The organism is Alcaligenes sp. RM2 (assembly GCF_052931795.1).
In genome coordinates, this window is the sequence record NZ_JBRFIO010000003.1 from 399,063 (window position 1) to 455,447 (window position 56,385).

Consider the following 56,385-nt stretch of genomic DNA (forward strand, 5'->3'; position numbering starts at 1 on the left):
TAGCGGTAGTAGTACCGTCACCGGCGTTGTCGGAAGTCTTGGAAGCAACTTCTTTAACCAGTTGAGCACCGATGTTCTCGAACTTGTCTTTCAGTTCGATTTCTTTGGCAACGGACACACCGTCTTTAGTAACGGTAGGAGCGCCGAAAGAGCGGTCCAGAACAACGTTACGGCCTTTGGGGCCCATGGTGGTCTTAACAGCGTTAGCCAGAATATTGACGCCGCGTACGATGCGGGTACGTGCGTCGTCGCCGAAGTAAACTTGTTTTGCGGTCATGGTTTGAATCCTATTGAATTTTCGTTGGCGGTACTTATTCGATCACGGCGAAGATTTCTTCTTCGCGGATCACCAGCAGCTCTTCGCCGTCGATCTTGACGGCCTGGCCGGAGTATTTGCCAAACAGAACTTTGTCGCCGACCTTCAGATCCAGCGCCAGAACCTTGCCGTCCTCGGTTTTCTTACCGGGGCCAACGGCCAGGATTTCGCCTTGATCGGGCTTTTCAGTCGCGCTCTCGGGGATAACGATACCGGAAGCGGTGGTGCGTTCGTTGTCCAGACGCTTGACGATCACACGATCGTTCAAAGGACGCAGTGCCATGGAGAAACTCCTGTTTAAAGATGACTTTAGTTGTTGGTCCGATTGTGGGGGCGAGGCGTTTTAGCACTCAACCCCTTCGAGTGCTAATTATAGGGACGACTTTTCTAATTTCAAGAGCACCAGGGTCAGGCTGTTACATATTTGTCCTGGGGCGTGAAGTAGGGGGGAGGGAAAAGCCGGGTTCTGGTGCGTGTCTGAACTTGGGCTCACATTCATAAGGCAAGCTCAGTTAAGCTGGGCGCTTTCGATCATGAGCGGTCGGGCATGATCGAACGCCAGGCTTTCTTTTGTCTAAAGAGATTTCCACGAAAACCAGCGCAATGTCCAACTTCAACCTATTCAATGTCTTTCTCCAACGCTGGGGGGCTCAGGCCGCTGGCAAGCCTTTCAGCACTGCGACCAGCGATCTGATGCCCGTGCGGCTGACCGGAAAGTTGGAGGGGCAGCCGGCGATGATCAAAATCACACGAGATCTTGATGAGCGTATCGGCGGCCAAGTGCTGCAATGGTGGGCTGGCGATGGCGCGGCGCATGTATATGCGCTGGACCCAGGCTCTGGAGCCTTGCTGATGGAGCGTGCAACGGGCTCCAGGGACTTATTGCGCATGGCTTTAGAAGGAGAAGATGATGCAGCGACGACCTGTATCTGCCGTGCCCTTGAACAATTGCATTCAAACCGACCTTCGGCCCCACCTGACAATTTGCGCCCCCTGAGCGATTTTTTTGAATCGCTGGCACCGATGGCGCAGCAAGAGGGCGGTCTGATGGCTGAATGCGCACTAGTGGCCAATGAGCTGCTGCGAGATCAGCGTGATCAGGTCGTTCTGCACGGGGATGCGCACCATAGCAACATTCTTGATTTCGATCAGCGTGGATGGCTGGCAATAGATCCCAAGCGCGTCACTGGTGAGCGCTATTACGATTACGTAAATGTGCTGTGCAACCCTGATCTTAAAACGAGCACTGATCCAGCGCGCTTTGCACGGCAGTTGTCGGTAGTCATCGAGGTTGCAGGACTGGAGCGTCAACGCTTGCTCAGATGGGTGATGGCGCATGCGGCCTTGTCAGCTGCCTGGTTTCTGGAGGATGGATTGCGCACCGAGGCCAATAAAGAGTTGGCCGTTGCAGATCTGGCTCGACAGGCCTTAGCTTGAGGGGTTCATCATTATTTCATTACCCGTACTCAAGGCGATCAGCTTGCTCATGGTGGTGAAGTTGCGTGTCGTCGCAACGACCTTGAGCTTTCTCTCGATGAAATTATTGTTGGCTTTCAGGTCTCGATACCGGGTTGCGCACACTATATAGACGATGTCATCAATGATGCGGACCTGATCCGGTGCGTGTTCCAGGGCGTGGAAGGCATGGAGTAAGGCGCTGTCTGCTGGGGAGCGCAGCAGGGTGAAATATAGCTGGCTGGGGCTTTCGTCCTTGAAAGGATTGTTCGCCATCATCCGCATGAAATAAGCCGGTGTTCGGGCGATAACCTGAATATCTCCGCCCAGCTTGTTCTTGCCGGTAGGCATGAGGCCGCGCAATAAAAGAATCTGTGTATTCATGGTGTGTGCTGGCCGTGAGGTTGGGGTGTTGCCGTGCGGGCGGGAGTTTCAGTGCGCCATTTTATGCTGTGTTAAAAAACAGTAGTGAGTTTGGTTTTCAAGGCTCGTCAGTCTGCTCTGTGTGAGCATCACGGCTGGTTGGTGCAGATGTTGCGTCGGCGGTTTGGCGGTAATACGGACCCGGGCGCATGACGCCTTCGTGAGGAGCCTCATCAAAAAAACAGGCCGATTTCCCTAGGAATTCGGCCTGTTTCTTGTTGGGCTGATGGCATTTGAATGTGGCGAATTATTCAGCCTGGTGCAGTAGCCTGCAGATTGCTTAATCCGTCTTTACGTCGTTTATGCCCGTTTGCTCAAATCCGGTGCCGGTGTCGTTGGCAGCAAAGGAACAATCGCCCGGCAAAGAGCCAGCAACTGATCATCTGCACCGATACCCGCTTCAATCAGCATCCCCACCGGCAAACCGCCCGACAGACCGATAGGCAGGGAAATGCCCGGTGCGCCCAGGTTCGAACCCAAGTCGGTACGCGAGATGTAGGTGTTGAAGGTAGGCACTGCCTTGCCGTTCATCATGGTGCTTTCATCATCGCCAATCGGGCAGGCGGTCAGCGGGCTGGTCGGGAAGATCAAGCCACTGACATTGGACTGGCGCAGCAGGTCCGCATAGGCCTGTTGCATCAGGGGGCGGTCTACATTCAGCGCTTCTTCGTAGGCTTCCTGGCTGATGGTGTAGTCGCCCGTAATGGCGTCGAAAATCTCTTTCACATCGGGGCTGTGAATGCCCGCAATCAACTCGTCCAAGCTAATGTCGTACTTGTTTTCGGCCAGGTACAAAGGCAGGTTCTGCAAGGTTTCATACAGCACAATCGGCATGCCGACGCGGGCATTGATCTTCAGAACCGGAGACAGGTCTACATCGACCAGCGTGACACCGGCTTTTTGCAAATCATCCAGAAATGCCAGGGTCACGTCGGCCACACCGGCATCCATATCTTTCCAGAAGCTGTCACGGGGTACGCCCAGACGCAGTTCCTTCAAGGAAGGAGTGGCAATCACAGTAGGGGTCTTCTGGCAGAGCAGGCTGTCCAGCAAGCTGATGTCAGCCAGACTGCGAGTCATGGGGCCTGCTGTATCGCGGGTAGGGGACAAGGGCACAATGCCCTGGCCCGAATAACGGCCCACTGTAGGACGGAAACCGTACAGGCCGCAAAGCGCGGCAGGTAAACGCACCGAAGCGCCCGTATCCGTGCCCAAGCCAGCTGGAAACTGACGAGCTGCCACAACCGTTGCAGTGCCACCGGAAGAGCCGCCGGGAATACGACTTGGATCATAAGGGTTGCGACTGGGGCCCGTAGTGGCGTTATTGGTCGTAATCCCAAAAGCCAGTTCGTGCATCACGGACTTGGCGGGCAGCACGGCACCGGCCTTGCGCAATTGTGCGACTACATCTGCATCTTTCAGCGGCACGCGACCTTGCAGGGCGCCGGTGCTGGACGTGGTGGGCATGTCCGTGGTGTTCAGGTTGTCTTTCATCACCAAAGGCACGCCGTCCAGCGCCAAGGCTTCGCCACGGGCGCGGCGTGCGTCAGACTGATCGGCCTGCTGGTAAAACAGCTCTGAATCCAAATGTGCCAGACCGCCCAAATGGGCCATTTCTTGTGATTGCTTGAGCAGCTCGTCGGCAATCTCACGGGCGCTGAACTGGCTTTTTTCCAGACCTGCCAGCAGTTCGCTGGCGCTAAGTTCGGTAAGTGACATGGGGTCTCCTGGGGAGGCGTGAACGCCCCCGGCTTTTGCTGTGATAGTCCTATCAATCAGCCTCTAACGGGGCTGTCTTGAAAAAAGAGACTGTAAGGGTATCAGCAAGCAGGAGGAATAACTCAGGACGCCTTCCAAACGACCTTGTTGCGGCCAGCATGCTTGGCTTCGTACAAAAGCCGGTCAGCTTGCTCAATGGCCTGCTTGATGTCGCCATTGCTGTTTAGCTGAACCACACCGAAACTGGCCGTCAGCGTATGCGCCGTGGCGGGGATATGCAGATTCATCACACTGCTGCGCAAACGCTCGGCAACCAGCACGGCGGTATGCAAGCTGGTACTGCGTATCAGCAAGACAAACTCCTCGCCCCCAAAGCGGGCTGCCAAATCGTCCTGGCGAACCGTGCGAGCCAGTAAGGCCCCGAACTCCTTCAAGGCCCGATCGCCCGCTGCATGGCCCCAGGTGTCATTGACCATCTTGAAGTGGTCCAGATCGCAGGTCATGACCGCCCAACCACTATGACCATACAGCTCCAGGCGTTTTTTAACCTGCTCGAAAAATGCACGACGATTCAACAAACGGGTTAAAGGGTCCCGGCTGCGCTCATGATCCAGCGTCTGCACAATCGACATGGCGGTGCTGGTCAAAATAGCCAGCGCTACCCAGATGCTGATGAACATATTGGTTGCCAGCATCAAGAGCCATAAACCGGAGCGGGTCAGCTCTGGCTGCATCTCGTGAGGGATCAACGTGGCCAGCGCAAATACACGAACAAAGGCATAGAGCAAGGCCGTCAGGTAAGAGGCCCGCAACAGCGTTGCCAAAGGAATCGTGCGTGACCTGCCGGACAAGATCGACTTGATGGGCAAAGCAACCAACAAGGCCAGGCCCCGGTTCAGAATTTGTAAACGCAGCCAGAGATCATCATCAATCTGGGAAAAATAAAAAAGCAGCCCCAGCGTGACGAGGACGATTGCCCCAGCCAATCTGGGATGAGCACGTCCGCCAAAACGCAAGGCGACCCCATGAGACAAGGCCCAGACACCATATAAATACATAGCCGACAAGGGCAGAGTCCAGCGGGCGAGTTGCTCATTGGGCATCAGGCTATGGATCCCCATAGGAATAGCCGTGGAGATATACCCCGAGGCAATCCAGAGCAGGTAACGGTGATCGCGTAGACGGCTCCAGCAGTAAATCATCGCGATGCCCAGCAATGCCGCGCAGGCAGGGACGATCAGAACGAAATACTGGTTCGGAGAGGACACGGTGTGTTCGCGTGCATTAAGAAGAGTTGAAAACTGGCGTTACAACAATTGTAACGATATTGCTGCAGGGCAGACGCTTATCGATTGAGAACAAACAGTTTAATCAGAGAAAAGAGGAAGTTTTGATCTGCTTTATGAGCCGGTTTCCGTTAAGGGAAGGCTGCGCAGAATGAGAAGGACAGACAAGGGGAAGGATTGTTTACCTAAGCTAAACAAAAAATCAGGAATACTTTTCAAAACCACACCGAAAACAGACAGTTGAGACAGCCCACCTCCAACTGTATTTTTCATGGCAGGAAATTGAGCCACGAAAAATACCCCTGAATCCATCATCAATTAGCTCATAGAGCGGCATTACAGTTACGTTTCGCCCTCAAATTGCTCACGATGCCAGCCACTTGGAGCCCTGCCTGGGTGTCGGGGCGATTCGGAGGACTTGCCGCGGTCAGGAGATAGCGTAGGGGTGCAAGCGCCCTGTTGTTTGACCGGGGCGCTTGTGGTTCGTCCGGGGGACGAACCACCCCGGGAGTTCAGGGTGCGCCCGTAGCTATCTCCTGACAAGGGCACCGGTGCGCAGCACCGGCAAGTGCTCAGCCCGGACACCCAGGCAGGGCTCCAAGTGGCGTCTTTCTGCCAAGGTGGAGTACTGAACAAACAACATTACGCCAGCAAACGGCAAGGCAACCCAAGCGTTCTATTGGGTTGTTTAATTTCCGAGCTGACATATGACCTTAAAAAGACATATATCTTCTCTTACCTGCGTTTATTTTCAGAGCACCAGAACAGCAAAAAGAAGCGGGGGAGCGCTCAAACGGCCTCCCCCCATCTTCAAAACAGCCCGTCCGCAATTACTGCGCCGTCTCAACCAGCACCAGCTCAGCATCCTCCAGCGCCTGAACTTCCAGCGTCGTTTCATTGCGAATCGCCGCCCCATCACGGGCATTCAACTCCAGACCATTTACCGAAACCCGCCCTGTGGCAGGCACCAGATAAGCCAGATGCTCGGCAGGCAAAGACAGAGTCGTGCTTTGACCTTTCGTCAGGGTCGCTCCCAGCACACGGGCCTGGGCACGAATCGGCAAAGCCTCTGCGTCACCTTCAAAACCACTGGCCAGGGCCACAAACTGCCCCGAACGCTCATCCTTGGGGAAAGGCTTGGCACCCCAGGCTGGCGGTAAACCACGACGCTCTGGCTGAATCCAGATCTGGAAGATGCGTGTCGTACCATTTTCCAGGTTGTACTCCGCATGGCGAATACCTGTGCCGGCACTCATCACCTGCACATCACCGGCTTCAGTACGACCCTTATTGCCCAAACTGTCCTGGTGGCTGATCGCCCCTTCACGCACATACGTAATGATCTCCATATCGGCATGATCGTGAGGTGGAAACCCGGTGTTGGACGCAATCGTGTCGTCATTCCAGACACGCAGGGCGCCCCAGCTCATACGAGCGGGATCGTAGTAATTAGCAAAAGAAAAATGGTGTTTGGCGTCCAGCCAGCCGTGGTTGGCGCCGCCCAGTTCATTAAAAGGCCGATGTTCAATCATGATGCGCTCCTTAATATTGGATACTAAAAAGAATTCTAGGCGTCTTGTTGATTGAATAAAATAGAATCAATAGCATAGAATTCATTCCAAAAATGACATGAAAACATTACCGGATCTACAAGCCTGGGCCATCTTTGCTACTGTGGCGGAAACCGGCTCCTTTGCCCAGGCAGCCGGAGTTCTGGGCCTGTCACAACCTACCGTCTCCAAGGCAATCACCCGGCTGGAAAAACAGCTGCAAGTGTCCCTGTTCCACCGTACCTCCCGACGCCTGTCCCTGACAGAAACCGGGCAGGCCAGCCTGGAACAGGCCCAAGCCGTTCTGGCTGCCGGACAGAACGCGGAAGCCCTGGCACGCGACCAGAAAGAAAGCCTGCAGGGACGTATCAAGATTGCTGCCCCCATGTCCTTCGGGCTGGAGCATCTGGCCCCTTTACTGCCCGCTTTCATGGAAAAGCACCCGGCCGTGCTGCTGGATCTGCACTTTAACGACGCTCAGGTCAACATCGTGGAACAAGGTTTCGACATGGCCTTGCGTATCTCGACCATGGATGATTCCAGCCTTCTGGTGCGCCGTCTGTGCAATTTGCGCCTGCGGCTGGTTGCCGCCCCCAGTTACCTGGCCAAGTACGGCAGACCCTCACACCCCAGCGACCTGGCTCAGCACATGAGCCTGCGCTACGCCTACGAGCGACGCGGCAGTGTCTGGCGCTTTCAGCAAGGGCAGGAGTATTACTCCCAAACCGTGCCCTGTGCTTTGCAAGTCAACAATGCCCAGGCCCTGATCCCACCCTTGCTTGAGGGCCTGGGGCTTAGCGTGCTGCCTCAATTCCTGCTGGGCGATATGGTCGAGCAAGGCCAGTTGGAAATCGTGTTACCGCAATGGGATTTGCCCAGCCTGACCTTGCATCTGCTGACGCCTCCGGGCCGCTCGCGCTCGGCTCGTGTGCAAGCTTTTATCGATTTTCTGGTCGCGGGATTTGAACGGGCAGCCTGGGCCGATACCGGCCAGTAAGAGACTGCTTACGTTTTGCCGCTAGACTGTCTGGTCCACGCTTGTTTTCTAGGAGATCACTATGGATACACGTCCTCCCTTGCCACCTTTCGATCTGGAGAGTGCCCGCCAGAAAGTGCGTGCCGCCGAGGATGCCTGGAATAGTCGTGACCCGGTCAAGGTTTCGCAGGCATATACCGTGGATACGCGCTGGCGCAATCGCAGCGAGTTTCCGCAGGGGCGAGATCAGGTTCAATCTTTTTTAGAACGCAAATGGCAAAAAGAGCGTGAATACCGCTTGATTAAAGAAATCTGGGCCTGGCATGAAAATAGAATTGCCGTGCGCTTTGCTTATGAATGGCAAGATGAATACGGTCAGTGGTGGCGCAGTTACGGAAATGAAAATTGGGAATTTGACGAGCATGGCTATATGGCGGTGCGCCATGCCAGCATTAATGATGTGGCAATTACAGAATCCGAACGCAAGTTCCGTTGGCCTTTGGGGCGGCGCCCCGATGAGCATCCGGGTTTGAGTGATCTTGGCCTTTAATTAAACCTGGGTGGCCGATCCTGGATACGCTCAGATTGCGGTGGTTCGGGACGAATACGCCACCACAGAAATAAAAATCCGGTTTGCATTTGGCTAAACCGGATTTTTTTAATATTTAATCTTTATGTTTCATTCTTCATGGTCTGGAAAGAATAAAGGGCGAAATATTGAAGTTTCCCTGTTCGCAATCAAAGACACACGCTTGGATAAATGGTTTAGTGTTGGGTTAGCCTTCGTTCATCTCCAAGGAGTCTTCTATCATGAATCACCCTGCTGGCCCGGATACGGCCGCCGTGGATCGCACTGGGCCTTCCAGTCATTATTCCCGATTGATCGAGCAAGCTCGCAAAGAGCACAGTCGAATTTGTGTGGTGGCTCATCCCTGCGATGATGTGTCCCTTGGAGCCGCCTTGCAGGCACGGGCCCAAGGCCTGTTCGAGATCGTGCTGGTTGGCCCGCAGGCCCGTTTGCATTCCGTAGCGGCAGAGCATGGTTTAAGCCTGGAAGGGGTCACCTTGATTGATACCCCCCACAGCCATGCCTCGGCAGAGCGAGCCGTCGAGGAAGTGCTGGCCGGACGTGCCCAGTTGCTGATGAAAGGCAGCCTGCATACGGATGAACTGATTCAGGCCGTGCTGTGCACCCAGGGCAAGGGCTTGCGGACTGGTCGCCGTTTGAGTCATGTTTTCATCATGGATGTGCCCAGCTATCCGGAACCCTTGTTTGTGACGGACGGCGCTATCAATATTTTCCCCGATCTGAGCACCAAGGCGGATATTGTGCAAAATGCCATTGATCTGCACCACGGCCTGGGCTTGGGTAAACCGTTGGTCGCCATCCTGTCTGCGGTCGAACAAGTGACCGAAAAAATCCCGACCACGCTGGAAGCGGCGGCCTTGTGCAAGATGGCTGATCGCGGCCAGATTACGGGCGGTGTGCTGGACGGCCCCTTGGCGCTGGATAACGCTATCAGCCCCGAGGCGGCGCGCATCAAAGGAATTGTGTCGCCCGTTGCGGGCAAGGCGCAGATTCTGGTGGCCCCTGATCTGGAGGCCGGCAATATGCTGGCCAAAAACCTGACCTTCCTGTCCGGCGCCCAGGCTGCCGGTATCGTGATGGGGGCTCGTGTGCCTATCATTTTGACCAGCCGAGCCGATAGCGCCCAGACCCGCATGGCCTCTTGTGCGGTTGCCAGCCTTTACGCGGGTTATCTGGAACGTAAAGTTGCTGTGGAGGCTGCGCACTAATGAGCGAGCAGATTCTGGTCATTAACGCAGGCAGCTCCAGCCTGAAGTTTCACATGTACAAGGTCCAGCCGGGCGACCAGCTGGATTTTGAGTTTGGCGGTCAGGTTTCGGGCATTGGCAGTAGCCAGCCAGCCTTCAAAGTTAAAGATGCCCAGGGCCAATCCATGGTCAAGCAGGACCTGGATGGCGAGCAGGCCAAGGACCTGCATACAGCTCAGGCTTTGGTGGCGCGCTGGCTGCTGGAGCATGTGGATGGTCGACCTATTGCCGTTGGCCACCGTATCGTGCACGGGGGCGCCCGCTACGACAGCAGCGTACCCTTGACCCCGCAGGTGCTGGAGTATCTGGACAGCCTGTCACCTTTGGCACCACTGCATCAGCAGAACAATCTGGCTCCTGTTCGCGTGATCTTCGAGCACTACCCGGAAATCTTCCAGGTAGCGTGTCTGGATACGGCCTTCCATCAAGGACATGCCCCGCATTTGCAGCACTTTGCATTGCCTGGTCGGTTCTTTGAACAGGGCGTGCGCCGCTACGGTTTCCACGGCCTCTCCTATCACTATATTTCCCAGCACCTGCGTCGCGAAATTCCCGAACTGGCTGACGGGCGCGTCGTCGTTGCTCACCTGGGCTCAGGTGCATCGGCTTGCGCCTTGCAAGAAGGCCGCAGCGTTCATACCACCATGGGCTTTACGGCGCTGGACGGCTTGCCTATGGGGACTCGTCCGGGGCGTCTGGATGCCGGTGTCGTGCTGTGGATGCTGGAGCAGGGAATGGAGCACGATGAGATCCAGTCCGTGCTCTACACCCAATCCGGGCTGAAAGGCTTGTCCGGCGATCAAGCGGATATGCGAGCGCTGGAGGCTTCCGATGACCCTCGTGCCAAGCTGGCGGTGCAGTACTTCTGCTATCACACGGCAGAGAATCTGGCGGGCTTGTGCGTGGCCTTGAAGGGGCTGGACACCTTGGTGTTCACGGCGGGGATTGGCGAGCACAGCCCGTCTATTCGGGCAGGCATCGCCAGGCACCTGGAGTGGATGGGGGTGGAGATTGATCCGGTTCGCAATCAGGCAGGGGAAACCGTCATTTCGACAGGCGACAGTCGGGTCAAGGTCCTGGTCATTCCCACCAACGAAGAGCGGGTCATAGCCGAGCAGTCTCTCGCCTTGGTGAGGAAAAAGTCATAGCGCTACCGTGGCGGTTTGAAGCCCCGGCCTCAGTCCGGGGCGCGTTCCCGCGTTATTTCCGCTTGTAGCCATTGTCGAAATGCGATCAATGGTGGGTAGTCGCAGCGTCCCGTCGGACAGGCCAGGTAGTAAGCCTCCGTGTTCAGGCAGGGCGAGTCCAGAGCCAGAACCAAGTCTCCGCGACTGAGCTCCTGTTTGAACAGAAATGTGGGCAGTAAGGCAATCCCAAGGTTGGAAATAGCTGCTTGTGTAATCAGCGCAAACTGGTCAAGCAGCATGCCGTGAATATGCACGTTCTCCACGCCGTTGGCGTTGAACCAACGCTCCCAGGCATCGGGCCTTGAGACCAGATGCAGTAAAGGTGCCTTGAGCAAGTCAGCTGCCGTCTGGAACTGATAATGCTCGCGAAGGGCGGAACTGCAGGCAGGTACCACGGTTTCTGACATCAGAAAATCCAGATTCGCCCCCGGCCAGTCGGGCAGGCCGTAATGGATGGCGGCATCCACATTTTCCATTTGAAAGTCAAACGGTTGCAGGCGCGTCAGCAGGTTAATGGTGATGCCGGGGTATGCAGCCACAAACTCTGGCAGCCGGGGGGCAAGCCAACGAGTCCCGAACGTGGGCAGGATGGCCAGGTTCAGCGTTCCGCCATGCGGATTGGCTTTGAACCCCAGGGTGGCGTTGGCAATGCGTCGAAGAGCATCGCTTAGCTCTTGGGCGTAAGTGCTACCCGCCTGAGTCAAACGAACCGTCTGGCGTTCTCTGACGAAAAGTTCCGCGCCCAATATTTCTTCCAGCAGTCTGATCTGTCTGCTGACGGCGCTTTGGGTCAGATTCAGCTCGCCCGCTGCTGCCGTGAAGCTGCCCAGCCGTGCGGCGGCTTCAAAGGCAATCAGGACGTGCATGGGAGGAAGAAAACGTTTGGGAATGGACATGCTGGTTTGCTAAGGGAAAACGTTTAGTCATTCTATTTAGGAATGACTTGAGTTGGAATCATCGTTTGACCCCTCTTGCCACTGCTCACAGAATGAGGTGCAAGTTTGCTAAGTATTTCAGGCTTATAAGATGACGGGCTTCCGCTGGCTGTGGTGTGAAGGAGTGCATACGAGTACACGGAAGTGATTCATTAATGGACTGACCTTGCCTTGTCGACAGGTCATGCAATTTGCTGGCGGTTCTATGGACACCTCTGTTTTTGTTTCTAAGGACGAAATCCGTTCCCGTTTCTCAGGCGCCATGTCGGCCATGTATCAGCAGGAGGTGCCACAGTACGGGGCCTTGTTGAGCCTGGTGCACGAGATCAATGCCAGTGTGCTCAAGCATGACCCAGCATTACGCAGCGCCTTGCAGCAGCAGTCGGAGCTGACCCGTCTGGATGTGGAGCGCCATGGCGCCATTCGGGTTGGTACAGCGGCGGAGCTCAAAGGGATTGCAAAGATTTTTGCTGTCATGGGTATGTATCCCGTTGGTTATTACGATCTGTCGGTGGCGGGTGTACCCGTCCACTCCACCGCGTTTCGCCCTGTGGACGACCATGCGTTACAAACCAATCCCTTCCGGGTGTTCACCTCTCTGCTCAGACTGGAGCTGATAGAGGATGCGAATCTGCGAGCGCAGGCAGCTGCAATCTTATCGCAACGGACTATTTTTCCCTCAGGGTTGCTGGAGTTGGCGGAACAGGCGCACATGTCTGGTGGCCTGACCGAACTGCAGGTCACGGAGTTTGTGGCTGCCGCCACCACTGTTTTTCGCTGGCATCGCCAGGCGACTGTCGATCAGGACACGTATCGCAAGTTGCATGAGGCCCATCGTCTGGTGGCCGATATTGTTTGTTTCAAGGGCCCCCATATCAATCACCTGACTCCCAGAACCCTGGATATTGATGCGGTACAAGAGGCCATGCCCCAATGGGGGATCCCTGCCAAAGAACTGATTGAAGGCCCACCGCGCAGGCGCCATCCCATCTTGTTGCGCCAAACCAGTTTCAAAGCCTTGGAGGAGGAGATTGAGTTTGCCGGCCAAGCCAGGGTAGGGTCTCATACCGCACGTTTTGGTGAGATAGAGCAACGTGGCGTGGCTTTGACCCAGGCGGGCCGGGCACTTTATGACTCCTTGTTGGCTCAAGCCAGAGATGCCGGGCAGCAAGCCGCTACTACACAGACGTATGCCGAACGTCTCCAGCACGTGTTTGCTCAGTTTCCAGATGACAGCGATGAAATGTACGAGCGTGGGCTGGCTTTTTTTCGGTTTGAACCACGGGATCCTGCTATCTGGCAGCAGGAACTGGCTGCCGGCCGGCCCTGGAACCTGCCTGATTTGATCAAGCGCGGCGTAGTCGCATTGACCCCCATTACTTACGAGGATTTTCTGCCAGTTAGCGCGGCGGGGATTTTCCAGTCCAACTTGGGGGATGCTGAACAGAGAAACTATGTATCGCAAGCGGCTCGGTCTGAGTTTGAACGCGATCTGGGTGGCCCCGTGCTGGATGAAATTGAACTTTACCGGGCTGCTCAGATGCGTTCCGAGCACGCCTTGCAGCAACGTTTTCTGGCGGAGTCGAGGTCATGAACGCGGACGGGCGCAGCCATGGACTCTGGCAGGCATCAGCTCCAGCCCCTCTGGTCTGCGAGCGTTTACAAGGCCAAGTCCAAGCGGATGTTGCGGTTATTGGCGCTGGGTTTACCGGCTTGTCCGCGGCCCTGAATCTGGCACAGGCTGGAGCGCGGGTAGTGGTCCTGGAAGGGGCGCAGATCGGCTTTGGTGGATCGGGACGAAATGTGGGGCTGGTCAATGCTGGCTTGTGGATTGAGCCAGAGACGCTGCTCAAAACATTGGGTTCTTATTACGGGGACCGCCTATTGCACTTGTTAAGCGGGGCGCCGGCTGCTGTGTATGAATTGGTAGCCCAACACCGGATTGATTGTCAGGCCGTGCAGAATGGTACTTTGCACTGCGCGGTCGGCGCGGGTGGCCTTCGCAACATCCGGAAGCGTTGGCAGCAATGGCAAGCTCTCGGGGCGCCGGTGGAGTTGCTCGATCACACACAGGCTACGGCGGCAACGGGAACCACCGCCTATGCGGGTGCCTTGCTGGACCGACGCGCGGGCACGCTCCAGCCTTTAGCCTATGTTCGAGGACTGGCGCGGGCAGCGATCACGGCGGGGGCCCGCATTTGCGAGCAAAGTGCCGTCAGGCGGGTTGAGGATGGTCGCACGCACTGGGTGTTGCAAACGCAGGATGGGGAGGTGCTGGCACCTTGGGTCATTGTGGCGACCAATGCCTATACCAGCGATATCTGGCCAGCCTTGCCCGCAGAACTGGTGCGTCTGCCTTATTTCAATGTGGCCACGCAACCGCTGGATACTGCACTGCGCGCCCAGATTTTGCCGGGGGGGCAGGGTGCGTGGGATACGCGTTCGGTTTTGTCCTCGTACCGCTTCGATCAAGCCGGTCGCCTGGTGTTTGGCAGTGTGGGGGCATTGCGCGGACGCGGACAAGCAATACATAAGGCGTGGGCGCAACGCGCATTGCAGCACTTGTTTCCGGCCTTGAAGCACGTGCAGTTTGATTATGAATGGTATGGCTGGATAGGCATGACGTCTGATGCCGTACCCCGCCTGCATCAACTGGGGCGACAGGTCTTGTCATTTAGCGGCTACAACGGGCGTGGCATTGCTCCTGGAACGGTCTTTGGACGTGAGCTGGCGCATCTGGTTCTGGGGCGGATCAAGGTGGAAGAGCTGCCTTTACCTCTGTCTCCGCTCAGGTCGGTCCCATGCAAGTCTGGGAAGGAGGCAGTTTATGAATATGGCGCACAGTTGGCGCATCTTGTCGGTGCCCGCAGCCCCCAGGGGCGGCGTCGGTCTTGAGGACAGACTTTTTTAAGGAATGGGCGTGTTTCTGAAAGCCGATATTCCGCATTTTTTATAGGGTACAGGTATGACTTACACAAGCATGACGCAGACAAGCGAACTGGCACATTCCACCCTGGCCCAATTGGGTGTGACGGCTGCGCTGGATGTTCAAGGGGGAATGTCGGTGCGCTCGCCTATCGACGGGGGCATTCTGGCCCATCTGCGGCCTCACAGCAGCGAGGAGCTTAGCAAGGCGATTGCTCGTGCCCATGATGCCTGGCAGGTGTGGCGTACCGTGCCTGCGCCGGCACGAGGTGAGCTGGTTCGACTGCTGGGCCAGGAGCTGCGGGCCCAGAAGCAGGCTTTGGGCCAGTTGATTTCCCTGGAGGCTGGAAAGATTACGAGTGAGGGCTTGGGTGAAGTCCAGGAAATGATTGATATCTGCGACTTTGCGGTGGGTTTGTCCCGACAGCTCTACGGTTTGACAATTGCCTCTGAGCGGCCTGGTCATCGCATGCTGGAAACCTGGCATCCATTGGGAGTGGTCGGGGTGATCACCGCTTTTAATTTTCCCATGGCGGTGTGGGCCTGGAATACTGCGCTGGCCTTGGTGTGTGGCGATGCCGTGATTTGGAAGCCCTCCGAAAAAACACCCTTGTCCGCCCTGGCGTGCCAGGCTGTCTTTGAGCGGGCAATGGCGCGGTATGAGGCCGGGCCGGCGCACCTGAGCCAAGTGCTGATTGGTGGGCGCGAAGCCGGAGAGCTACTGGTTGATGATCCCCGGGTGGCGCTGGTGTCGGCCACCGGCAGCACACGGATGGGTCGGGAAGTGGGGCCTCGTGTGGCGCGTCGTTTCGGGCGCGTTTTGCTGGAACTGGGGGGCAATAATGCCGTTATTGTCACGCCTAATGCGGATCTGGATCTGGCGGTCCGGGGGATTGTCTTTGCGGCGGTCGGGACGGCGGGGCAGCGCTGTACAAGTACACGACGCTTGATTGTGCATCGTAGTGTCAGTGAGCAACTGGTAGAACGGCTCAAGCAGGTGTATGGCAAGCTCAGGATTGGCAATCCGTTGCAGGAAGGAACGCTGCTGGGACCTTTAGTCGATCGGGCCTCTTTTGAGGCGATGCAGACCGCACTGGATGCGGCGCGTGCTCAAGGGGGGCGGGTTAGCGGTGGAGAGCGGGTGCTGGAGGATGAGTTCGCATCGGCCTATTACGTCAGACCAGCCATCGTGGAAATGGACAGCCAGACCGATACGGTACGGCAGGAAACCTTCGCACCTATTTTGTATGTGCTGCGCTATGAGAACCTGTCCGAGGCACTGGCGCTGCAAAACGATGTTCCGCAAGGCCTGTCGTCCGCCATTTTCAGTAATGACTTGCGTGAAACTGAGGAGTTTCTGTCGGCCAGCGGTTCGGACTGCGGTATCGCCAACGTCAATATTGGTACTTCCGGGGCGGAGATCGGTGGCGCCTTTGGTGGGGACAAGGAAACCGGCGGGGGGCGCGAGTCCGGTTCCGATGCCTGGCGTGCCTATATGCGCCGGGCGACCAATACCATCAACTACTCCCGAGAATTGCCATTGGCTCAGGGGGTGAAGTTTGACCTTTGACGCTGCCTGAGCGTTCGGACGGAGGGTCCTAGCCGATGATCGGCCGGGCCTGGCTGTTGGGTGACGTGCGCCTATAGCAAGCGAAGCATATCGTCGGGGCGCCCCGGGCGGGTCAGAACTGCCCCGCCATTGAATAAAAAGCGAGGAGACAATAATGACCATGCCTGAACAGGCAGGCCAGGGTGCGCTCGCGCACGGCCTGAACTCAAGACAGATGTCCATGATCTCTATCGCGGGGATCATTGGTGCCGGACTGTTCATTGGATCAGCCAATGCCATCGCGAAGACCGGGCCGGCAGCGGTACTGTCCTATATCTTGACGGGAGCATTGGTGCTGCTGGTCATGCGGATGTTGGGCGAGATGGCTGTCGCCAATCCTGATAGTGGCTCATTTTCCACCTATGCCGCGCGGGCGATCGGGCCCTGGGCGGGATTTTCCATTGGCTGGCTGTATTGGTGGTTCTGGGGCTTGATCATTCCCGTTGAAGCCATTGCCGGGGCCTATATCTTGCATCAATGGATGCCGGGTATCCCTTCGTGGCAGTTTTCCATTGTCATCATGGTCGCCTTGTCGATGACCAATCTGTTTAGTGTCAAGAATTTTGGCGAGTTTGAGTTCTGGTTTGCCTTGATCAAGGTGCTGGCCATTATTGTGTTCATTGTGGCCTGTCTCTGCGCCCTGACCGGCTTCTGGCCCTGGGTTGACGGGGGGAAGGTGCCGATGATTCCCGTGTTCAGCAACTTCGCGCCGCAAGGCATGGGCGCCGTGCTGGCGGGTATCCTGATTACGATGTTTTCATTTTTTGGGGCGGAGATCGTGACGATTGCCGCCGCCGAAACTGATAACCCGCAGGAAAAGATACGTAAGGCGACCAATCTGGTGGTCTACCGTATTTCCCTGTTTTATGTGTTGTCGATTTCCTTGATTGTGCTGATCGTCGGTTACGACGATCCCAGGCTGATGCAGGTAGGGTCATTTCAGCGCACGCTGGAAGTTCTTCGCTTGCCTGGGGCTAAGCTAGTTGTGGATGTAGTGGTACTGATTGCGGTGACTTCCTGCATGAACTCCGGCTTGTATACGGCCTCTCGAATGATTTATTCCCTGTCCGTCCGTGGTGATGCTCCTGCTTGTATTGCCAGGGTATCGTCCAAAGGTGTGCCTTATAACGCCGTACTTGTATCGACCTTGGCCGGTTTTGCAGGCTGCCTGGTGAACTATCTCTTGCCTGGACAGGTGTTTTCGTTCTTGCTATCCACAACGGGTGCGATTGCCCTGATCGTTTATTTGGTGATTGCTGTGTCCCAGCTACTGTCGCGTCGCCAGGCAGAAAACTCAGGCATAGATTTGCCATTCAAGATGTGGTTTTTCCCCTGGCTGACTTATCTGTCCATCGTGCTGATCTTGGCGGTGCTGGTGTATATGGCGATGGTGGAGGCGTACCGCTATCAGTTAGCCATGACTTTGGGTGTGAGCGCGTGTATTGTGCTGGCGGCATTAATGAGGCTCAGGCGCAGTTCAGCACGGGGCCGGTCTGTCAGGCAGCAAGAGGCGTCGTGATCTTATACGGTGCCTGCGGCAAGACGTGGGTCTGCCGCAGGCTGTTCTTTATACGCGCTTCTGGACCAGACCAGCAGCCACGGTCTGGTTCGTGCTGGGGTCAATCAGGATGAAAGAGCCCGTGCTGGAATGATCCTGATAATCGTCCAGCACCAGTGGGTCACGGCTGACCAGGCTGACACGGCCAATATCATTCAGGGATAAGCTGCCAGTGGCTTGCTGCTCTTGCAGGCTATGTACATCGCGCAAGGCATGAACGGCTTGCACTTTGGCTTGGGTAAGGCGCGTGCCTTGCTTTAACCAGTAAGAGCGGGTGGTATTCAAGGCCTGCTCGTCCAGCCAGCACAGCTGCGCATCAAAGTGTTTGCTGGTGCTTACCTCTTCATGGGCCAGTGTCAGCAAATCGCCCCGTGAAATGTCCAGTTCACGATCCAGCGCCACAGTCACGGCGTCCCCGTCGCTGACAGAAGTTTGTTCCGTACCCGCGCGAAACAGCTGTGTGATCACCGCCGTTTTTCCGCTAGGCCACACCTGAACGCTATCGCCCACCTGGATACGGCCGCCACTGAGCTGACCGGCGTAGCCACGGAAGCCATCAGCACGGCTGCCGCCATGACGCGCCACCCATTGCACAAACAAACGGGCAGGGCGCTGAATGTTCTCGCGCAGATCCAGCGATTCCAGCAAAGGCAGCAGTGGCAAACCTTGATACCAAGGCGTGTGTGGCGAAGCCCGGGTGATGTTCTCGCCCTTCAGGGCCGAGAGCGGAATGATGTGAAAGTGCTCAATCCCCAGCTGGGTAGCCAGTTGGCGATAGGCTTCATGGATACGGTCGAACACGGCTTGGTCCCAATCGACCAGGTCCATCTTGTTCACCGCCACCACGATATGGCGCAGGCCCAGCAATTTGGCAACCGTGCTGTGGCGCTTGGTCTGGGTCAGCAGTTCACCGTCCTTGGCGCGGTGCGCATCGATCAGAATAATGGCGGCCTGGGCGGTGGAGGCGCCTGTAATCATGTTGCGGGTGTACTGCTCGTGACCGGGGGTATCGGCCACGATGAATTTGCGTTTGGGGGTCGCGAAGTAGCGATAGGCCACGTCAATCGTGATGCCTTGTTCGCGCTCGGCTTCCAGGCCGTCGGTCAGCAGGGCCAGATCGGGTTCGGCGTCCTCGCCACGCTTGTATTTGGAGCGCTGGATGGCCGCAATCTGGTCGGCAAACACGCCCTGGCTGTCTACCAGCAAGCGGCCAATCAAGGTGGATTTTCCGTCGTCCACGGAGCCAGCGGTAATCAGACGCAGCACGCCTTGATCGGCAGCCTGCAGCCAGGCGTCATTGACTGTGTTCATTAGAAATATCCTTGTTTCTTGCGGTGTTCCATGGAGGCTTCGGACGTCTGGTCATCCATGCGGGTGGCGCCACGCTCGGTAATGGTGGCCAAGGCGGTTTCAGCAATAATGTCTTGCACGGACGCGGCGGTAGAGAGCACCGGGCAGGTGCAGGAAATATCGCCTACGGTGCGGAAACGCACATCGCGCCATTCAGAGGTTTCCCCATCCAGCAAGGGAGTCAATGGCGTGATGGGTACGATCAGCCCCTGACGCTCCACCACTTCGCGCGAGTGGGTGTAGTAGATGGATGGCAGATCAATGGCCTCACGCTGGATGTATTGCCACACGTCCAGCTCGGTCCAGTTGGAAATCGGGAATACGCGCAGGTTCTCGCCCTTGTGAATACGGGTATTGAACAAGTGCCACAGCTCGGGGCGTTGCGCTTTGGGGTCCCATTGGCCGAATTCGTCGCGAAAAGACACGATGCGCTCTTTGGCGCGGGCTTTTTCCTCGTCACGGCGGGCGCCACCGAAACAGGCATCAAAGCCAAATTCGGCAATCGCTTCCAGCAAGGTGACGGCTTGAGCCCCGTTGCGGCTGGCGGTTTCACTGCGCAGCACCACGGTGCCGCGCGCGATGGAATCCTCCACGCTGCGCACAATCAGTTCGGCGTTCAGCTCGGCGGCGCGGCGATCCCGAAATTCGATCACTTCCGGGTAGTTGTGGCCGGTGTCCACATGCATCAAGGGAAACGGCAGCGGGCCGGGCGCAAAGGCTTTCTGGGCCAATTGCAGCAGCACGGCGGAGTCCTTGCCGCCGGAGAACAGCAGCACGGGTTTTTCAGCTTCAGCCGCGATTTCACGCAGAATAAAAATGGCCTCGGCTTCCAGCCAGTCCAGATGAGTACGGGTAGAGAGTGGTTCGCCCATGGGGTTCCTTCAGGTGTTGACACTGCTATTCAGATTGCTGGCATGCAGGCCGCATTCCAGGCTGTCGCGCTGTTCCCACCACCAGCGCCCGGCGCGCACGTCTTCACCGGGGCGAATGGCGCGCGTACAGGGCTCGCAACCTATGGAGGGGTAGCCTTGGTCGTGCAGCGGGTTGTAGGGGACGCTCAAGCCACGGATCACGGCCCAGACATCGTCCTGAGTCCATTCGATCAAGGGATTGAATTTCTGCAGTCCAAAGACGCTGTCATATTCCTTGCTGGACAGTTCGGTGCGACTGGCTGTTTGTTCGCGGCGCTGACCGGTAATCCAGGCTGATCGGCCTTGCAAGGCACGACGCAGTGGCTCCACCTTACGGATCGCGCAGCATTCTTTGCGCAGCTCCACGCTTTCGTAAAAAGCATGTGTGCCATGCGCGCTGACGTGTTCCTGCACCCGGTCCGGATTCGGGTGAAAAAACAGGATGGGGCGTTCGTAGTGCTGCTGGATGTCGCGGCCCAATTGCAAGGTCTCTTCGTGCAGACGACCGGTATCCAGGGTGACAGTTTGCAACTCGGGGGTGTAGATGGACATGGCGTGAAACAGCACCATGTCTTCCGCAGCCAGAGAACTGGCCAGAACGGCATCCGTGTGTTCGCACGCGATGTATTGCAGATCGTCGCGCAGCTGTTTCCACAGCATCAGTGGCCGGGCGCTCAGGGCGAGCGCGGCAGGGGCTTGGGCGGGCATGATCAGATGTCCTTGCGGCAATACCAGTACCGGCCCTGCTCAAAACGGAGTCACGTGGGCCGCGCTATCGCCTTTACATGGTTCATGAAGTGATGAGCCAGTGTGCTTGCGCGAGCCCTCGCTGGGAACGAAGTATTAGTTAGGTGAATATGCCCTTGCTGTATTTAGCCGCCTTGTCATTGTATTTTCAGGCGCGTCGGCTGGCGGCAATAATGGCGATGATGACGATGCAGGACAGCCAGGTCAGCAGGTCCACTTGCTCGCTTAACCATACCGCTGAAATCAGCACGGTCAGGAAGGGTTGGGCCAGTTGTACCTGACCAATACGAGCCACACCTCCCATGGCCATGGCCTTGTACCAGGGGAAGAAACCCAGCAAGGAAGAGAACAGGGCCAGGTAGAGCAAGGCCATGACAGATTGGGAAGAGGGCATTTCTGTCATGGGAAAAGTCAGCCACAAGGTGGCAGGAATGGTCAGCGGCAAGCTGGCTGCCAGGCACCAGCAGATGGTGCGCCAGCCACCCAGGGTACGGGCAACACGCCCCCCTTCGGCATAGCCTACGCCAGACATGAATACCGCCAGAGCCAACCAGATATCGCCGGTTTGCAGGGCGCCTTCACCGATATAGAAAGCGTAGAGCAGCACCAGTACGGCACCCAGCAGGCTCAGCATCCAGAAGCGGCGGCTCAAGGGTTCACCGCTGCGGGCGGAGGCAACAATGGCGGTGGCCAAAGGAATCAGCCCGCTCAATACGGCCCCGTGCGAGGAAGGCACGGTCTGCATGGCAATCGAGGAAAACACGGGCCAGCCTACGATTACACCCGTACAGGACAGGGCAATCCCGCGCCATTCCGACGCAGTGGGGCGACGGCTGCGGGTTGCCAGCAAGATGATGGCCGCAAACACCCCCGCGATACTGGCTCGTGCCATTCCGACCAGCCAAGGGTCAAAGCTTTGTACCGCCAGCCGTGTCATGGGCAAGGTGAAGGCAAAGACGGTAACCCCGATAAAAGCGTAGAGATAGATCAGCAATGCTGGGGCGGTACTGGGCATGGGAAGACTGGTGCTGCGGCTCATGAAAATCACCACGGATGAGAAATAGGTTTATCACAGCTTTGAGCTTAAAATAAATAAACAATACAGTTGCGATACAGTTCATCAATCAGTCGGTCAAGCTGTACTGGTCAAACTTCCGCTACAGTCGGTTTTCTCGCTTGGAGCTCAGCATCATGGAATGGTTGGATTGGCAGCCCGTGCGCGGTTCGGACGTGACACTTAGCGATCAACTGGTCGCCTGGGTGCAGCAGGCCCTGCATTTGAGGTATCGGGGCGGCAGTCGCTTACCCTCTGTGCGCCGGTTGGCGCAGTCTGCCGGGGTCAGTACGCATACTGTTGTGGCCGCGTACGACAAGTTGATGGCCTTGGGCTTGGTGGAGTCCCGGCCCGGTTCCGGTTTCTTTGTGCGTGTGCGCAGCCCTCGACGCCTGCGTTCCGAATCCCTGCATGTAGAAAAGAATGAGCCGCGCAAAATAGATGTGAACTGGATGTTGAACAGTTTCATGGGGCATAGCGACAGCGCGGGCATTCCCAGTCAGTGGCTGGATAACGAGATGATTCTGGCGGCCTTGCGGCAGGTCAGCCGTAGCGCCGGCTCCAACTTGCTGGGCTATGGGCATTCGCATGGCTACAGGCCCTTGCGTCAGCACATTGCGGGACAACTGGAAGATAGCGGCATACAGGCAGATCCTGATACGCAGCTTTTATTGTGCAGTGGTGTTACGCAGGCGCTGGATTTGCTTCTGCGCCATTGGCTACGGCCTGGTGATGCGGTTGTTGTGGAAGATCCGGCCTGGTATCTCTTGTTTGCTCGCCTGGCGGTGGTGGATGTGCGAGTGCTGAGTGTGCCACGCCGCGCAGATGGCCCGGACCTGGCGGTACTGGAGCAGCTGGCGCGCGAGCATCGTCCACGTCTGGTTATTTTGAATACCGTGGTGCATAACCCCACCGGCTTTAGCTTGAGTCCGGCGGTGGCGCACAGCATTCTGACTTTGGCCCAGGCCTGGGACTTTCACATTATTGAAGACGACACCTATAGCGAGCTGCACGCCAATCCTGCCTGCCGTCTAGCGCAATTGGATCAACTGAACCGGGTGACGTTGGTGGGGGGCTATTCCAAAGTCATGGCAGCTGGTTTGCGGGTGGCTTATATGGCAGCAGCTCCTGAACTGCTGCAGTCTTTGGTGAATCTGAAAATGCTGGCAGGGCTGACTTCGCCGGAGCTGGGGGAGCGGGTCATTCATCGGGTGCTGGTAGATGGCCCCTATCGCAAACACCTGGATCGGCTGCGCCGTCACGCCGATGCCGACAGGCATAAAACCCTGGAGCAATTGGCGCATGTAGGTCTGGCGCCGGACGCACCACCCCAGGCGGGCATGTTTGTCTGGGTGGATACGGGTGTGGATACGGAAAGTCTGGTGCGTGCTTTGGGGCGACCAGGGCATTTATTGGTGCCGGGGGCCTTGTTTTCCCCGCAACAGCAACCATCTACATATATGCGTATTAATGTTTCTTTAGGCGACGATGCGCAGTTTTGGCAGGATTTTGCCCGTTGTTTGTTCAACGCCAAGCAGTCCTCCAGCCCCGTGCCCAGCGAAGTAGCCTTATAGCTTGAACGCTGATAGTTGCACTGTCATCCAGCTCTGTTAGCATAAGTCTGTGCGACGCATAGAAAGAAGTTTTTATGCGACGCGCGATAGCTAATAGCAATGAACGTTATTGCATTAATCAATTTTACTAATCGGCAGTGGCTTCCTATAATGGCTTTACTGTCAATGATTAATCACTCACCGGAGCAAATATGTCTTTGATCAACACCGTCATCAAACCTTTTAAAGCACAAGCTTTTCACAACGGCAAATTTATCGAAGTCAGCAACGAAACCGTTGCCGGTAAGTGGGCTGTTTTCGTTTTCTACCCAGCCGACTTCACGTTTGTTTGCCCAACCGAACTGGAAGACCTGGCTGACCACTACGCCGAATTCCAGAAAATGGGCGTAGAAATTTACTCGGTGTCCACCGACACTCACTTTGCTCACAAAGCATGGCACGACACTTCGGAAGCCATCAGCAAAGTTAACTACCCAATGATCGGTGACCCAACTCATCAGCTGTCGCGCAACTTTGACGTGCTGATCGAAGAGGAAGGTATCGCTCTGCGCGGTACGTTCGTGGTGAACCCAGAAGGCGAAATCAAGGTCCTGGAAATCCACGACAACGGTATCGGCCGTGTGGCTTCCGAACTGCTGCGCAAAGTTAAAGCTGCTCAGTACATCGCCGCTCACCCCGGTGAAGTTTGCCCAGCTAAATGGGAAGAAGGCGCCAAGACGCTGACTCCTTCCCTGGATCTGGTTGGCAAGATCTAAGACCTTTTAAACACGGGTCTTTAGCGGTGGTCGGCGCGCTGCGCCGCCACCCCGGTGCCTGACCGGTTCAGGCACCTCAAGTTGTTTCGTTCAGTACAGGATAAAGGGCGTTTCACATGTTAGATGCAAACATCAAAACTCAATTGAAGGCATACCTCGAGAAGATCACGCAACCGATCGAGATCGTTGCGACGCTGGATACTGGCGCCAAGTCCGTCGAGCTGCGCGAACTGTTGCAAGAAATTGATGGTCTGTCCGACAAGACCAGCTATCGCGAAGATGCGGATGCGCAAGAGCGCAAGCCTTCCTTCCAAATTAACCGTCCCGGTACCGACATTAGCGTGAGCTTTGCGGGTATCCCGATGGGACACGAATTTACCTCTTTGATCCTGGCCCTGCTGCAAGTGGGTGGCCACGAGATCAAACTGGATGCCGCTGTGATTGAGCAGATCCGTAATCTGCCCGGCGACTTTGTTTTTGAAACGTATTTCTCGCTGTCGTGCCAGAACTGTCCTGACGTGGTGCAGGCCTTGAACGCCATGTCCGTGATCAACCCACGTATCAAGCACGTGGCGATTGACGGTGCCCTGTTCCAGGACGAGGTTCAGCAGCGCAACATCATGTCGGTTCCGGCCGTGTTCTTGAATGGTGAAATGTTCCATCAAGGCCGTGCCAGTGCTGAAGAGTTGCTGGCCAAACTGGATACGGGCGATAACTCGGCTCGTGCCGAAGCCTTGAACGCCAAGGACGAGTTTGATGTGCTGATTGTGGGTGGTGGTCCTGCAGGTGCTGCCGCTGCTGTGTACGCCGCTCGCAAGGGTATTCGTACGGGTGTATTGGCCGAGCGTTTTGGTGGTCAGGTTCTGGACACCATGTCGATCGAGAACTACATCTCGGTGGTCGAGACTAATGGTCCTGCGTTTGCAACGGCGCTGGAGCAGCACGTCAAAGCCTACGATGTGGACATCATGAATCTGCATCGCGCCAAGGGCATTCGTCGTGAAGGCAAGCAGGTCATTGTGGATGTGGATGGCGGTGCTCAGCTCAAGGCCAAGTCCGTAATTCTGGCTACTGGTGCCCGCTGGCGCGAACTGAATGTGCCTGGTGAGCAGGATTACCGTAACCGTGGTGTGGCGTACTGCCCGCACTGTGATGGTCCTTTGTTCAAGGGCAAGGATGTGGCGGTGGTTGGCGGTGGTAACTCCGGCGTTGAGGCGGCAATTGACCTGGCTGGTTTGGTCAAGCACGTTACCTTGATCGAGTTCGGTGATGCCTTGCGTGCTGACCAGGTCTTGCAGACCAAGCTGCGCAGCTTGCCTAACGTGACGATCATCATGCAGGCTCAGACCACTGAAGTTCTGGGTGATGGCACCAAGGTGGTGGGTCTGAATTACCTGGACCGTGCTACTCAGGAAGCCAAGAGCCTGAAGCTGGATGGTGTATTTGTTCAGATCGGTCTGGTGCCCAACACGGAATGGTTGAAGGGCAGCGATGTAGGTTTGTCGCGTCATGGCGAGATCGAGGTTGATGCTCGCGGTGCGACTTCGCTGGCTGGTGTGTTTGCAGCGGGTGATGTGACGACCGTGCCTTTCAAGCAGATCGTGATTGCTGCTGGTGAAGGTGCCAAGGCTGCGTTGAGCGCTTTTGATTACCTGATCCGTAGTTCGGCTGAAGTTGAAGAGCCGGCAGCAGAGAAGGTGACTGCTTAATTATTTCTGATTATTGGACCTGGCTGTTCAAGAGGGCCACCCTGTTTTGGGGTGGTTCTTTTTTTTGTCTGTGGGTGGGGTGACAAGTAGTTGTTGTGTATCGGGAATGCTTCAGCATTGATCGGGCTCTTTGAGAAAAATCGTCTCAGGAAAGACGCCGCTCAAGCCGTCTGCCCCTGCCTCGGGGCTTGACTACTTGCCGGTGCTACGCACCGGTACCCTTGTCTGTTCTGGAATCCGGGCGCCCTGTGAACTCCCGGGGTACTTGGTCCCCCGGACCAAGTACAAGCGTCCCGCTCGAACAGCACAGGGCTTGCATCCCGGATTCCAGAACAGCCTGCGGCAAGCAGTCTGAATCGCCCCGAGGCAGGGGCAGACGGCTTGAGCGGCTCGATGCATGAGATGGCGCGATTTTTCAGTCGTTTCATGTACGAGAAATTGGCAGGGATGTGGAACAAAAGAGGTGTTTGATTTCCTATGTTCCATGTGGAGACAACTGGCGGTTTGTGATGTGTCCTGAGCAGATGGTCATGATCCTGCCAACTAGCTGTTGATGGACGCTAAATTGGCGGGGTTTCTTGTTTTCTGTTGGTCTACCTACCTTCCTTCCTGTCTGCTTGCCTATTTGGCTGTTTGTCCATTTATTTCTTCGTGTTTACTTGTTAGTCGATCTGCTTGTCTGGCAACTAAGCACCTACCCGTCCACATATTTTTTGATGCAGTGGCCAATCATGATCATCTTGCTCTAATTTGAATGTGCTGATGCTGATTTGTGATTCAGCTCTACATAGTAAATACTTCCTCACTGCATACACCGTCTCAGGCTTAGAAGTTGGCTTGATGCTTGCTGACGCTATAAACCACTGCTGCGGCCTGCGGGGGCGCGGGGCGATTCAGACTACTTGCCGCGGGCAGAAAGACAGGACGGGATGCAAGCATTCTGCTGTTTGAGCGCGACGCTTATAGCTCGTCCGGGGGACGAGCTATCGCGCGAGTTCAGAATGCGCCCGTCCTGTCTTTCTGACAAGGGTACCGACGCGCAGCGTCGGCAAGTGGTCAAGCCCGGCGCCCCCGCAGGCCGCAGCAGTGGTGCTTTACAGAGATTGCCTATGCATTAATCCAGGCTCTTCCAAACCGAAGCGACGTCACATAAGAAAGACATGCTCCTGCATGTACATGGCAATTCAATGCGATTGGGCCGGCCTTGGCCTAGTGTCGAGTACACGATGAGTATTCAAGGGCTAATAAATAGTCCTGCTATAAATCTCCTTCAAGCTCAGGCCAGTTCCCGCCCAATACATCCGCACAGACCTGTAGCCATGCTCTGGCCGCCTGCGACAGATACCGCCCATTCCACAGTAGCGCCACTTCCCAGTTCAATGCCGGTTCCACCACTTCTTTGGCAATCCAATCCCCCGGTTCCAGCCGAGAAAGAAACGGCTGGGGCAACAAAGCGACTCCCATTCCCGCCTGTGCCATGGAAGCCACCCAATCCCATTGATTGCTCTGGGCAGCAATATTCGCCCGCAAGCCCGCGTGGGCGAAAGCACGCCGCAACATACGGGTCAGGGCATAGTCTTCGCCCAGGAAAATCAAAGGATGCTTTTCCAACTCCCGTAGCTTGATCTTCTTTTGCGCACCGGCCAGCGTATCTTTATGGCCAATCGCCCAAACCGCATGCTTGGCCACGGGGGTAGCCGATACATTCAGCTCCGGCCCCAAAGGCAGAATACTCAGCCCCATTTCAACCGTGCCCGCCGCAACCATGCGCTCAATCCCCATGCCGGTTTCTTCATGCAGAATCAACTCGATCTGCGGATGCCGGTTTTTGAAAGTCTTGAGCACTTCCGTAAACAGCACATTAATCATGGGCGGAATACCCAGATCCAGGCGGCCGCGTTGCAAGGCCTGAACTTCGTGAACCTCTCGCAGCAAGCCCTGCATGCTCTGCAGAACTTCCTGCCCCCGCTCCAGCACCACCTTGCCACAATCAGTCAGCTGTAATTGACGGTGATCACGAATCAGCAGGGGCTCGCCCAGCTCATCTTCCAGCTGCTTCACCATCTTGCTGATGGTCGATTGCGTCACGTTCAGGCTCTGCGCAGCTTGCGTAAAGCTTTGATGTTTAACGGTTTCAATGAAGTATCGCAAGGATCGGATGTCCATGATTGGCAGGCCTTTTATCTATGACTTTTACGACTTCCTGGGAGTTATTTTATTCATTATGGCGATGCTATGCTGGCTTTGTTCAAAAAACATAAACGCCTGTTGTCAGGGCGATTTCGGCTTTTTATCTCCGGCTTGTACAGCCCCTATTTTTAAAGCGTGATGTCGTTCTGTTGCGTGAAGATTTCGCCTGGCGCTTTCGGCCCTGGCTCCTTCCGAAAGCAACAACAGGTAGATCAATGACACAGAGACAGGAGCACACGATGTTCAAGGATCGCATTCGTTCCCCCGAATTGGAAGGCAAAGTCATGACCGCTCAGGAGGCAGTCGCCTTCTTCAAAGACGGGATGAATGTCGGGATGAGCGGTTTTACCCGTGCAGGGGACTGTAAGGTCATGCCTCGTGCCTTGGCCGAGCGCGCCCAGACCGAGCAATTAAAACTGAATGTGGTTACCGGCGCTTCGCTGGGTAATGATAGCGACGGCATGATGGCCGAGGCCGGTGTGCTGGCCCGCCGCTCGCCGTTTCAAGTGGACTCGGTGCTGCGCCGTCATATTAATGAAGGCAAGGTCCTGTTTACCGATCAGCACTTGTCCCTGACGGTGGAGCACATGCGTTCGGGCAACCTGCCTGCCATCGACATCGCTGTCATTGAAGCGGTTGCCATTACAGAAACTGGCGCAATTGTGCCGACGACCTCGGTAGGCAACTCGGCCAGCTTTGCCCAGCAAGCCAAACAAATCATTGTTGAGCTGAACCTGAGCATGCCAGTGGAAATGGAAGGCTTGCACGATATCTATGTGCCCGAGGCTCGCCCCAACCGTCAGCCTATTGAACTGACGGATGTGGACCAGCGTATTGGTACCACCGCCATTCAGGTGGATCCTTCCCGCATCGTGGGTATTGTGGTGACCGACGCTTTGGACAGCCCCTCCAGCGTGCTGCCACCTGATGAAGAAACCCAGGCAATTGCCGGTCACATTATTGAATTCCTGAAAGGCGAAGTAGACGCTGGCCGTATGAGCCACTCCTTGCTGCCCTTGCAGGTGGGAATCGGTACGATTGCCAATGCCGTGACTTACGGCCTGCTGGATTCTCCCTTCACCGACCTGAAGATGTACTCGGAAGTCTTGCAGGACAGCGCGATTGCCATGTTGGACTCCGGCCAGTTGAGCTTTGCCTCGGCTTCGTCCTTGACGCTGTCTGCCCCCAAGATGGCGCAGTTCCTGGAAGGCCTGGAAAACTACCGCGACAAGCTGGTGCTGCGTCCACAGGAAATCAGTAATCACCCAGAATTGGTGCGTCGCTTGGGCATTATTGCGATCAACACCGCCCTGGAATTTGATATCTATGGCAACGTGAACTCCACGCACGTCTGTGGCACCCACATGATGAATGGCATTGGCGGTTCCGGCGACTTCGCCCGTAATGCGCACCTGTCCATTTTTGTCAGCAAGTCCGTCGCCAAGGACGGCGCCATCTCCAGTGTGGTGCCTATGGTGTCGCACGTAGACCACTGCGAGCATGATGTGGCCGTGCTGGTCTCCGAATGGGGCCTGGCTGATTTGCGCGGTTTGGCTCCTCGTGAACGTGCCCGCGTCATCATCGAAAAATGTGCCCACCCCGACTACCGTCCTGCTTTGCTGGACTATCTTGAGCGCGCCAGCAAACGTGGTGGCCACACGCCCCACATCCTGGAAGAGGCCTTGTCCTGGCACGTTCGTTTCCAGCAAGCAGGCACCATGAAACAGGAGCAATTCCAGACCCAGGAACTTGCGACTGCGTAGTCCATCAGGTCTGGTAATGCGTAGCCGAGTCAGTCCGGCAGCGCAGACCTTACAAATTGACCTGATCGCCCCTGGCATTCCACCCGTGCCAGGGGCATTTTTTTAGCGCTAAAATTGCGGATTCTGCTGCGTTTAGCGAGGCCGGCGTGTTCGAACAAATCGGTATTGTCAATTTCTGGGCCTTTGTGGTGGGTACGGTGTTTATCGTGCTTTTGCCCGGACCCAATTCTTTATACGTCCTGGCCAGTGGCGCCGGACATGGCGTGCGCGAAGGCTATAAAGCAGCCTTGGGCGTGGTCGTGGGTGACGGTATTTTGATGACGCTGACGGCCCTGGGCGCTGCCTCGCTGCTCAAGACGCTGCCCATGTTGTATATGGGCATACGCTGGCTGGGTGCGGCCTATTTGCTGTATTTGGGTGTGCGGCTTTTACAGTCGGCCTTCAGGCAAGGTGGCCCGGTTCAGTCTGTGGACACGCGTTTGCGTCACGAAACCCGCTTTCGCAAGGCCTTGCTCCTGAGTTTGTTGAACCCCAAGGCCATCTTGTTCTTCCTGTCCTTCTTCGTGCAATTTGTGGACCCGTCCAAAGGTCACACGGGCCTGGCCTTTATGTTGCTGGGCCTGGTGGTGGAACTGATCAGCATTTGTTATTTGTCTTTGCTGATTTTTGGCGGAGATCGCCTGGCAGGAATTTTCCGACGCCATCAGCGTCTGTCCCGGATGGGCAATGGCTCGGTGGGGCTGCTGTTCATGGGCTTTGCCGCCCGTATGATCAGCGACTAAGCCAGTTGCTTCAGAGCGCAGCAGTTCTGACAGCACTTATTTATCAGTTTTAAGGAAAACACCATGAGTAGCAAAATCCGTGTCGGTATTGCAGGTTACGGCAATTTAGGGCGAGGCGTAGAGCTGGCCCTGGCACAAAACCCGGACATGGAGCTGGTCAGCGTTTTTACTCGTCGTGACCCTGCTTCCCTGCGTCTGCAAAGTGCAGGCGTGCCCGTGCGCGCCCTGGACCAGATCGAACAGTACCGCAATGATATTGACGTGCTGATTCTCTGTGGTGGCTCTAAAAATGACCTGCCCGAACAAGGCCCGGCCTTGGCCCGCTGGTTCACGACGGTAGACAGCTTTGATACCCACGCCCGTATCCCTGAGTACTACGAAGCCGTGGATGCCGCCGCCAAAGGCGCAGGCACGACCGCCTTGATCGCGGTGGGTTGGGATCCAGGCCTGTTTTCGCTGAATCGCTTGTATGGCGAGTGTGTCTTGCCTGTTGGCCAAACGTACACCTTCTGGGGCAAAGGCTTGAGTCAAGGTCACTCCGATGCCATCCGCCGTGTGGTCGGTGTAGCCGGTGGTGTGCAATACACCTTGCCTATCGAAGCAGCGGTACAGCGTGTGCGCAACGGGGAGCAGCCCGAGCTGAGCACCCGTGAAAAACACAAGCGTCAGTGCTTTGTGGTCCTGGAAGAGGGCGCCAGCGCCGACGCCGTACGTGAAGCCATTGTGACCATGCCCGATTACTTCGCGGACTACGACACGGAAGTTAATTTTATTGACGCTGAAACCCTGGCACGCGATCACGCGGCAATGCCTCACGGTGGTTTTGTGATTCGTAGCGGTCAGTCCGGCGTGGGTTCGCAACAAGTGGTTGAATACGCCTTGAACCTGGGCAGCAACCCGGAATTTACCTCCAGTGTGCTGGTTGCCTACGCGCGTGCGGCTTACCGCATGAACCAGCAAGGTCAAATCGGTGCCCAGTCCGTGCTGGACGTGGCCCCTGGCCTGTTGTCGCCTAAATCGCCTGCGCAATTACGCAAAGAATTGCTGTAAATCCTGGTTTCAGGCTGCGGCCCGGCTCAGCTTGCCTGAGTCGGGCCGCAGGTCTTGCTGGTTTGTGCACAAATGATTCAGTGGGTCAATAAAGGGTAAAATAGCGCCCATTCCTCACTACATTGAGTGTTCTCATGCGCTTATTGATCGCACTGCTTCTGCCCTGGTTGGTCTTTTTCACGATCGGTCGACCTGTAGCGGGCATTATTTGCCTGATTCTGCAGTTGACCGTCATTGGATGGATACCGGCCGCTATTTGGGCGGTATATTCTCTTAGCCAATACAAAACTGACAAGAAAATTGAACAAGCCCTGGGCAAGCGTTAAGCCCTAGGTTTTCCTTCCTTTTTGCACGTCTGAGCAGGCCATGATGCGCTTGCTCGGGCGTTTTATACTTTTTTGCTGATACAGCCATGACCCTATCGTCTCCCGTGGGCCATTCTTCTGAGTCCGGTGAGCAAACGGTATCCGTAGACCCCAAGGCTGTGCCACGCCTGGAACTTCGCAATATCACCAAGGCCTATCCGGCGGTGGTAGCCAACGACAATATTTCCCTCTCTATCCTGCCGGGGCAGATTCATGCCGTGCTGGGGGAGAATGGCGCGGGTAAATCCACCTTGATGAAGATCATCTACGGTGTGGTCAAACCCGACCAGGGCCAGATTCTGTGGGACGGCCAGCCCGTCCAGATCAGTAGTCCGGCGGCGGCCCGACAGTTGGGCATCGGTATGGTGTTCCAGCATTTTTCCTTGTTTGACACCCTGACTGTCACGGAAAACATTGCATTGGGCTTGCCTGCTTCGACCAATATGCAGGAGCTGGCTGGTCGAATTAGTGAAACGGCCAGTCAATATGGTCTGGATCTGGACCCCCAACGTCATATCCATACTTTGTCCGTGGGCGAGTGCCAGCGGGTTGAAATTGTGCGTGCCTTGCTGGGCAAGCCAAAGCTGCTGATTCTGGATGAGCCAACCTCGGTATTGACCCCGCAGGCAGTACGCCGCTTGTTTGGCACTTTGCGTCAACTGGCTGCTGAGGGTTGCAGCATTGTCTATATCAGCCACAAGCTCGATGAAATCCGTGAGCTGTGCAATGCCTGTACGGTCATGCGTATGGGCAAGGTCACCGGCTATTGCGACCCTCGCGAAGAAACCACGGCCAGCCTGTCGCGCCTGATGATTGGTGCCGAGCCTCAGTCTCTGGGTGAACGCAGCATGCAACAAGGCGGGACGCTCTTGCAGGTGCGTAATCTGCAGTTAAGCAAATCCCATCCTTTTGCCTGTGAATTGCAGGATGTCAGTTTTGATCTGCACCAGGGCGAAATTCTGGGGGTGGCGGGTATTTCCGGTAATGGTCAGCAGGAGTTGCTGGCTGCCTTGTCAGGTGAAGATACCCGCGCACGGGCAGACATGATTTTGCTGGATGGTCAGGCGATTGCCCAACGCGATGCGGCTTGGCGACGAGATCAGGGCATGGGCTTCGTACCTGAAGAACGCTTGGGACGCGGTGCTGTGCCGGAATTGTCATTGGCTCAGAACCTGCTGCTGTCTCATCAGAACCCGGAAACGGTGAAGCGCGGTTTTCTGCGTTTTCCCAGCATTCGCCGTCTGGCAGGCGGGATTATCAAGCGTTTCCGCGTCAAGACTTCCAACGAGCAGGCCGCTGCCAACAGCCTGTCAGGCGGGAACCTGCAAAAGTACATTATTGGCCGTGAAGTCACCCGTCAGCCGCGCATTCTGGTCATTGCCCAGCCCACCTGGGGTGTGGACGTAGGGGCTGCCGCCCAGATCCACGCCGAGCTGCTGGCCCTGCGCGATGCGGGCTGTGCCTTGCTGGTCATCTCTGAAGAGCTGGATGAATTGTTTGCGATTGCCGATCGCCTGATTGTTATCTCCAAAGGTCGTATGTCTCCCTCTATTCCCGTGGCGCAAGCCAGTGTTGATCAGATTGGGCAATGGATGAGCGGTTTGTGGGAGGAGGGTGAACATGCTCAGGCTTGAGACTCGTGCCACGCCCTCTACCTTGATGGCCTGGTGCTCCCCTTTGCTGGCTGTCTTGCTGACCATGGTGGTCGCCGGAACCTTGTTCTGGTCGCTGGGCAAGAATCCTCTGGCGGGCTTGAACGTATTTTTTCTGGAGCCTTTGCGTGATCTGAATGGTTGGGCTGAGGTGGGCGTCAAACTGGTGCCCTTGCTGCTGATCTCGGTCGGTCTGGCCATCTGTTTCAGAGCCAATATTTTCAATATCGGGGCGGAAGGGCAGTTGGTGATGGGCGCCTTGGCAGCCGGGGCCTTTATTCTGCACGTGGACGATGGCGATAACGGTGGTTTTTTCCTGATTACCGTGGCTTTGGCCTGCGGCATGCTGGGCGGCATGGCCTGGGCTGCTATCGTGGCTTTCCTGAAAGATCGCTTCAATGCCAACGAGATTCTGGTTTCCCTGATGCTGGTCTATGTGGCTCAGCACTTGCTCAGCTATCTGGTGCACGGTGCCTTGCGCGATCCCGATGGTTTTGGTTTCCCGCAGTCCAGCCTGTTCTCGGACGGCTTTTTGTTGCCCGCGGTCTTGCCCGGCACGCGCTTGCATAGCGGTATTGTGCTGGCAGTGATTGCGTCGGTGGCGGCCTGGCTTTTCCTGACACGCAGCATGGCCGGTTTCCGCTTGCGCGTGGGGGGTATGGCCCCATTGGCTGCTCGTTACGCCGGTTTTTCCTCCCGTAAAGCCTTGTGGAGTTCCTTGCTGATTTCGGGGGCCTTGGCCGGTCTGGCTGGTGCAGCAGAAGTCATGGGCCCGGTTGGGCAACTGACCCCTTCGATATCTCCCGGCTATGGTTTTGCGGCCATTATTGTGGCCTTTGTGGGGCGACTGCACCCGCTGGGACTGATTTTTTCCTCTTTTGTGATGTCCTTGCTCTATATCGGTGGGGAATTGGCCCAAAGTCGTTTGGGCTTGCCCAATGCGATTACCGGCATTTTCCAGGGCATCCTCTTGTTTTCCTTGTTGGCTTGTGACGTGCTCATCACCAAGCGTTTGGTCTGGAGAAAGTAATGGACGCGATTGCACCTTTGCTCGCCGCAACCATCAACGCAGGCACCCCTTTGCTCCTGGCAGCCTTGGGTTTGCTGATTAATGAAAAGTCGGGCGTCATCAATCTGGGCTCGGAAGGCATGATGCTGATGGCGGCCATTGTGGGCTTTGCGGTGGCCGTGCAAACCGGCAGCCCTGCTTTGGGTTTTGTGCTGGGCGCGGTGGTTGGCATGGTCATGGCAGCCGCCTTTGCCTGGCTGACCGTCTGGCTGGGCGCGAATCAGGTGGCTTGTGGTTTGGCCCTGTCCTTATTCGGGGTAGGGGCCTCGGCCTATATTGGCTTGCCCTTTACCGGCAACTCCCTGGTCGTGACCAAGCTCTCTATACCCGTACTGAAAGATATTCCCCTGATCGGGCCTGCTTTTTTCCAGCAGCATTACATGGTCTATGTGTCCTGGGTGCTGTGTATTGCCGTGGCCTGGTTCCTGACTCGTACCCGCTCCGGTCTGGTGCTGCGCGCGGTGGGTGAATCGCCTGCCTCGGCGCACTCGCTGGGCTACAACGTGCGCTACATTCGCCTGGGTGCCTTGATGTTTGGTGGTGCCTGCTGCGGTCTGGCCGGTGCTTTCATCTGCCTGGTTTACACGCCCATGTGGGTCGAGAATATGGTTGCCGGGCGCGGCTGGATTGCGTTGGCGCTGACGACGTTTGCAACCTGGCGTCCCTGGCGCGTCATGCTGGGCGCTTACTTGTTTGGTGGGGTCACGATCCTGACCTATCATGCGCAGGCTCTGGGTGTTCCGGTAGCCTCGCAATTGCTGGCCATGATGCCGTATCTGGCCACGATTATTGTGCTGGTTTTAATTTCCCGAAACGCTAACTGGATCAGGTTGAATATGCCTGCATCGCTTGGCAAAAACTTCAATCCCAACAACTAGAGGACTGACATGACTGGAAACTTTATGCGCAAGGCTCTTTTGGCCGCTGCCATCGCTTCCCCCCTGGCCGCCTTGCCTGTGTCCGCTCAGGCAAACGATCAAGAACCCCTGAAAATCGGTTTTGTGTATGTCAGCCCCATCGGTGAAGCCGGTTGGACCTGGCAGCAAGACATTGGCCGTCGTGAAATGGAAGAGGCCCTGAAAGGCCGCGTGGTCACTCAGTACGTGGAAAACGTGCCTGAAGGTGCTGACGCAGAGCGCGTCATTCGCGATCTGGCCCAGCAAGGCAACAAGCTGATCTTCACAACCTCGTTTGGTTACATGAACCAGACGCAGAAAGTGGCCAAGCAGTTTCCGGACGTGAAGTTCGTGCACTCCACCGGCTACAAGACGGCTCCTAACGTGGCCACCACCAACGCCCGTTTCTACGAGTCCCGTTACCTGGCTGGCGTATTGGCCGGCAAGATGACCAAGTCCAATGTGGTCGGTTACGTGGGTGCTCACCCCATTCCTGAAGTGCTGCAAGGCATCAACGCCTTTGCCATCGGTTTGAAGAGCGTGAACCCCGAAGCCCAAGTGCGCGTGGTTTGGGCCAATAGCTGGTACGACCCAGGTAAAGAGCGTGACGCAGCGGTCACGCTGCTGGGTCAGGGCGCCGATGTGGTGACTCACCACACCGACTCCACCGCCACCGTGCAAGCGGCTGAAGAAGCTGGCAAGTACGCGATTGCCTACCACTCCGACATGAGCAAGTTCGGTCCTAAAGCCCAACTGGCTGCCGTGACCCACCACTGGGGTGATTACTTCACTCGCAAAGCCACTGAAGTTCTGGATGGCAAATGGCAGAACGACAGCACCTGGGGTGGCCTGAAGTCCGGTATGGCTGCTTTGGAAGGCTTCGGTCCTGAAGTGCCTGCTGATGTGAAAGAGTTCGTTCTGGCCAAACAGGCCGAGATCGTGGCTGGCACACTGCAACCTTTTGCCGCTCCTATCAAGGACAACGATGGCAAGGTGCGTCTGGAGTCCGGTTTCCTGGATGACGATGCCTTGAACCGCATGGATTACTACGTGGAAGGCGTGGCCAGCAAACTGCCCAAGCAATAAGCTGCCCTGCAGTCTGTAGATAAACAAAAGCCCCTTGTCGGAAAGTCCGACAAGGGGCTTTGTTGTAGGTGGCGTGTGTAGCTTTTCACGCTGTAGCTTGGGTAAAGTCTGAGCTTGTTCGGTGTTTGCTTCGGGTCTGGTTTGTCATCCGTTCAGGAAGACAAGGCTGACGCACAGAGCTGCAATACAGAGTCGCCATGCAAAATTGATCTATGGAACCGACCTCAGAACTATGCTGCCTGTGCAGGCCGCTTGCGGCCCAAGCGTGTCGATGCCCGCATCCAGCGCAGCGTCATCAGCACGGCAACTACAGACAAACCTGTCACCAGCCCGATCCAGATTCCCATCCCGCCCATATTGAACTGGAAGGCCAGCAAAGAGCCCGTAGGAACGCCCAGCACCCAATACCCTAGCAAGGCCAGCAGCATGGGTATGCGCGTGTCATGCAGGCCGCGTAGCATCCCTGCAGCCACGGCCTGGGCACCATCACTGATCTGAAACAGCGCGGCCAGCGCCAGGAAGGTAATGGCCAACTGAATAACGGTCTGGTTTTCGGCGACATCCAGATCCAGAAACAGGCCAATCAGGGTCAAGGGGGCGAACCAGAATACCAGAGCCGCCAGTCCCATGAAGCCTACCCCCAGAATGTAGGAAATCCAGCCGGCACGGCGGGCACCCAAAGGATCGACCCGGCCTGCGGCCAGCCCCACACGGATGGTGGCAACCTGACTGAAGCCCAAAGGAATCATGTAGGACACCGAGCAGATCTGCATGGCAATCGCGTGTGCGGCCAGATCAGATTGCCCCAGTACGCCCATCATCATGACGGCGGCGTAAAACACCAGGGTCTCCAGGGTGAAGGTAATCGCAATGGGGATGCCCAGCGCCCACATTTTCCACAGACGCTTCACACTCCACTGCCAGGCATCGTTGAACAGGTAGTAGCGTCGGAAGCGCGGATCCCGCAGTACCACCCAGCTCAAACCTGCGAACATGAAGAAGCTGGACAAGGTAGTGGCCAGACCTGCGCCTGCCAGTCCCATGGCGGGCATGCCCAGATTGCCAAAGACCAGGAGCCAGCCCAGCACGGCATTGATACCGATCGCGATGACGGCCACCGCCAAAGTCCATCCCGGCTTTTCCATGGCGGCCAAGAAGGAGCGCAGCACGATGTAACCCAGATAGGGCAGCAAAGCCCATTGCAGGGTGTGCATATAGGTGACCGAGCGCGCCGCGACAACGGGGTCCTGGCCCATCATCAGCAAGATATGCTCGGCATTCCACAACACAATCCAGGCAGGCAGGGTAATCAGTAAGGCCGTCAGAAAGCCGTGACGGATGATTTGCTGGGATTCGCGTACATTGCGCAGTCGTCGGCCCAGCGTTGTGGCCAGCATGGGAACGACAGCGGACACCAGCCCCATGCTGAAAATCATGAAGGCCTGATACAGACTGGCGGACAGTGAACCGGCAGCCAGCTCATCAGGACCCAGTCGGCCCATGTAAATCAGGTTGGTTGCCAACAGGCTGACTTGAGCCAGGTTGGTCAGAATCAGGGGGCCGCCCAATCGCAGGGAGGATTGCAGCTCCGCCAGCCAGAGCTGGCTCGGGCTGGTAGTTTGAGACTTTGCAAACATGGTTTATTTGGCGCGAGGCAGGGACCAGGTGCTGATAACTTGTGCGACAGCCGGGCCACCGTTGGCCGGTTCCAGCAGCACATCGCCCGCGCAGGTACGGCCGGTCTTGTGAATCCGGGCATGAGCCAGAATATCGCCGGGAGGGGCCTTGCGCAGGAAATTGATGGTCAGGCTGGAGGTGACAGCATCGGGGTTGCCCGTGGCTCCGACTACAGCGGCATACAAGGCCAGATCAGCCAGCCCCATCAGCATGGGGCCTGCCACCATGCCGCCCATGCGCTGGTGGGCATTGCGCTCGGGCAAGCGCAAACAGGCGTTGTCGTGGCCTATGTGGACAACATCAATACCCAAAACGGCGGCAAAGGGATGCAGACGCTCCAGAAGATCACGAAACTGAACAATATCGATTTTAGGCTCGGGTGCAGAGTGTGTGCTGGTCATGACGTCGTCACTGAAAAGAAGGCCGTTGTAAGAAGGGCATACTGGCTGGTACTGTATCAGATCGTCCCGCGTATCGGGGTAGTTCGGCGCCCGGCTGTTCAGGGCTGGACCCATTCCAATCGATCAACAAGAAGCGAGGAGCATCATGAAACGCAGCGCAATTGTGTTTGCCTTGAGTTTGCTGGCATCAACCGGCACCGTGATGGCACAGGGGCATGGAGGCCATGGTCATGGCACGCCCGAACCGGTACGCGCCTTGAGCACGCAGGTCCATGCCAGCCAATGCTGGGTGCGCATGATGCCCGAGCCCACACCTTCCGCCGCCTATCTGGAACTGGAGAACAAGGGTGAGCAGTCCGTAGCCGTGACAGGAGCCAGCTCATTGTCCTTTGGGCATGTGATGTTGCATCAAACTAGCGAGAGCGAGGGGATGGCGCGCATGTCGCATGTCTCCGAGGTGGAGATCCCGGCAGGGGGAGTATTGAGCCTCAAGCCGGGGGCTTTCCACGTGATGCTGGGTCAGGCCAAAGAAGACTTGGCCCTGGGGGAGCGCATCATCTTGAGCATTCATCTGTCGGACGATACTCAGGTCCAGGCCGAGTGCGAGTTGCGACCTGCCAAGACACAGGCTTATTAAACGTAATTAGCGTTTGGATAGAGACCGGGAGCTGGCCGCTGCATGCGGTCAGTTTTGCATTGGGCTTCAGGCTTGCAGCGCGTCCAGCACCGCCTGGTTGAACGCCTTGGGATTGGCCAGATTCATACCGTGGGCAGCCAGCGGGATGCGGTGCATCTGATCCTCGCGTCGGTGCTGACGAATGATGTCCATGCAGTGGTGATAGCGTGTGGGGCTGTTTTCACCCGTGATGAAGCTTAAGGGTGCCTTCATCTGCTTGAGCCACTCCAGGTCCGGACCTTGATTGGGCTCTTGCTGCTGATCCAACATGGTGTGGGCGTTGTCCTGAATCATCTCGCGGAACCAGCGTGTCATTTGCTTCCACGTCCCCGAGCCATTGACCGTATCTACGAACAGAGCCATGGCACCATCGCGGTCACCCTGTTCCAGGCGTTCGGCCACTTGCTGGAACAAGGGGGCATAGGAGTAGGCACCGGGAGTCGGAAAGCCGGGATCTGCCAGAGTCAGGCTGGCCACCTGCTCGGGCATTCTTTGAGCCAGTAGCAGGGCAACATGACCACCGCGAGAGTGCCCCACGATATGCACTTTCTCATCAGGAATATGCTGATCCAGCAAGGCCTGCAAGTCCTGGGCGTGTTGCGCCGTATTGAAGTGGCCGGGGCTGGGTGCTCCGGGCCAGTAGGAGCGCAGGCTGGGAGCCAGAACCCGATACTGGGTAGCAAAGGCGGGGATCTGCCAGCGCCAGTAGCGCCAGTCGCACAGGGAACCGTGGATCAGCAAAACGGGTGCGCCTTGTCCCTGATCCACAAAGGTGTGGCGATAGCCTTGCGCGGTCAGTTCAAGTGTGGAGAAGTCGGCAAAAGGGTTTGTCATGGCAAGCAGTAGAGGTCAGGCAAGGATGGGCCACCTGAAAAAAACAGACCGGGTCTGAACCCGGTCCTTGTGGCATTGCGCGCTGGGTGATTATTCCAGCAATTTCAAGCGGCTGCGCGCGGTCTCGGCTGCCTCGGATTGTGGGTAGTCCTTGACGATACGCTGCAAGGTGGTTTTGGCACCGCTCAGATCGTTCAGTTCGATCTGGCTGGAGGCTGTCACCATCATGGCATCAGCCGCGCGTGGGCTTTGTGGGGAGGCCTTCACAAAAGCCTGGAGTTTCTGAATGGAGGTCTTGAAGCTTTTGATCGCGTACAGGCTGCTGCCTTCGTAAAAGCGCACTTCGTCAGCCAGAACGCTGGACGGGTAGGCGGCCAGAAAACCGGCAAAGGCATCGGCGGCGGGCTTGTATTGGCCAGCGCGGTAAGCGTCCATGGCACTATCAAAGACGGCTTGTTCTTGTGGGTCAGCGGCATGAGGGCTTTGCTGGCCGGGAGCCGGGCTATTGGCCTGGCCTTGGCCGCTGGCTTGCCAGCTCAGTTTCTCTACCTGGCCGCGCAGCGACACCACCTCGGAGCGCAGGGTATCAATTTGATCAGCCAATTGCAGGCGAGCCTGGGTGTTTTGCTCGTTCATCTGACGAATTTGCTGCCGCAGCTCCAAAATGGCGCGTCGGGCCTCGTCATCGGCAAAGGCCTTGGCCGGCAGGCTGGCGAACAGGGCGGCCGTAGCGAACAGGGCAACGGTCGCGAGACGAAAAGGCTTTTTATAAGCGTGCATAGTGAAGTCCGTTAAAAAATGTGCATCCGCAATGCGCAGGCTCCTCACCCGCCGGTTTCCCCTCTGTTGGGGGCTGTGATCTGGGGGCTTTTTGCCGGCCTGGCGAGCCCGCTGTCCAGCATAACGAATTTTCAGTGGATCGGGCACAGCGCCGATAAAAAACGCCGCGGCGTTAACAACCGCCACGGCGTCGGAACCACTTGGTCGATGCAGAAATTATCGTTGGTAAACGATGTCTGCGCGACGGTTTTCAGCGTAATCAGCTTCGGTGTTACCCAATGCTTTTGGACGCTCTTTACCAAAGCTCACAGCTTCGATCTGGCTGTTGCTTACGCCCAGCAGACCCAGCATGCGTGCCACGGCGTCGGAACGACGCTGACCCAGAGCCAGGTTGTACTCGGCACCACCACGCTCGTCGGTATTACCTTCGATGCGTACGGTTTGCTGAGGATGGCTGCTCAGGTAAGAAGCGTGCATTTCTACCAGGCCACGGTACTGGTCGTTAACCACGTAGCTGTCGTAGTCAAAGAACACCGAGCGTTGTTGTGCCAGTGGGCTTTGAGGGTTGAAGGGGTCCATGATCTGGCCTGCGCTGGCAGAGTCCGATCCTGTACCGCCGGTTGAACCGGAGCCAGATTGATCCAGAGGAACCGAGCTGCAAGCAGCAAGGGCGGCAGCCATAACGGCGAGGGTAAGACTTTTAAGAATGCGCGAGCTCATTTGAATTCCTTTTGAAAAAGAGTCACACAGGATGTCAGTTGGTAAATGGTCCCCAGGTGGGTTCGCGTACTTTGCCATTCAAAGACGAGAGGGTCTGACGAACGCGACCATCCACGGATGTCACAGCTAGGACACTGCGGCCCCCCTGAACAGAACTATATAAGATCTGCATCCCATTAGGGGCGAAACTCGGAGACTGATCGTCGGGACCTGTCGTCAGCAGTTGCTCAGCTCCTGATGCCATATCTTGAGTGGCAATTCGGAAAGCACCGTTTCTGCGTGTGACGTATACAAGCCTAGTACCGTCTGCAGAGACCTCCGGTGAAATATTGTAACTCCCGTTGAAGGTAATGCGCTGTGCATCGTCACCACCCAGACTTACTTTGTAAATATTGGGAGCACCACCACGATCGCTCACAAATACAAGGGAGTTGCCATCGGGCGTAAAACTTGGTTCAGTATCGATCAAGGGAGAACGCATCACGCGGCGCAATCCGGAGCCGTCCGTATTTAGCGTGTAAATCTGCGAAATACCGTCTCTGGAGAGCACAACAGCGACCTGATTGCCGTTAGGAGCCCATGCGGGACTACTGTTATTACCCTTGAAATTAGCTAACGGTTCGCGGTGACCGGTGGCCAAAGTTTGCACATATACAACAGGTTTGTCGTTTTCGAAGCTCACATAAGCCAGTTTTTTACCGTCAGGAGACCAGGCTGGGGAGATGATTGAGTGTCGAGAACGCAACATTACTTGCGGATTTTGCCCATCCGCGTCAGCAATTTGTAACTCGTAATTGTTGCCTGTTTGCAACACGTAGGCCAGTCGAGTCGAAAAAACACCGCGCACGCCGGTAATTTTTTCATAAATCCGGTCTGCAATCTGGTGAGAAATACGGCGCAGTTCTTTTTCACTGCCCGCAAAAGCCACCCCATCCAGCTGTGTTTGACGGACCGAATCCACCAGGCGATAGCTGATGGAATATTGGCCACCGGTCTGGGCAACTGAACCATAAGCCAGGTAATCGGCACCGCGATTGCGCCATTCGTCGTAGGCAATCGTGCTTTCTGCATTCAGTCCAGCACCGGTGGCATTGATCAATTGGAATTGACCCGAACGGGTCAGGTCGGCACGGATAACTTCAGCTAGCGATTGGCTGGCTGGGTTGTCAGCAAAATCGGCGATCGCGATGGGGTACTGGGTAGCACCCACACCCGATATATCGACCCGCAGTTGGGCCTGGGCCGGTTGGCTGGCGAACATGCCAGCGGCCAGGGCAAACGCTCCAGTGGCCGTGGCGCGCCAATGACGACCTAAGGTCGCCAGGGCTGGGGTAGCGGCGGTCATTATGCAATCTCCTGATTAATCGAACATGCGGTATTCGCCATCAATATACGATGGATACTGCCCGCTAGGCGGTTTGGGGAAAGGGCTGCAACGGGCAAGACCCTTGGATACGGCATCATCGAACTGCGCGATGCCGGACGATCGTTTGATTTGAACGCGGTTAGGCGTGCCATCGGCATTCAGGTCCACGCGGTACTGCAGTGCAGGGTTGCCACGTACTTCAGAGCGGGCAGGGGTGCTGTAGACCACGCCAGGCTGCACGCAAGCGCGCACCTTGGCGGCATAGCCACCATCACCACCACCGCCACCGGCCTGGTTGCGGTCTGCTGTACCACCGGCACGTCCGGGGGCACCTTCACGCATGGCTCGGCGGAATGCTTCTTCCTTGGCCTTGCGCTCGGCATCGGCACGGGCTTTGGCGGCGGCCTCGGCACGGGCTTTACGTTCCGCGTCTGCTTTGGCTTTAGCTTCGGCATCCGCCTTGGCTTTGGCTTCTGCATCGGCTTTAGCCTTGCGTTCGGCATCGGCCTTGGCTTTTGCGTCGGCTTCTGCTTTAGCCTTGCGCTCTGCTTCTGCCTTGGCTTTTGCTTCAGCTTCAGCTTTTTCCTTGCGTTCCTGTTCCTGCTTTTCCTTTTGTTCGCGTTCGCGACGTTCAGCGGCTAGCTTGTCCTGACGCTGTTTTTCCTTGCGTTCCTGTTCCAGCTTTTCTTCACGCTCTTTTTTCTCGCGTTCCTTGCGAGCCTGCTCCAGGGCGATCTCGGGATCAACCTCAGGTTCAGCAGGAGGGGTGACCTTTTCAGGCTCTGGAGGCGGCTTGGGAGCCGGAGGAGGTTCAGGTTTGGGCTCGGGCTTGGGTTCTGGCTCTGGAGCCGGCTCAGGCTCAGGCTGCGGCTCGGGTTCGGCCTCGGGGGCTTCGGGATCAGCATTGATGGCCGCATCGGGTGCGACACCGTCCATCCACAATTCGACCTGCACCGCATTGGGTGTCTTGGGTGCAGAAAAAAGGGCTCCCGCCAAAATGGCGAGCAGCAACAGCCCGTGCAGACCCAGGGCGATGAGCAAGCCGCGCCGATCTTCCTTTTGCTCAGGCGAGCGCAGCGCCTGATTGCGGGTATTGCGTGTTCTGTGCTTCATTCAGTTCAGGTTTTTCGCGCCGGACGGCGAGCACGCTATCCGGCCAGAGGTTATTTGCGAGCGTCAGGATCGCTGTTGCGATCGACGATCAGACCCAGGCGGTTGATGCCATTGGAGCGCAGTTCATCCATCAAGCCCATGACGGTCTCGTAGGGAACCTTGCCATCGGCGGCAATGACAACCGGGCTGTCGGCCTGCATACGCGAGCGCACTTCATTGAGCAGTGTGGACTTTTCGATGTTCATGAACTCGGAGCCCGCATCGCGCAAGCGAATGGCCAGTTTGCCGTCCTTATCAACCTGGATTTCCACCGGCTTGGCAGGCACTTCGGAGGCTTGGCCTACTGAAGGCAATTCCACCAGTCCGGGGGTAATCATGGGAGCGGTGACCATGAAGATCACCAGCAGCACCAGCATCACGTCGATATAAGGGACGACGTTGATTTCATTTTTCATGCGCCGGCCGTGACGGCCGGTGCTTCCACGCATCGATGGCATCAGTTCACCTGCCGCTGCAAGATGTTCAGGAATTCGTCGATAAAGCTGTCAAAGCGGATCGAGATACGATCGAGCTCGTTGGTAAAGCGGTTGTAGGCAACCACGGCAGGGATAGCGGCAAACAGACCGATAGCTGTGGCGATCAGGGCTTCGGCAATACCGGGAGCCACCGAGGCCAGTGTGGCCTGCTGCATGCCGGACAAACCGATAAAGGCGTGCATGATCCCCCAGACAGTACCCAGCAGCCCGATGTAAGGGCTGACCGAACCGGCAGAGGCCAGGAAGTTCAGGTGTGTTTCCAGTGTGTCCATTTCGCGCTGGTAGCTGGCGCGCATGGCACGGCGTGGACCGTCCAGCAGGGCTGGGCCCGAGCTTTGGCTGCGACGGGCCTTGATGAATTCGGTCATGCCGGCTTCAAAAATACGGGCCAGTGCACCGTGTTCGGCACGACGCGAGGAAATGGATTGCTGAAGCACGGCTAGATCGCCACCTGCCCAGAAGTCGTCCTCAAAGCGGCGGGTCTGTTCCAGCGTGCGTTTAAGTGCAGCCCGTTTACTGAAAATATAGGCCCACGAGAGAATCGATATTCCCAACAGAATCAGCATGACGAGCTGAACGGGAATACTGGCATCGAGAAGTAGCGAAATCAGCGACAGGTCGCTAGTAGCTTGCATGGTCAGTCCTGAACCTTTTCCAAGAGGGTACGTAAATCAGAGTCCAGCTTGCTTGGACGAAGCGTGTTGGCGTCAACGCAAACAATTTGGATGGTGCTTTGGCATAACAGTTCCCCACCTCGCAGGGCACCTTGTTCGAAATGGATGGTAGCCGAACCCAGCTGGGTAATGCGGCTGCGCACCGAGATCAAATCATCGAGCCGGGCAGGTTTGAGATATTGTATTTCAACCTTCTTGACTACGAACAGGCGTTGATTCTGCTCGGCCACATCGGATTGGTTTACGCCCAGGTTCCTGAGCCATTCTGTGCGCGCACGCTCAAAGAATTTCAGGTAGTTGGCGTAATATACGATCCCCCCAGCGTCGGTGTCTTCGTAATATACGCGAATATCAAGCCGAGCCTGGGTGTCCCACTTGTCATTAAGCATGTCGTTCGTAAAAGAGTTTATGTTGACGGGCAGGGCATGGCGCACGGCCAGCCCTGCTTGGAGTCCTTACAGCGTGGCCAAACGCTCCAGGCTGACCTGGGCAATCTGGTCCACCGGCACGTTGGTGCTGCTGGCATCACGGCGTGCCTGCATTTCAACCAGGCCTTCTTTCAGGCCGCGCTCGCCAATGGTAATGCGCAGTGGCACACCAATCAGCTCCCAGTCGGCAAACATGATGCCGGGGCGGGCGTCGCGGTCGTCCAGAATGACATCCACACCTTGCTCTTTGAGCTGGGTGTACAGATCAGTAGCAGTCTGACGCACAGCATCGCTTTTGGTAAAGCCGATCGGGCAGATCACCACTTCGAAAGGAGCTAGGGCACGAGGCCAGATCATGCCGCGTTCGTCGTGGTTTTGTTCAATGGCAGCAGCGGCAATACGGCTGACGCCAATGCCATAACAACCCATTTGCATGACAGCCGGTTTACCATCAGTTTCCAAAAAGGTGGCGTTCAGCTTCTTGGAGTAGACATCGCCCAGGAAGAAAACGTGACCCACTTCAATGCCGCGCTGGATGGCCAGCTTGCCGCCTTCGGGGGCTGGGTCGCCGTGAACCACGTTGCGCAGGTCTGCCTTGATGGGCTCGGGCAGGTCACGACCCCAGTTCACGCCCGTGTAGTGGAAGCCTTCTTCGTTGGCACCGCACACAAAGTCGCTCATGTTGGCTACGGTCAGGTCGGCAATCACTTGCACAGGCTGACGGGTGCCGATCGGACCTAGATAACCGGGCTTGCAGCCAAAGGTGGCCACAATTTCCTCTTCCGTGGCCAGACGGTGGCCTTTTTCAAAGCCGGCCAGCTTGGAAACCTTGATGTCGTTGACTTCATGGTCGCCACGAACCAGCAGCAGGTGGACGGTGCTCTTGGTCTTGCCGTCTTCTTCGAGGTCCGTTGCCAGCACAACCGACTTGACGGTTTGGCTCAGGTCACATCCCAGGAATTGGGCCACCAGTTCACACTTGGGGGCATCAGGCGTGGCGGTCTTGACCAGGGCTTGGCCAGGAGCGGCACGCTCGGCCAGCAGGCAAGGGGCGGGAGCCAGCTCGATATTGGCAGCGTAGTCGGTGTCAGGGTTGTACACCAGCAAGTCTTCGCCGGTATCGGCAATCACCTGGAATTCATGGCTGCGCGAACCGCCAATGGAACCGGTATCAGCGGCCACGGCACGGAAGTTCAAGCCCAGGCGCCCAAAGATGCGCATGTAGGCGTCGTACATATTGTCGTAGCTGGCTTGGGCGTCTTCGGCATTGCGGTCGAAGGAGTAAGCATCCTTCATGGTGAACTCGCGGCCACGCATCAAGCCAAAGCGGGGACGGCGCTCGTCACGGAATTTGGTTTGAATGTGGTAGAAGTTGATGGGCAACTGGCGCCAACTGTGGATTTCGTTGCGGGCAATGTCCGTGATCACTTCTTCGGAGGTAGGCTGCAGCACGAAGTCGCGCTGGTGGCGATCCTTGATTCGCAGCAGTTCGTCACCATATTTTTCCCAACGGCCCGACTCTACCCAGAGTTCGGCAGGCTGGACGACTGGCATCAGCAGCTCAATGGCGCCGGAGCGGTCCATTTCCTGACGGATGATGTTTTCAATCTTGCGCAGCACGCGCAGGCCCATCGGCATATAGGTATAGATACCGCCGGCGGCTTTACGGATCATGCCGGCGCGCGTCATGAGCTGGTGGCTGGCAACTTCGGCCTCGGTAGGTGCTTCTTTCAGGGTATTAATGTGATACTGGCTAGCATGCATGGTAGGGAACTCGTCAGGTACGTATAATCAGATCTAATTGTATTGAATTCGTTAGAGGTGGCCTATGTTAGATCGTGAAGGCTACCGTCCTAATGTCGGAATTATCCTCGTTAATCGCAAGAACGAGGTTTTTTGGGGCAAGCGTATTCGGGAACATGCCTGGCAGTTCCCGCAAGGCGGTATTAAATACGGTGAAACACCCGTACAAGCGATGTACCGCGAACTGCATGAAGAAGTGGGCTTGCTGCCTGAGCATATCCGTATATTAGGCCGGACGCGAGATTGGCTTCGCTACAACGTGCCCAATCATTTTGTACGTCGGGAGGCGCGTGGCCATTACAAGGGCCAGAAACAAATCTGGTTCCTGTTGCGGCTGGTAGGGCGAGACAGTGATGTCTGCCTGCGTTCCTCGTCGACGCCGGAGTTTGATGCATGGCGCTGGAGTCAATATTGGGTGCCACTTGATTCAGTGATTGAGTTCAAGCGGGAAGTCTATCAGCAAGCGCTGAACGAGCTGTCGGATATTTTGTTCCGACGACGGCAGGAAAATCGTTATTTACGTCAGCGCCTGCAAAGCGCAGTTGATGCCGATACCTTAGATAGCAGGGATCATGCGCATATTATTGGTTGAAGATGAGCGGGAAATGGCCGCATGGCTGGAGCGGGCCTTGGCGCAAAGTGGTTTTTTGCCCGATCCCGCTCATGACGCCCGCTCGGCAGAAGTATTGTTGGCGGCCCATGAGTATGATGCGGTCGTGATGGATTTGCGCCTGCCCGACAAACACGGGCTGGTGCTTTTGCGCGAGATGCGCGAACGCGGCGATCACACTCCTGTGCTGATTCTGACCGCTCAAGGCGCCTTGCAGGATCGCGTTCGTGGTCTGAATCTGGGTGCCGATGATTTCCTGACCAAACCCTTTGCCCTGGAAGAGCTGGAAGCTCGTCTGGCGGCACTGGTACGGCGTAGCCGTGGCCGGGTGGCTCCAGTGGTCAGCTGTGGCTCTTTGGAATACAACCCTGAGAGCCGGGCATTCCTGCTGGACAATGCCATTGTGCATTTGACGCCGCGTGAACATGCGGCCTTGCTGGTTCTGATCAGCCGCTCTGGCATGCCTGTAGAAAAGTCTCAGCTATTTGCCCGAGTATTCGAGCACGATAGCGATGCCAGCCCTGATGCCATCGAGGTTGTCCTGCATCGCTTGCGCAAGAAACTGGCCAATAGCGATGTGCACATCGTGACGGTGCGTGGTCTGGGCTACATGCTGGAAGTGCTTGAGGCGGAATCCGGCGTTTCATGACGGCCCCTTCTCCACCCCCCGCCAATGCCTGGCAAGGCAGTTTGCGCTTTTGGCTGCTGGTACTGCTGATACCGGGGGTGGTGGCTTTACTGCTTTACGACAGCTGGGAAGACTACCTGGCCATGAACGCGGTCACGGAAAATGTCTACGACAGCGCCTTGCTGGAACCGGCCAAAGTGCTGGAGACCAGCGTGGAGTTCAATACTGACGGCAGTTTGCGTATTGATCCGCCTTTTTATGCGCAGGTCATGCTGGAATCCCGACCGGGTAATCGCAAGTATTTCCGTGTCGAAGAAATTACCCCTTTGGTCCGTAACCTGGGCGGTGTTGATGCCAATCAGTTAAAAGGGCGCACCTTGCTGGGGATGGAAGGGCTGCCGCGTCCTTCCAATCTGGCCGACCATGAAGGCGTGCCGGTTTTCTACGATTCATATTTCCGCAATGACACCGTGCGCATGGTGGCCTTGTGGCGCGATCTGCACTACAAAGGCCAGCACAGGCAGGTTCTGGTCATGGTGGGCGAAAGCCTGGATTTGCGGTTGCGCACCCAGCAAGAAGCCTGGCGCGAAGGTATTTTCCGCAATTTGCGTATGTTGCTGCTGGCTGTGGCGTTGGTGTGGTTTGCCGTAGCGTGGGCCTTGCGCCCCCTGCAGGCCTTGCGACAGGAAGTGCGTAACCGTAGCGTGGACGACTTGCAGCCTTTGGACGAGCGTGATGTTCCTCGTGAAGTAGTGCCTTTGGTGCGTTCGGTCAATCACCATATTGAGTTGTATCGTTCCGTGCTGGATCGGCAGGCCCAGTTTCTGGCCGACGCCTCGCATCAATTGCGCACCCCTTTGGCGATCATTCATACCCAGGCCCAATACGCTCGCCGTGAACCGGATATCGAGCGTGTCCGTGAGTCCCTGGGGGCGATCATCAAGCAATTGGGGCAGGCGACTCGCCTGACCGAGCAGTTGTTGGCTCTGGCTCATGCCAGCCATACCACCACCATGAGCCAGGGGCAGGTTGACCTGGCCAGTCTGGGGCGTGAGGTGGTGCTGCAATATCTGCCTTTGGCCCGTGAGCATCGTCAGGATCTGGGTTGGATCGGGCCAGGAGAAGAGGGCGAGCAGGCACCTTTGTGGGTGTATGCCAGCGATGCCGAGATCCATGAGTCCGTTTCCAACCTGATTCACAACGCCATCAATCACGCTGGTAGTGGCAGTGCAATTACGGTTTCTGCCGGGCATGACGACAAGCTGGCCTGGATCAGCGTTACCGACAACGGCATGGGCTTGGCCGCCAGTTTGCGTGAAAGCGTATTTGTACGTTTTGACCGGGGCGGCCCGGCACGCAAGGGTGGACGGGGTTCTGGCTCCGGGCTGGGTCTGGCCATTGCGCTGGCTTACGCCGAGCGCAATGGCGGCACGATTGTGCTGACCGATGGGGAGCCCAACGATATGGGCGGCTACGGTTTGAAGGCGACGCTACGCTTGCCTTTGCTGCAGCCCGAAGCGCCTAAACCAGAAAACACGTGAATTAAGCCGCGTCGTTTGGACGGGCCAGCAGATTGAACAGGGTAGAAATATCCCAATCGCGATGGCCCTGCTGGGCAATCTTCGCAAACTGCTCCTGAATCAAGCGAGTTGCGGGAAGCTGGGCCCCATTACGCTGTGCCTCCCGCTGCACCAAATCCAGGTCCTTCAACATCCAGTTCACGGTAAAGCCGGGCTGAAAGTCTCTGGCCAGCATTGTGGGGCCTTTAGTTTCCATTTGCCAGCTGCGCGCCGCACCCTTGGTCAATACAGACAGGGCCTGCTCCATATCCAGTCCGGCCCGTTCACCAAAAGCCATGGCTTCGGCCAGACCTTGCAAGAGTCCGACAACGGCAATCTGGTTCACCATCTTGCACAGCTGCCCGGACCCCAAGGGCCCCATCAGGGTGCAGGCCTGGGCGTAGCTCATCATCAGCGGGCGGGCGCGTTCCATATCCTCAGCTTGCCCACCACACATAATGCTGAGCATGCCTTTCTGGGCACCCGCCTGTCCGCCAGAAATGGGGGCGTCGATAAATGCAACTTCTTGCTTGGCCGCCTGTGCTCCCAGTTCCTGGGCCACTTCGGCGGAGGCAGTGGTGTGGTCGATAAACAGGCTCCCTGCCCTCATGCCTGCCAGCACACCGTTCGGCCCCTGAAAAATCGAGCGCAAGTCATCATCATTGCCCACACAGGCCATGACAATGTCTGCTTGGGCAGCGGCCAGGGCTGGTGTAGCGGCCCATTCCTGTTTGAACTCTTTACTCCATTGTTCCGCCTTGGCCGGGTTGCGGTTGTACACCGTGACTTGATGCCCTGCCTGGGCCAGATGTCCTGCCATGGGATAGCCCATCACCCCCAGACCAATGAACGCCACTTTTTGCGGGCTGGCGGGTTCATAGTGTTTAGGCTGAATGGATGGGGTCATGGCGCGGGTCTCCTGGAAAATAATCTGTTCGATCGTACAGCTTAGCGCAGCTTTATCGGCTTGATCTTTGCCTGCCCGAATAAGCGGCAAAACGTTTTAGGCTTGACGGCGTCAGGCCCCTCATGTTCTAAACCAAACATAGATCTGTAATAAATGGAATTTGCCTGTCTGGATTATGATGGGCGCACATAATTTCCTGGCTAATTAACTGGAACTTGAATCCTATGACCACTTTTGATCGTCGTCGTTTCTTGAAGCTGGCAGGTGCCACCGGACTGGCGTCTATGAGTACCTCTTTGCCATGGGCGGCGTGGGCGGCAGACGCAGCCGTACTGGAAAAAGCAAAGGCTCAAGGCCAGGCTGTTTTCTACGCCAACATCACGGCGGTAGAGCCCATCATGAAGGCCTTGCAACAAGCGCAAGGCATTGAAGGCAAATACACCCGTATTTCCAGCTCCAAGTTCATCCCCACCATCCTGACCGAGTTCAATGCCGGCAAGTTGATGGCGGACGTGGTTCAGGCTCCCTTGCCCATGCTGCAACTGCTCAAAGAGCAGGGCGTGCTGATTCCCCATCAGTCCGAAGCCGTGCAGGGCTACCCCGAGTGGGCCATTCAAGACGATTCGATTATTCAATTTGGCATCGAATATGTGTCTTATATCTATAATACGGACCACCTCAAGGCCGAGGATGCGCCACAACGCTACGAAGATCTGGCCGATCCCAAGTGGAAAGACAAGATTGTGATGGCCAACCCTTCCAACCACCCCTCCACCATTGGCTGGCTGATTGGTTTGAAGGAAAAGGTCTTTAGCAGTGAAGAGCAGTGGCTGGACTTCCTGAAAGGCCTGGCTGCCAACAAGCCCATGTTCGTGGCCTCGTTTGGCCCAACTCCGGCTCCTATTGAAAGTGGCGAGAAGTTGATTGCCATTTCCATGCCCAAGTACATCGTGACCAAGTCGCCTGCGCCATTGGCCTGGGGCCCCATGTCGGATCAGCCCTTGCTGGGCTCCCCACGTGCCATCGCCCTGACCAAGAATGCACCGCATCCTGATGCTGCTCGCGTGTTCCTGGACTACTGGCTGGGTAATGAAGCCATGGGCATTCTGGCCAACAAGGTTGGCGAATACGTCCTGGCTCCAGGGGTACACCCTCCGGTTGCGGGGATCGATAAAGCCAAGGTCGAGCCTATTCGCGACCTGAGCGACGAAGAACTGGTCCGTTGGGGCCGCGAATTCAGCCGTATCTTCGCCGTCCGTTAATCGGGACGACAAGAACGACAGGTTCGTCTAGAACGGGGCGCCTTGGCGCCTCGCCTTATTTTTATTGAAAACATTTACTCATTATGCAAATTGAAATTACCGGCCTAAGCAAGACCTATGTCTCAGAGGGCAAAACCTTCAAGGCTTTGGACAATATCAACCTGACGATTCCCGCTAATGAGTTTTTCACACTGTTAGGGCCCAGCGGCTGCGGCAAAACCACGCTGCTGCGGTGCATTGTTGGTCTGGAAACCCCAGACGAGGGTGAAATCCGCATTGGGGACGAGATCGTCTGGTCCAGCGCCAAGAATATTGCTGTGCCGGTGGAAAAGCGCGGTTTGGGCATGGTGTTTCAGACATACGCCATCTGGCCGCACATGACGGTGTTCGACAATATCGCTTACCCCTTGCAAGTGCGCGGCGAGCGCAAAGAGGTGATTCGTGAAAAAGTCGCGAACATCCTGAAGTTTGTGCAGCTGGAAGGGGTGGATCAGCGTTCCGCAACGCGTCTGTCCGGTGGTCAGCAGCAGCGTGTGGCATTGGCCCGAGCCCTGGTGGCCGAGCCTAAAGTCATTTTGTTTGATGAGCCGCTCAGTAACCTGGATGCCAAGCTGCGTGAAGAAACCCGTAAAGAACTGCGCGAATTTCTGAGCCGTCTGGACATTACCGCTGTGTACGTGACGCATGATCGCGTCGAGGCATTGGCCTTGTCCAACTCCATCGCTGTGATGCGTGGTGGCAAGATTCTGGAAATTGGTACGCCAGAAAAAATTTACTTTGATGCCGATCACCGCTTTGTGGCCGACTTTATTGGTCGTGCCAACCAGATCAGCGCCAAAGTGCTGGAGCAGCGTGCAGACTCCACCATTGTGGAATGCGAACTGGGCCAACTGCATTGCAAGAAGCGTGACCTGCCCGTGGGCACCGAAGTTACCTTGTGCATTCGCCCAGAATTTATTCGTGTCAGCAGCCAGGCCAATGAAGTGGGGCAGAACCTGTTCCACGGTCAGGTCCAGGCCCTGGAGTTCGTCGGTGAGTCCTACGAGGCCGAGGTCAAAGTGGGTAAAGAGCAGCTTCTGGTGTGTATTGATCCAGACGTGAAGGTGAAAGAGGGCGATACCGTACGCTTTAACCTGCACCCTGAACACTGCATGCTGTTGTCGGCATAAGGGCGGGGCATCATGAATCACACACGCAGACCACTTAGCTGGTCGCTTATTCTGATCGTCGGCTTTCTGACGCTGTGCCCGGTCCTGATGTTGCTGCTGGGCAGCTTCTCGCAGGGCCTGACGGCTTTTGGTTCCTTTACCACGGCTAAATACGTAGCCGCCTACACCGATCCCTTCTTGCTGGAAGTCACCTTCAATACGGTGGTTTTCGTGCTGGGCTCTTCCCTGTTCTCTACTGCGCTGGCTGTTTTCCTGGCCTACCTGAATACGCGTACGAACATGCCCATGAAAGGGGTGTTCACTGTGCTGTCCATCGTTCCCATGATGATTCCGCACTTGCTGTTCTCGGTTAGCTGGGCCTTGCTGCTAAACCCGTCCAACGGCCTGATCAATATGTTCTTGCAGGATACATTGGGCCTGCAGGAAGCACCGCTGAACATCTATTCCCTGTGGGGCATGATTCTGGTTGAAGGCTTGTTGAACATGCCTGTGGCCTACCTGATCATTGCGCCTGCCATGGCCTCTTTTGACGTTTCCATGGAGGAGTCCTCCCGTGTATTCGGGGGCGGTCTGTGGCGTACCTTGACGCGGGTTACCCTGCCGATTCTGCGTCCAGCCATCATGGCGGCTTTCATTCTGGCGATTGTGCGGGCCTTGGCTTCCTACGCCGTGCCACGAGTTCTGGGTACCCCAGGTCGTGTGGATGTGCTGGCCACTTATCTGTTCGAGATGATCTCTACCGGCTTCGCTCCAGATTACGGAAAAGCGGCGGCGCTGGGCATGAGTGTACTGTCGGCCTCTATTGCCCTGATCGTTCTGTATCGCTACATGACGAAAGAAAGCAGCAAGTATGTGACGATCTCCAGCCGTGGTTTCAAACCCACTCAGCTGGAATTGCGTCGCGCGAAAATCCCCTTGTTCATCATTGTGGGCATTATCAGTTTGCTGATGGTGGTGCTGCCTGTGGCCGTGTTGCTGTATACCTCCATGATTCCGTACTCCATGGTGCCTAGTGCTCGCGCCTTCTCCTTGATGAGCTGGGCGAACTGGATTGATGTCATTCAAGATCCGATCTCCAAAGTGGCCATGAAGAACAGTTTGTTCCTGGCTGTGGTCGGAGCCAGTCTGGGTGTATTGCTATCGCTGTTTGTGGCCTATGTGGTGGTCAAGTTACGAACGCGGGCGGCGGCGCTGCTGGATACCTTGAGCTTCCTTTCCTTTTCCTTCCCGGGGATTGTGATCGGTATCGGCTTTATGTGGTTCTTTGTGCAAACGCCTTTGTATGCCACGCTGACCGCTTTGCTGCTGGCCTATATCGCCGCTTATCTGCCTTACGGTATCCGACCCTTGTCGGCCGCTTTTGTGCAGGTCCATGCCCACCTGGAGGAGTCCTCGGCCGTTGCCGGGGCCAGTTCCTGGACCACCATGCGCCGCATCATTATTCCTTTGCTGATTCCTGGTGTGGTGTCGGCCTGGATCTTGATGGCAACCATGTTCATTCGTGAGCTGACGGTGTCGGTGGTGCTGTCCCGTCCCGGTACGGAAGTGCTGGCGGTACAGGTGCTGGGTTATGCCGAAGATGGGTTGTGGGGCAAGCTCTCGGCGCTGGGGATCATCATGATTCTGATCTCTACCGTGCTGGTGCTGCTGGCCATGTATATCGGTAACTTTTACAAGCGCCGCCAAGGCACGATGTAAGTTGGACTGATCTCAAGGGCCTGAATTCCGCAAGGGATTCAGGCCCTTGTTGTTTTTGCTGAAAGCAGACCGTATCTTGTTGCCTGGCTGGCTATTCGCTTGTTCATGCGCACAAGGGGCTGGCTGTTTTTTGTTTACCCATTAGTAGAAAGCTATGACGCATAAATGCAAAGTGCTGGTCGTCGGTGGTGGTGTGATGGGGGCGTCGGTCGCCTGGCATCTGACTCAAGCGGGTGCCGCAGTCACTTTGATCGATCAGGGTTCGGGTAGTGTGCCTAGCGCAACCGCTGCCTCTTTTGGATGGGTAGGAGCCAGCGCCAGTACACCTTCTGATGACACTGACGCCTTTGCCTTGCGTCTACACGCTCTGGAAGAGTACACGCGTCTGAAGCAGACCTTGGGGGCATTGCCTGTGACCGTGCGTGGAGCCTTGTCCTGGGGGGAAACGACGGACGAGACAGCCGCCTTGATTGCCGAGCATCTGGCAGCCGGTTCCAGGGTTGAAAGCCTGTCAGCCGCGCAAGTGCGTCAGAAAGAACCGTCGTTGGCAGCCGTACCGGATTTGGCAATGTGGGCGCCCGATGATTTCGCCTTGGAGCCAGTAGATCTGGCACGTTGTTTTATTCAAGCGGCACAAGCGAATGGCGTCACGGTTCTGTCCGGTACGGTACAGCGTGTGTTGTCGGCAGGAGGGCGAGTGAACGGTATAGAAGTGCAAGGGCAAGTCATCGTGGCCGACAAGGTGGTGCTGGCCAATGCTTATGGTGCCTTGGTTTTGGCAGCCAGTGCAGGGGTAGCGTTGCCTATAGAGCAACA

Annotated in this window: 53 protein-coding genes (2 of these 53 running past the window's edge); 28 read left to right on the forward strand and 25 right to left on the reverse strand. The window is 56.5% G+C overall.

Annotated elements, in window-relative coordinates; genetic code table 11:
• A protein-coding gene (gene groL, locus ACU6HM_RS13475) for a chaperonin GroEL (protein ID WP_009454800.1) crosses the window boundary here: on the reverse strand, positions 1-277 show its beginning. Its footprint begins 1,370 nt before the window's first position; the window shows 277 of its 1,647 coding nt (coding positions 1-277); the start codon lies at positions 275-277; its stop codon lies off the left edge, out of view.
• A gap of 34 nt (positions 278-311) precedes the next feature.
• Positions 312-599: a co-chaperone GroES gene (locus ACU6HM_RS13480; protein WP_009454802.1), complete on the reverse strand. Its 288-nt coding sequence runs from the start codon at positions 597-599 to the stop codon at positions 312-314.
• 320 nt (positions 600-919) lie between these two features.
• On the opposite strand from ACU6HM_RS13480, the gene ACU6HM_RS13485 reads away from it, so the two are divergent.
• The gene (locus ACU6HM_RS13485) at positions 920-1,753 is read left to right on the forward strand and encodes an aminoglycoside phosphotransferase family protein (RefSeq protein ID WP_324577944.1); all 834 of its coding nucleotides are present in this window, start codon (positions 920-922) and stop codon (positions 1,751-1,753) included.
• Here ACU6HM_RS13485 and ACU6HM_RS13490 read toward each other — a convergent pair.
• The 5 genes from ACU6HM_RS13490 to ACU6HM_RS13510 form a co-directional block, all read right to left on the reverse strand.
• Positions 1,745-2,155, reverse strand: a complete 411-nt coding sequence (locus ACU6HM_RS13490; RefSeq protein WP_324577945.1) for a DUF1697 domain-containing protein — start codon at positions 2,153-2,155, stop codon at positions 1,745-1,747. The genes ACU6HM_RS13485 and ACU6HM_RS13490 overlap by 9 nt on opposite strands.
• Before the next feature lie 339 nt (positions 2,156-2,494).
• Entirely contained in the window at positions 2,495-3,913 is a 1,419-nt protein-coding gene (gene iaaH / locus ACU6HM_RS13495; protein WP_446763939.1) for an indoleacetamide hydrolase, read from the reverse strand.
• 122 nt (positions 3,914-4,035) lie between these two features.
• Entirely contained in the window at positions 4,036-5,181 is a 1,146-nt protein-coding gene (locus ACU6HM_RS13500) for a diguanylate cyclase (RefSeq protein ID WP_446763940.1), read from the reverse strand.
• 132 nt (positions 5,182-5,313) lie between these two features.
• Positions 5,314-5,514, reverse strand: a complete 201-nt coding sequence (locus tag ACU6HM_RS13505) for a hypothetical protein (RefSeq protein WP_009454811.1) — start codon at positions 5,512-5,514, stop codon at positions 5,314-5,316.
• Between the two features lie 515 nt (positions 5,515-6,029).
• Positions 6,030-6,731, reverse strand: coding sequence for a pirin family protein (locus tag ACU6HM_RS13510; protein ID WP_250756039.1), 702 nt, complete (start codon positions 6,729-6,731; stop codon positions 6,030-6,032).
• Between the two features lie 97 nt (positions 6,732-6,828).
• On the opposite strand from ACU6HM_RS13510, the gene ACU6HM_RS13515 reads away from it, so the two are divergent.
• From ACU6HM_RS13515 to ACU6HM_RS13530, 4 genes are all read left to right on the forward strand, one after another.
• Positions 6,829-7,746 carry a LysR substrate-binding domain-containing protein gene (locus ACU6HM_RS13515; RefSeq protein WP_336974647.1) on the forward strand — a complete coding sequence of 306 codons (918 nt, stop codon included), beginning with the start codon at positions 6,829-6,831 and terminating at the stop codon, positions 7,744-7,746.
• 61 nt (positions 7,747-7,807) lie between these two features.
• Positions 7,808-8,275: a nuclear transport factor 2 family protein gene (locus ACU6HM_RS13520; RefSeq protein WP_060186612.1), complete on the forward strand. Its 468-nt coding sequence runs from the start codon at positions 7,808-7,810 to the stop codon at positions 8,273-8,275.
• A gap of 260 nt (positions 8,276-8,535) precedes the next feature.
• Positions 8,536-9,522, forward strand: coding sequence for a phosphate acetyltransferase (locus ACU6HM_RS13525; RefSeq protein WP_009454816.1), 987 nt, complete (start codon positions 8,536-8,538; stop codon positions 9,520-9,522).
• Positions 9,522-10,709 (forward strand): acetate/propionate family kinase, encoded by a 1,188-nt coding sequence (locus ACU6HM_RS13530; RefSeq protein WP_250756036.1) that lies wholly within the window; start codon positions 9,522-9,524, stop codon positions 10,707-10,709. Before ACU6HM_RS13525 ends, ACU6HM_RS13530 begins: the two co-directional genes overlap by 1 nt.
• A 29-nt stretch (positions 10,710-10,738) precedes the next feature.
• Here ACU6HM_RS13530 and ACU6HM_RS13535 read toward each other — a convergent pair whose 3' ends face one another.
• Positions 10,739-11,644, reverse strand: coding sequence for a LysR family transcriptional regulator (locus tag ACU6HM_RS13535; RefSeq protein WP_009454819.1), 906 nt, complete (start codon positions 11,642-11,644; stop codon positions 10,739-10,741).
• A gap of 244 nt (positions 11,645-11,888) precedes the next feature.
• Between ACU6HM_RS13535 and hglS the strand changes: the two genes are divergently transcribed.
• From hglS to ACU6HM_RS13555, 4 genes are all read left to right on the forward strand, one after another.
• Positions 11,889-13,277: a 2-oxoadipate dioxygenase/decarboxylase HglS gene (gene hglS, locus ACU6HM_RS13540; RefSeq protein WP_031232389.1), complete on the forward strand. Its 1,389-nt coding sequence runs from the start codon at positions 11,889-11,891 to the stop codon at positions 13,275-13,277.
• Positions 13,274-14,578 carry an NAD(P)/FAD-dependent oxidoreductase gene (locus tag ACU6HM_RS13545; protein ID WP_254498885.1) on the forward strand — a complete coding sequence of 435 codons (1,305 nt, stop codon included), beginning with the start codon at positions 13,274-13,276 and terminating at the stop codon, positions 14,576-14,578. The genes hglS and ACU6HM_RS13545 overlap by 4 nt, the downstream gene beginning before the upstream one ends.
• Before the next feature lie 70 nt (positions 14,579-14,648).
• Positions 14,649-16,178: an L-piperidine-6-carboxylate dehydrogenase gene (gene amaB / locus ACU6HM_RS13550; RefSeq protein ID WP_152978308.1), complete on the forward strand. Its 1,530-nt coding sequence runs from the start codon at positions 14,649-14,651 to the stop codon at positions 16,176-16,178.
• Positions 16,179-16,332: 154 nt separating this feature from the next.
• Entirely contained in the window at positions 16,333-17,736 is a 1,404-nt protein-coding gene (locus tag ACU6HM_RS13555; protein WP_254498886.1) for an amino acid permease, read from the forward strand.
• A 48-nt stretch (positions 17,737-17,784) separates the two neighbouring features.
• Here the strand turns inward: ACU6HM_RS13555 and ACU6HM_RS13560 are convergent, their stop codons facing one another.
• From ACU6HM_RS13560 to ACU6HM_RS13575, 4 genes are all read right to left on the reverse strand, one after another.
• Complete coding sequence (locus tag ACU6HM_RS13560) at positions 17,785-19,086, reverse strand: sulfate adenylyltransferase subunit 1 (RefSeq protein WP_009454831.1); 1,302 nt, start codon at positions 19,084-19,086, stop codon at positions 17,785-17,787.
• The gene (gene cysD, locus ACU6HM_RS13565; RefSeq protein WP_254498887.1) at positions 19,086-19,997 is read right to left on the reverse strand and encodes a sulfate adenylyltransferase subunit CysD; all 912 of its coding nucleotides are present in this window, start codon (positions 19,995-19,997) and stop codon (positions 19,086-19,088) included. The genes ACU6HM_RS13560 and cysD overlap by 1 nt, the downstream gene beginning before the upstream one ends.
• A gap of 9 nt (positions 19,998-20,006) precedes the next feature.
• Complete coding sequence (locus tag ACU6HM_RS13570) at positions 20,007-20,744, reverse strand: phosphoadenylyl-sulfate reductase (RefSeq protein WP_254498888.1); 738 nt, start codon at positions 20,742-20,744, stop codon at positions 20,007-20,009.
• 187 nt (positions 20,745-20,931) lie between these two features.
• The gene (locus tag ACU6HM_RS13575; protein WP_026485485.1) at positions 20,932-21,822 is read right to left on the reverse strand and encodes a DMT family transporter; all 891 of its coding nucleotides are present in this window, start codon (positions 21,820-21,822) and stop codon (positions 20,932-20,934) included.
• A gap of 152 nt (positions 21,823-21,974) precedes the next feature.
• On the opposite strand from ACU6HM_RS13575, the gene ACU6HM_RS13580 reads away from it, so the two are divergent.
• The 3 genes from ACU6HM_RS13580 to ahpF all read left to right on the forward strand — a co-directional run bounded on the left by ACU6HM_RS13580 (position 21,975) and on the right by ahpF (position 25,875).
• The gene (locus tag ACU6HM_RS13580; protein ID WP_446763941.1) at positions 21,975-23,411 is read left to right on the forward strand and encodes an aminotransferase-like domain-containing protein; all 1,437 of its coding nucleotides are present in this window, start codon (positions 21,975-21,977) and stop codon (positions 23,409-23,411) included.
• 191 nt (positions 23,412-23,602) lie between these two features.
• On the forward strand, positions 23,603-24,166 hold the full coding sequence (gene ahpC / locus ACU6HM_RS13585) for an alkyl hydroperoxide reductase subunit C (RefSeq protein ID WP_009454841.1): 564 nt from the start codon (positions 23,603-23,605) through the stop codon (positions 24,164-24,166).
• A 116-nt stretch (positions 24,167-24,282) separates the two neighbouring features.
• Positions 24,283-25,875 carry an alkyl hydroperoxide reductase subunit F gene (gene ahpF / locus ACU6HM_RS13590; RefSeq protein WP_369327105.1) on the forward strand — a complete coding sequence of 531 codons (1,593 nt, stop codon included), beginning with the start codon at positions 24,283-24,285 and terminating at the stop codon, positions 25,873-25,875.
• Positions 25,876-27,132: 1,257 nt separating this feature from the next.
• Here the strand turns inward: ahpF and ACU6HM_RS13595 are convergent.
• Complete coding sequence (locus tag ACU6HM_RS13595) at positions 27,133-28,041, reverse strand: LysR family transcriptional regulator (RefSeq protein WP_088452294.1); 909 nt, start codon at positions 28,039-28,041, stop codon at positions 27,133-27,135.
• A 263-nt stretch (positions 28,042-28,304) separates the two neighbouring features.
• Between ACU6HM_RS13595 and ACU6HM_RS13600 the strand changes: the two genes are divergently transcribed.
• From ACU6HM_RS13600 to ACU6HM_RS13635, 8 genes are all read left to right on the forward strand, one after another.
• Entirely contained in the window at positions 28,305-29,828 is a 1,524-nt protein-coding gene (locus tag ACU6HM_RS13600; protein ID WP_336974633.1) for an acetyl-CoA hydrolase/transferase family protein, read from the forward strand.
• Between the two features lie 146 nt (positions 29,829-29,974).
• The gene (gene leuE / locus ACU6HM_RS13605; RefSeq protein ID WP_026485490.1) at positions 29,975-30,610 is read left to right on the forward strand and encodes a leucine efflux protein LeuE; all 636 of its coding nucleotides are present in this window, start codon (positions 29,975-29,977) and stop codon (positions 30,608-30,610) included.
• Between the two features lie 63 nt (positions 30,611-30,673).
• Entirely contained in the window at positions 30,674-31,660 is a 987-nt protein-coding gene (locus ACU6HM_RS13610) for a diaminopimelate dehydrogenase (protein ID WP_446763942.1), read from the forward strand.
• A gap of 134 nt (positions 31,661-31,794) precedes the next feature.
• Positions 31,795-31,986, forward strand: coding sequence for a YqaE/Pmp3 family membrane protein (locus tag ACU6HM_RS13615; protein WP_009454854.1), 192 nt, complete (start codon positions 31,795-31,797; stop codon positions 31,984-31,986).
• Between the two features lie 86 nt (positions 31,987-32,072).
• Positions 32,073-33,659 (forward strand): ABC transporter ATP-binding protein, encoded by a 1,587-nt coding sequence (locus ACU6HM_RS13620; RefSeq protein WP_080748106.1) that lies wholly within the window; start codon positions 32,073-32,075, stop codon positions 33,657-33,659.
• On the forward strand, positions 33,646-34,707 hold the full coding sequence (locus ACU6HM_RS13625) for an ABC transporter permease (RefSeq protein ID WP_009454858.1): 1,062 nt from the start codon (positions 33,646-33,648) through the stop codon (positions 34,705-34,707). The genes ACU6HM_RS13620 and ACU6HM_RS13625 overlap by 14 nt, the downstream gene beginning before the upstream one ends.
• The gene (locus ACU6HM_RS13630) at positions 34,707-35,624 is read left to right on the forward strand and encodes an ABC transporter permease (RefSeq protein ID WP_009454860.1); all 918 of its coding nucleotides are present in this window, start codon (positions 34,707-34,709) and stop codon (positions 35,622-35,624) included. The genes ACU6HM_RS13625 and ACU6HM_RS13630 overlap by 1 nt, the downstream gene beginning before the upstream one ends.
• 24 nt (positions 35,625-35,648) lie before the next feature.
• Positions 35,649-36,728, forward strand: coding sequence for a BMP family ABC transporter substrate-binding protein (locus ACU6HM_RS13635; protein WP_009454862.1), 1,080 nt, complete (start codon positions 35,649-35,651; stop codon positions 36,726-36,728).
• A 230-nt stretch (positions 36,729-36,958) separates the two neighbouring features.
• Here the strand turns inward: ACU6HM_RS13635 and ACU6HM_RS13640 are convergent, their stop codons facing one another.
• A complete protein-coding gene (locus tag ACU6HM_RS13640) occupies positions 36,959-38,365 on the reverse strand; it encodes an MATE family efflux transporter (RefSeq protein ID WP_009454864.1) in 1,407 nt (468 codons plus the stop codon).
• A gap of 3 nt (positions 38,366-38,368) precedes the next feature.
• The gene (locus ACU6HM_RS13645; protein WP_035273402.1) at positions 38,369-38,806 is read right to left on the reverse strand and encodes a PaaI family thioesterase; all 438 of its coding nucleotides are present in this window, start codon (positions 38,804-38,806) and stop codon (positions 38,369-38,371) included.
• A 145-nt stretch (positions 38,807-38,951) separates the two neighbouring features.
• On the opposite strand from ACU6HM_RS13645, the gene ACU6HM_RS13650 reads away from it, so the two are divergent.
• On the forward strand, positions 38,952-39,443 hold the full coding sequence (locus tag ACU6HM_RS13650; RefSeq protein WP_009454874.1) for a copper chaperone PCu(A)C: 492 nt from the start codon (positions 38,952-38,954) through the stop codon (positions 39,441-39,443).
• Between the two features lie 66 nt (positions 39,444-39,509).
• On the opposite strand, the gene ACU6HM_RS13655 is transcribed toward ACU6HM_RS13650, so the two are convergent.
• From ACU6HM_RS13655 to ACU6HM_RS13695, 9 genes are all read right to left on the reverse strand, one after another.
• Positions 39,510-40,316: an alpha/beta fold hydrolase gene (locus tag ACU6HM_RS13655; protein ID WP_250756026.1), complete on the reverse strand. Its 807-nt coding sequence runs from the start codon at positions 40,314-40,316 to the stop codon at positions 39,510-39,512.
• 90 nt (positions 40,317-40,406) lie between these two features.
• On the reverse strand, positions 40,407-41,096 hold the full coding sequence (ybgF, locus tag ACU6HM_RS13660) for a tol-pal system protein YbgF (protein WP_446763943.1): 690 nt from the start codon (positions 41,094-41,096) through the stop codon (positions 40,407-40,409).
• A 216-nt stretch (positions 41,097-41,312) separates the two neighbouring features.
• Positions 41,313-41,816, reverse strand: a complete 504-nt coding sequence (gene pal / locus ACU6HM_RS13665) for a peptidoglycan-associated lipoprotein Pal (protein WP_009454878.1) — start codon at positions 41,814-41,816, stop codon at positions 41,313-41,315.
• 34 nt (positions 41,817-41,850) lie between these two features.
• Positions 41,851-43,161 (reverse strand): Tol-Pal system beta propeller repeat protein TolB, encoded by a 1,311-nt coding sequence (tolB, locus tag ACU6HM_RS13670; RefSeq protein ID WP_026485498.1) that lies wholly within the window; start codon positions 43,159-43,161, stop codon positions 41,851-41,853.
• 15 nt (positions 43,162-43,176) lie between these two features.
• Positions 43,177-44,295, reverse strand: a complete 1,119-nt coding sequence (gene tolA / locus ACU6HM_RS13675; protein ID WP_022983210.1) for a cell envelope integrity protein TolA — start codon at positions 44,293-44,295, stop codon at positions 43,177-43,179.
• Positions 44,296-44,345: 50 nt separating this feature from the next.
• Positions 44,346-44,792, reverse strand: coding sequence for a protein TolR (gene tolR, locus ACU6HM_RS13680; protein ID WP_009454886.1), 447 nt, complete (start codon positions 44,790-44,792; stop codon positions 44,346-44,348).
• Complete coding sequence (gene tolQ, locus ACU6HM_RS13685) at positions 44,792-45,466, reverse strand: protein TolQ (protein ID WP_009454887.1); 675 nt, start codon at positions 45,464-45,466, stop codon at positions 44,792-44,794. The genes tolR and tolQ overlap by 1 nt, the downstream gene beginning before the upstream one ends.
• A 2-nt stretch (positions 45,467-45,468) precedes the next feature.
• Entirely contained in the window at positions 45,469-45,894 is a 426-nt protein-coding gene (ybgC, locus tag ACU6HM_RS13690) for a tol-pal system-associated acyl-CoA thioesterase (RefSeq protein ID WP_003805592.1), read from the reverse strand.
• Positions 45,895-45,960: 66 nt separating this feature from the next.
• Positions 45,961-47,697 carry a proline--tRNA ligase gene (locus ACU6HM_RS13695; RefSeq protein WP_009454889.1) on the reverse strand — a complete coding sequence of 579 codons (1,737 nt, stop codon included), beginning with the start codon at positions 47,695-47,697 and terminating at the stop codon, positions 45,961-45,963.
• Positions 47,698-47,761: 64 nt separating this feature from the next.
• Between ACU6HM_RS13695 and ACU6HM_RS13700 the strand changes: the two genes are divergently transcribed.
• The 3 genes from ACU6HM_RS13700 to ACU6HM_RS13710 are packed head-to-tail and all read left to right on the forward strand — an operon-like array spanning position 47,762 to position 50,515.
• Positions 47,762-48,328, forward strand: a complete 567-nt coding sequence (locus tag ACU6HM_RS13700; protein WP_009454891.1) for an RNA pyrophosphohydrolase — start codon at positions 47,762-47,764, stop codon at positions 48,326-48,328.
• Complete coding sequence (locus ACU6HM_RS13705) at positions 48,309-48,995, forward strand: response regulator (protein ID WP_022983208.1); 687 nt, start codon at positions 48,309-48,311, stop codon at positions 48,993-48,995. The genes ACU6HM_RS13700 and ACU6HM_RS13705 overlap by 20 nt, the downstream gene beginning before the upstream one ends.
• Entirely contained in the window at positions 48,992-50,515 is a 1,524-nt protein-coding gene (locus ACU6HM_RS13710; RefSeq protein WP_009454892.1) for a sensor histidine kinase, read from the forward strand. Before ACU6HM_RS13705 ends, ACU6HM_RS13710 begins: the two co-directional genes overlap by 4 nt.
• 1 nt (position 50,516) lies before the next feature.
• On the opposite strand, the gene ACU6HM_RS13715 is transcribed toward ACU6HM_RS13710, so the two are convergent.
• On the reverse strand, positions 50,517-51,440 hold the full coding sequence (locus tag ACU6HM_RS13715) for an NAD(P)-dependent oxidoreductase (RefSeq protein WP_247966492.1): 924 nt from the start codon (positions 51,438-51,440) through the stop codon (positions 50,517-50,519).
• 224 nt (positions 51,441-51,664) lie between these two features.
• On the opposite strand from ACU6HM_RS13715, the gene ACU6HM_RS13720 reads away from it, so the two are divergent.
• The 4 genes from ACU6HM_RS13720 to ACU6HM_RS13735 form a co-directional block, all read left to right on the forward strand.
• Positions 51,665-52,702, forward strand: coding sequence for an ABC transporter substrate-binding protein (locus ACU6HM_RS13720; protein WP_009454900.1), 1,038 nt, complete (start codon positions 51,665-51,667; stop codon positions 52,700-52,702).
• Between the two features lie 83 nt (positions 52,703-52,785).
• Positions 52,786-53,871, forward strand: a complete 1,086-nt coding sequence (locus ACU6HM_RS13725) for an ABC transporter ATP-binding protein (RefSeq protein WP_022983206.1) — start codon at positions 52,786-52,788, stop codon at positions 53,869-53,871.
• Between the two features lie 12 nt (positions 53,872-53,883).
• Positions 53,884-55,569 carry an ABC transporter permease gene (locus ACU6HM_RS13730; protein ID WP_022983205.1) on the forward strand — a complete coding sequence of 562 codons (1,686 nt, stop codon included), beginning with the start codon at positions 53,884-53,886 and terminating at the stop codon, positions 55,567-55,569.
• A gap of 154 nt (positions 55,570-55,723) precedes the next feature.
• A protein-coding gene (locus ACU6HM_RS13735; protein ID WP_446763944.1) for an NAD(P)/FAD-dependent oxidoreductase crosses the window boundary here: on the forward strand, positions 55,724-56,385 show its 5' portion. Its footprint extends 373 nt past the window's final position; the window shows 662 of its 1,035 coding nt (coding positions 1-662); its start codon is at positions 55,724-55,726; its stop codon lies beyond the right edge, outside the window.

Bases quoted from the DNA above. Each gene is read 5' to 3' on its own strand.
- ACU6HM_RS13480 (WP_009454802.1), bottom strand. From the start codon at position 599: ATGGCACTGCGTCCTTTGAACGATCGTGTGATCGTCAAGCGTCTGGAC.
- ACU6HM_RS13485 (WP_324577944.1), top strand. From the start codon at position 920: ATGTCCAACTTCAACCTATTCAATGTCTTTCTCCAACGCTGGGGGGCT.
- ACU6HM_RS13490 (WP_324577945.1), bottom strand. From the start codon at position 2,155: ATGAATACACAGATTCTTTTATTGCGCGGCCTCATGCCTACCGGCAAG.
- iaaH (WP_446763939.1), bottom strand. From the start codon at position 3,913: ATGTCACTTACCGAACTTAGCGCCAGCGAACTGCTGGCAGGTCTGGAA.
- ACU6HM_RS13505 (WP_009454811.1), bottom strand. From the start codon at position 5,514: ATGATGGATTCAGGGGTATTTTTCGTGGCTCAATTTCCTGCCATGAAA.
- ACU6HM_RS13510 (WP_250756039.1), bottom strand. From the start codon at position 6,731: ATGATTGAACATCGGCCTTTTAATGAACTGGGCGGCGCCAACCACGGC.
- ACU6HM_RS13515 (WP_336974647.1), top strand. From the start codon at position 6,829: ATGAAAACATTACCGGATCTACAAGCCTGGGCCATCTTTGCTACTGTG.
- ACU6HM_RS13520 (WP_060186612.1), top strand. From the start codon at position 7,808: ATGGATACACGTCCTCCCTTGCCACCTTTCGATCTGGAGAGTGCCCGC.
- ACU6HM_RS13525 (WP_009454816.1), top strand. From the start codon at position 8,536: ATGAATCACCCTGCTGGCCCGGATACGGCCGCCGTGGATCGCACTGGG.
- ACU6HM_RS13530 (WP_250756036.1), top strand. From the start codon at position 9,522: ATGAGCGAGCAGATTCTGGTCATTAACGCAGGCAGCTCCAGCCTGAAG.
- ACU6HM_RS13535 (WP_009454819.1), bottom strand. From the start codon at position 11,644: ATGTCCATTCCCAAACGTTTTCTTCCTCCCATGCACGTCCTGATTGCC.
- hglS (WP_031232389.1), top strand. From the start codon at position 11,889: ATGGACACCTCTGTTTTTGTTTCTAAGGACGAAATCCGTTCCCGTTTC.
- ACU6HM_RS13545 (WP_254498885.1), top strand. From the start codon at position 13,274: ATGAACGCGGACGGGCGCAGCCATGGACTCTGGCAGGCATCAGCTCCA.
- amaB (WP_152978308.1), top strand. From the start codon at position 14,649: ATGACTTACACAAGCATGACGCAGACAAGCGAACTGGCACATTCCACC.
- ACU6HM_RS13555 (WP_254498886.1), top strand. From the start codon at position 16,333: ATGACCATGCCTGAACAGGCAGGCCAGGGTGCGCTCGCGCACGGCCTG.
- ACU6HM_RS13560 (WP_009454831.1), bottom strand. From the start codon at position 19,086: ATGAACACAGTCAATGACGCCTGGCTGCAGGCTGCCGATCAAGGCGTG.
- cysD (WP_254498887.1), bottom strand. From the start codon at position 19,997: ATGGGCGAACCACTCTCTACCCGTACTCATCTGGACTGGCTGGAAGCC.
- ACU6HM_RS13570 (WP_254498888.1), bottom strand. From the start codon at position 20,744: ATGCCCGCCCAAGCCCCTGCCGCGCTCGCCCTGAGCGCCCGGCCACTG.
- ACU6HM_RS13575 (WP_026485485.1), bottom strand. From the start codon at position 21,822: ATGAGCCGCAGCACCAGTCTTCCCATGCCCAGTACCGCCCCAGCATTG.
- ACU6HM_RS13580 (WP_446763941.1), top strand. From the start codon at position 21,975: ATGGAATGGTTGGATTGGCAGCCCGTGCGCGGTTCGGACGTGACACTT.
- ahpC (WP_009454841.1), top strand. From the start codon at position 23,603: ATGTCTTTGATCAACACCGTCATCAAACCTTTTAAAGCACAAGCTTTT.
- ahpF (WP_369327105.1), top strand. From the start codon at position 24,283: ATGTTAGATGCAAACATCAAAACTCAATTGAAGGCATACCTCGAGAAG.
- ACU6HM_RS13595 (WP_088452294.1), bottom strand. From the start codon at position 28,041: ATGGACATCCGATCCTTGCGATACTTCATTGAAACCGTTAAACATCAA.
- ACU6HM_RS13600 (WP_336974633.1), top strand. From the start codon at position 28,305: ATGTTCAAGGATCGCATTCGTTCCCCCGAATTGGAAGGCAAAGTCATG.
- ACU6HM_RS13610 (WP_446763942.1), top strand. From the start codon at position 30,674: ATGAGTAGCAAAATCCGTGTCGGTATTGCAGGTTACGGCAATTTAGGG.
- ACU6HM_RS13615 (WP_009454854.1), top strand. From the start codon at position 31,795: ATGCGCTTATTGATCGCACTGCTTCTGCCCTGGTTGGTCTTTTTCACG.
- ACU6HM_RS13620 (WP_080748106.1), top strand. From the start codon at position 32,073: ATGACCCTATCGTCTCCCGTGGGCCATTCTTCTGAGTCCGGTGAGCAA.
- ACU6HM_RS13625 (WP_009454858.1), top strand. From the start codon at position 33,646: ATGCTCAGGCTTGAGACTCGTGCCACGCCCTCTACCTTGATGGCCTGG.
- ACU6HM_RS13630 (WP_009454860.1), top strand. From the start codon at position 34,707: ATGGACGCGATTGCACCTTTGCTCGCCGCAACCATCAACGCAGGCACC.
- ACU6HM_RS13635 (WP_009454862.1), top strand. From the start codon at position 35,649: ATGCGCAAGGCTCTTTTGGCCGCTGCCATCGCTTCCCCCCTGGCCGCC.
- ACU6HM_RS13640 (WP_009454864.1), bottom strand. From the start codon at position 38,365: ATGTTTGCAAAGTCTCAAACTACCAGCCCGAGCCAGCTCTGGCTGGCG.
- ACU6HM_RS13645 (WP_035273402.1), bottom strand. From the start codon at position 38,806: ATGACCAGCACACACTCTGCACCCGAGCCTAAAATCGATATTGTTCAG.
- ACU6HM_RS13650 (WP_009454874.1), top strand. From the start codon at position 38,952: ATGAAACGCAGCGCAATTGTGTTTGCCTTGAGTTTGCTGGCATCAACC.
- ACU6HM_RS13655 (WP_250756026.1), bottom strand. From the start codon at position 40,316: ATGACAAACCCTTTTGCCGACTTCTCCACACTTGAACTGACCGCGCAA.
- ybgF (WP_446763943.1), bottom strand. From the start codon at position 41,096: ATGCACGCTTATAAAAAGCCTTTTCGTCTCGCGACCGTTGCCCTGTTC.
- pal (WP_009454878.1), bottom strand. From the start codon at position 41,816: ATGAGCTCGCGCATTCTTAAAAGTCTTACCCTCGCCGTTATGGCTGCC.
- tolB (WP_026485498.1), bottom strand. From the start codon at position 43,161: ATGACCGCCGCTACCCCAGCCCTGGCGACCTTAGGTCGTCATTGGCGC.
- tolA (WP_022983210.1), bottom strand. From the start codon at position 44,295: ATGAAGCACAGAACACGCAATACCCGCAATCAGGCGCTGCGCTCGCCT.
- tolR (WP_009454886.1), bottom strand. From the start codon at position 44,792: ATGCCATCGATGCGTGGAAGCACCGGCCGTCACGGCCGGCGCATGAAA.
- tolQ (WP_009454887.1), bottom strand. From the start codon at position 45,466: ATGCAAGCTACTAGCGACCTGTCGCTGATTTCGCTACTTCTCGATGCC.
- ybgC (WP_003805592.1), bottom strand. From the start codon at position 45,894: ATGCTTAATGACAAGTGGGACACCCAGGCTCGGCTTGATATTCGCGTA.
- ACU6HM_RS13695 (WP_009454889.1), bottom strand. From the start codon at position 47,697: ATGCATGCTAGCCAGTATCACATTAATACCCTGAAAGAAGCACCTACC.
- ACU6HM_RS13700 (WP_009454891.1), top strand. From the start codon at position 47,762: ATGTTAGATCGTGAAGGCTACCGTCCTAATGTCGGAATTATCCTCGTT.
- ACU6HM_RS13705 (WP_022983208.1), top strand. From the start codon at position 48,309: ATGCGCATATTATTGGTTGAAGATGAGCGGGAAATGGCCGCATGGCTG.
- ACU6HM_RS13710 (WP_009454892.1), top strand. From the start codon at position 48,992: ATGACGGCCCCTTCTCCACCCCCCGCCAATGCCTGGCAAGGCAGTTTG.
- ACU6HM_RS13715 (WP_247966492.1), bottom strand. From the start codon at position 51,440: ATGACCCCATCCATTCAGCCTAAACACTATGAACCCGCCAGCCCGCAA.
- ACU6HM_RS13720 (WP_009454900.1), top strand. From the start codon at position 51,665: ATGACCACTTTTGATCGTCGTCGTTTCTTGAAGCTGGCAGGTGCCACC.
- ACU6HM_RS13725 (WP_022983206.1), top strand. From the start codon at position 52,786: ATGCAAATTGAAATTACCGGCCTAAGCAAGACCTATGTCTCAGAGGGC.
- ACU6HM_RS13730 (WP_022983205.1), top strand. From the start codon at position 53,884: ATGAATCACACACGCAGACCACTTAGCTGGTCGCTTATTCTGATCGTC.